This window comes from Rhodanobacter sp. MP7CTX1 (genome assembly GCF_014205795.1).
GTDB lineage: Bacteria > Pseudomonadota > Gammaproteobacteria > Xanthomonadales > Rhodanobacteraceae > Rhodanobacter.
In genome coordinates this window covers 57,672-115,342 of the sequence record NZ_JACHCN010000015.1, presented here as the reverse complement: position 1 = coordinate 115,342, position 57,671 = coordinate 57,672, and the positions used below count along the sequence as shown (strand labels likewise).

The 57,671-nt window shown below is 61.9% G+C and carries 52 protein-coding genes and 1 tRNA gene (2 of these 53 cut by a window edge); 32 read left to right on the top strand and 21 right to left on the bottom strand.

The genetic code is table 11. The annotated features are described in order from the left end of the window. Both HDE77_RS16580 and arsB read left to right on the top strand, forming a co-directional pair. Positions 1–404, top strand: partial view of an arsenate reductase ArsC gene (locus HDE77_RS16580; RefSeq protein ID WP_184419028.1) — the 3' portion only. It extends 142 nt beyond the left edge of the window; the window shows 404 of its 546 coding nt (coding positions 143–546); the start codon falls outside the window, past its left edge; its stop codon occupies positions 402–404. After that, on the top strand, positions 394–1,476 hold the full coding sequence (arsB, locus tag HDE77_RS16575) for an ACR3 family arsenite efflux transporter (RefSeq protein ID WP_184419027.1): 1,083 nt from the start codon (positions 394–396) through the stop codon (positions 1,474–1,476). Before HDE77_RS16580 ends, arsB begins: the two co-directional genes overlap by 11 nt. Positions 1,477–1,491: 15 nt before the next feature. Here the strand turns inward: arsB and HDE77_RS16570 are convergent, their stop codons facing one another. Both HDE77_RS16570 and cysS read right to left on the bottom strand, forming a co-directional pair. Continuing rightward, positions 1,492–1,923, bottom strand: a complete 432-nt coding sequence (locus HDE77_RS16570) for a SufE family protein (RefSeq protein ID WP_184419026.1) — start codon at positions 1,921–1,923, stop codon at positions 1,492–1,494. 118 nt (positions 1,924–2,041) lie between these two features. Beyond that, positions 2,042–3,412 (bottom strand): cysteine--tRNA ligase, encoded by a 1,371-nt coding sequence (gene cysS, locus HDE77_RS16565; RefSeq protein ID WP_184419025.1) that lies wholly within the window; start codon positions 3,410–3,412, stop codon positions 2,042–2,044. 183 nt (positions 3,413–3,595) lie between these two features. On the opposite strand from cysS, the gene HDE77_RS16560 reads away from it, so the two are divergent. From HDE77_RS16560 to HDE77_RS16500, 13 genes are all read left to right on the top strand, one after another. Further along, the gene (locus HDE77_RS16560) at positions 3,596–4,102 is read left to right on the top strand and encodes a glycine zipper 2TM domain-containing protein (protein WP_184419024.1); all 507 of its coding nucleotides are present in this window, start codon (positions 3,596–3,598) and stop codon (positions 4,100–4,102) included. A gap of 346 nt (positions 4,103–4,448) precedes the next feature. Further along, positions 4,449–5,456 carry an N-acetylornithine carbamoyltransferase gene (locus HDE77_RS16555; protein ID WP_184419023.1) on the top strand — a complete coding sequence of 336 codons (1,008 nt, stop codon included), beginning with the start codon at positions 4,449–4,451 and terminating at the stop codon, positions 5,454–5,456. Positions 5,457–5,476: 20 nt separating this feature from the next. After that, the gene (locus tag HDE77_RS16550; RefSeq protein ID WP_184419022.1) at positions 5,477–6,103 is read left to right on the top strand and encodes an FMN-binding negative transcriptional regulator; all 627 of its coding nucleotides are present in this window, start codon (positions 5,477–5,479) and stop codon (positions 6,101–6,103) included. Then, entirely contained in the window at positions 6,100–6,579 is a 480-nt protein-coding gene (locus HDE77_RS16545; protein ID WP_184419021.1) for an OsmC family protein, read from the top strand. The genes HDE77_RS16550 and HDE77_RS16545 overlap by 4 nt, the downstream gene beginning before the upstream one ends. 40 nt (positions 6,580–6,619) lie before the next feature. Then, positions 6,620–7,813: an argininosuccinate synthase gene (locus HDE77_RS16540; protein WP_184419020.1), complete on the top strand. Its 1,194-nt coding sequence runs from the start codon at positions 6,620–6,622 to the stop codon at positions 7,811–7,813. Then, positions 7,810–8,910, top strand: coding sequence for an acetylornithine deacetylase (locus HDE77_RS16535; protein ID WP_184419019.1), 1,101 nt, complete (start codon positions 7,810–7,812; stop codon positions 8,908–8,910). Before HDE77_RS16540 ends, HDE77_RS16535 begins: the two co-directional genes overlap by 4 nt. 37 nt (positions 8,911–8,947) lie before the next feature. Continuing rightward, the gene (locus tag HDE77_RS16530) at positions 8,948–10,213 is read left to right on the top strand and encodes an acetylglutamate kinase (RefSeq protein ID WP_255482775.1); all 1,266 of its coding nucleotides are present in this window, start codon (positions 8,948–8,950) and stop codon (positions 10,211–10,213) included. A 5-nt stretch (positions 10,214–10,218) separates the two neighbouring features. After that, positions 10,219–11,175 carry an N-acetyl-gamma-glutamyl-phosphate reductase gene (gene argC / locus HDE77_RS16525; RefSeq protein WP_184419017.1) on the top strand — a complete coding sequence of 319 codons (957 nt, stop codon included), beginning with the start codon at positions 10,219–10,221 and terminating at the stop codon, positions 11,173–11,175. 79 nt (positions 11,176–11,254) lie between these two features. Then, on the top strand, positions 11,255–12,550 hold the full coding sequence (argH, locus tag HDE77_RS16520) for an argininosuccinate lyase (protein WP_184419016.1): 1,296 nt from the start codon (positions 11,255–11,257) through the stop codon (positions 12,548–12,550). A 25-nt stretch (positions 12,551–12,575) separates the two neighbouring features. Then, entirely contained in the window at positions 12,576–12,938 is a 363-nt protein-coding gene (locus HDE77_RS16515; RefSeq protein WP_184419015.1) for a cupin domain-containing protein, read from the top strand. Next, the gene (proB, locus tag HDE77_RS16510) at positions 12,935–14,104 is read left to right on the top strand and encodes a glutamate 5-kinase (RefSeq protein ID WP_184419014.1); all 1,170 of its coding nucleotides are present in this window, start codon (positions 12,935–12,937) and stop codon (positions 14,102–14,104) included. The genes HDE77_RS16515 and proB overlap by 4 nt, the downstream gene beginning before the upstream one ends. Next, positions 14,101–15,387 carry a glutamate-5-semialdehyde dehydrogenase gene (locus tag HDE77_RS16505; RefSeq protein WP_184419013.1) on the top strand — a complete coding sequence of 429 codons (1,287 nt, stop codon included), beginning with the start codon at positions 14,101–14,103 and terminating at the stop codon, positions 15,385–15,387. The genes proB and HDE77_RS16505 overlap by 4 nt, the downstream gene beginning before the upstream one ends. A 313-nt stretch (positions 15,388–15,700) precedes the next feature. Further along, the gene (locus tag HDE77_RS16500) at positions 15,701–19,012 is read left to right on the top strand and encodes a protease pro-enzyme activation domain-containing protein (RefSeq protein WP_184419012.1); all 3,312 of its coding nucleotides are present in this window, start codon (positions 15,701–15,703) and stop codon (positions 19,010–19,012) included. Between the two features lie 195 nt (positions 19,013–19,207). Here HDE77_RS16500 and kynU read toward each other — a convergent pair whose 3' ends face one another. From kynU to HDE77_RS16465, 7 genes are all read right to left on the bottom strand, one after another. Beyond that, positions 19,208–20,503, bottom strand: coding sequence for a kynureninase (gene kynU, locus HDE77_RS16495; protein WP_184419011.1), 1,296 nt, complete (start codon positions 20,501–20,503; stop codon positions 19,208–19,210). A gap of 179 nt (positions 20,504–20,682) precedes the next feature. Then, positions 20,683–21,207 carry a hypothetical protein gene (locus tag HDE77_RS16490; RefSeq protein ID WP_184419010.1) on the bottom strand — a complete coding sequence of 175 codons (525 nt, stop codon included), beginning with the start codon at positions 21,205–21,207 and terminating at the stop codon, positions 20,683–20,685. Continuing rightward, positions 21,204–22,238 (bottom strand): amidohydrolase family protein, encoded by a 1,035-nt coding sequence (locus HDE77_RS16485; protein WP_184419009.1) that lies wholly within the window; start codon positions 22,236–22,238, stop codon positions 21,204–21,206. The genes HDE77_RS16490 and HDE77_RS16485 overlap by 4 nt, the downstream gene beginning before the upstream one ends. Before the next feature lie 197 nt (positions 22,239–22,435). Next, positions 22,436–23,248, bottom strand: coding sequence for a sulfotransferase (locus tag HDE77_RS16480; RefSeq protein ID WP_184419008.1), 813 nt, complete (start codon positions 23,246–23,248; stop codon positions 22,436–22,438). Positions 23,249–23,545: 297 nt separating this feature from the next. Then, positions 23,546–25,642, bottom strand: a complete 2,097-nt coding sequence (locus HDE77_RS16475) for an FUSC family protein (protein WP_184419007.1) — start codon at positions 25,640–25,642, stop codon at positions 23,546–23,548. Positions 25,643–25,806: 164 nt separating this feature from the next. Beyond that, on the bottom strand, positions 25,807–26,370 hold the full coding sequence (yeiP, locus tag HDE77_RS16470) for an elongation factor P-like protein YeiP (protein ID WP_184419006.1): 564 nt from the start codon (positions 26,368–26,370) through the stop codon (positions 25,807–25,809). A 120-nt stretch (positions 26,371–26,490) separates the two neighbouring features. After that, positions 26,491–27,258, bottom strand: a complete 768-nt coding sequence (locus HDE77_RS16465; protein WP_184419005.1) for an SDR family NAD(P)-dependent oxidoreductase — start codon at positions 27,256–27,258, stop codon at positions 26,491–26,493. Positions 27,259–27,519: 261 nt separating this feature from the next. Here HDE77_RS16465 and HDE77_RS16460 point away from each other — a divergent pair, with 261 nt between their 5' ends. Both HDE77_RS16460 and HDE77_RS16455 read left to right on the top strand, forming a co-directional pair. Next, complete coding sequence (locus HDE77_RS16460; protein ID WP_255482771.1) at positions 27,520–27,864, top strand: RcnB family protein; 345 nt, start codon at positions 27,520–27,522, stop codon at positions 27,862–27,864. A gap of 128 nt (positions 27,865–27,992) precedes the next feature. After that, a complete protein-coding gene (locus tag HDE77_RS16455) occupies positions 27,993–28,418 on the top strand; it encodes an RcnB family protein (protein ID WP_255482770.1) in 426 nt (141 codons plus the stop codon). Positions 28,419–28,488: 70 nt separating this feature from the next. Here the strand turns inward: HDE77_RS16455 and HDE77_RS16450 are convergent, their stop codons facing one another. From HDE77_RS16450 to HDE77_RS16420, 7 genes are all read right to left on the bottom strand, one after another. After that, positions 28,489–29,052 (bottom strand): GNAT family N-acetyltransferase, encoded by a 564-nt coding sequence (locus HDE77_RS16450; RefSeq protein ID WP_184419004.1) that lies wholly within the window; start codon positions 29,050–29,052, stop codon positions 28,489–28,491. A gap of 13 nt (positions 29,053–29,065) precedes the next feature. Next, positions 29,066–29,668, bottom strand: a complete 603-nt coding sequence (locus HDE77_RS16445) for a YdeI/OmpD-associated family protein (protein ID WP_184419003.1) — start codon at positions 29,666–29,668, stop codon at positions 29,066–29,068. Positions 29,669–29,676: 8 nt separating this feature from the next. Beyond that, positions 29,677–30,195: a GNAT family N-acetyltransferase gene (locus tag HDE77_RS16440; RefSeq protein WP_184419002.1), complete on the bottom strand. Its 519-nt coding sequence runs from the start codon at positions 30,193–30,195 to the stop codon at positions 29,677–29,679. A 327-nt stretch (positions 30,196–30,522) separates the two neighbouring features. Beyond that, positions 30,523–31,422: a hydroxymethylglutaryl-CoA lyase gene (locus tag HDE77_RS16435; RefSeq protein ID WP_184419001.1), complete on the bottom strand. Its 900-nt coding sequence runs from the start codon at positions 31,420–31,422 to the stop codon at positions 30,523–30,525. 214 nt (positions 31,423–31,636) lie between these two features. Beyond that, positions 31,637–33,625 carry a biotin carboxylase N-terminal domain-containing protein gene (locus HDE77_RS16430; protein WP_184419000.1) on the bottom strand — a complete coding sequence of 663 codons (1,989 nt, stop codon included), beginning with the start codon at positions 33,623–33,625 and terminating at the stop codon, positions 31,637–31,639. Positions 33,626–33,786: 161 nt separating this feature from the next. Further along, complete coding sequence (locus HDE77_RS16425) at positions 33,787–34,179, bottom strand: VOC family protein (protein WP_184418999.1); 393 nt, start codon at positions 34,177–34,179, stop codon at positions 33,787–33,789. 38 nt (positions 34,180–34,217) lie between these two features. Then, positions 34,218–35,012: an enoyl-CoA hydratase/isomerase family protein gene (locus tag HDE77_RS16420; RefSeq protein ID WP_184418998.1), complete on the bottom strand. Its 795-nt coding sequence runs from the start codon at positions 35,010–35,012 to the stop codon at positions 34,218–34,220. Positions 35,013–35,128: 116 nt separating this feature from the next. Here HDE77_RS16420 and HDE77_RS16415 point away from each other — a divergent pair, with 116 nt between their 5' ends. The 3 genes from HDE77_RS16415 to HDE77_RS16405 are packed head-to-tail and all read left to right on the top strand — an operon-like array spanning position 35,129 to position 37,511. Beyond that, the gene (locus HDE77_RS16415) at positions 35,129–35,371 is read left to right on the top strand and encodes a FeoA family protein (RefSeq protein WP_184418997.1); all 243 of its coding nucleotides are present in this window, start codon (positions 35,129–35,131) and stop codon (positions 35,369–35,371) included. Further along, complete coding sequence (locus HDE77_RS16410) at positions 35,368–37,212, top strand: ferrous iron transporter B (RefSeq protein ID WP_184418996.1); 1,845 nt, start codon at positions 35,368–35,370, stop codon at positions 37,210–37,212. Before HDE77_RS16415 ends, HDE77_RS16410 begins: the two co-directional genes overlap by 4 nt. After that, a complete protein-coding gene (locus HDE77_RS16405; protein WP_184418995.1) occupies positions 37,209–37,511 on the top strand; it encodes a DUF6587 family protein in 303 nt (100 codons plus the stop codon). Before HDE77_RS16410 ends, HDE77_RS16405 begins: the two co-directional genes overlap by 4 nt. Before the next feature lie 99 nt (positions 37,512–37,610). Here the strand turns inward: HDE77_RS16405 and HDE77_RS16400 are convergent, their stop codons facing one another. From HDE77_RS16400 to rpsT, 3 genes are all read right to left on the bottom strand, one after another. Next, positions 37,611–38,516 carry an SEL1-like repeat protein gene (locus tag HDE77_RS16400; RefSeq protein ID WP_184418994.1) on the bottom strand — a complete coding sequence of 302 codons (906 nt, stop codon included), beginning with the start codon at positions 38,514–38,516 and terminating at the stop codon, positions 37,611–37,613. Positions 38,517–38,721: 205 nt separating this feature from the next. Then, positions 38,722–39,432, bottom strand: a complete 711-nt coding sequence (locus tag HDE77_RS16395) for an SEL1-like repeat protein (RefSeq protein ID WP_184418993.1) — start codon at positions 39,430–39,432, stop codon at positions 38,722–38,724. 441 nt (positions 39,433–39,873) lie between these two features. Then, entirely contained in the window at positions 39,874–40,137 is a 264-nt protein-coding gene (rpsT, locus tag HDE77_RS16390) for a 30S ribosomal protein S20 (protein WP_072760571.1), read from the bottom strand. Positions 40,138–40,848: 711 nt separating this feature from the next. On the opposite strand from rpsT, the gene HDE77_RS16385 reads away from it, so the two are divergent. The 11 genes from HDE77_RS16385 to HDE77_RS16335 all read left to right on the top strand — a co-directional run bounded on the left by HDE77_RS16385 (position 40,849) and on the right by HDE77_RS16335 (position 55,672). Beyond that, positions 40,849–42,984, top strand: coding sequence for an autotransporter outer membrane beta-barrel domain-containing protein (locus HDE77_RS16385; protein ID WP_184418992.1), 2,136 nt, complete (start codon positions 40,849–40,851; stop codon positions 42,982–42,984). A gap of 393 nt (positions 42,985–43,377) precedes the next feature. Continuing rightward, a complete protein-coding gene (murJ, locus tag HDE77_RS16380; protein ID WP_255482769.1) occupies positions 43,378–44,985 on the top strand; it encodes a murein biosynthesis integral membrane protein MurJ in 1,608 nt (535 codons plus the stop codon). 61 nt (positions 44,986–45,046) lie between these two features. Continuing rightward, complete coding sequence (locus HDE77_RS16375; RefSeq protein ID WP_184418991.1) at positions 45,047–46,000, top strand: bifunctional riboflavin kinase/FAD synthetase; 954 nt, start codon at positions 45,047–45,049, stop codon at positions 45,998–46,000. Between the two features lie 100 nt (positions 46,001–46,100). Continuing rightward, on the top strand, positions 46,101–48,962 hold the full coding sequence (gene ileS, locus HDE77_RS16370; RefSeq protein ID WP_184418990.1) for an isoleucine--tRNA ligase: 2,862 nt from the start codon (positions 46,101–46,103) through the stop codon (positions 48,960–48,962). 125 nt (positions 48,963–49,087) lie between these two features. Further along, complete coding sequence (gene lspA, locus HDE77_RS16365; protein ID WP_184418989.1) at positions 49,088–49,600, top strand: signal peptidase II; 513 nt, start codon at positions 49,088–49,090, stop codon at positions 49,598–49,600. A 174-nt stretch (positions 49,601–49,774) separates the two neighbouring features. After that, complete coding sequence (ispH, locus tag HDE77_RS16360; protein WP_184418988.1) at positions 49,775–50,740, top strand: 4-hydroxy-3-methylbut-2-enyl diphosphate reductase; 966 nt, start codon at positions 49,775–49,777, stop codon at positions 50,738–50,740. A 141-nt stretch (positions 50,741–50,881) separates the two neighbouring features. Beyond that, positions 50,882–50,957, top strand: a tRNA-Thr gene (locus tag HDE77_RS16355). 178 nt (positions 50,958–51,135) lie between these two features. Next, a complete protein-coding gene (locus tag HDE77_RS16350) occupies positions 51,136–52,356 on the top strand; it encodes an integrase arm-type DNA-binding domain-containing protein (RefSeq protein ID WP_184418987.1) in 1,221 nt (406 codons plus the stop codon). Then, positions 52,353–52,868 carry a hypothetical protein gene (locus HDE77_RS16345; RefSeq protein WP_184418986.1) on the top strand — a complete coding sequence of 172 codons (516 nt, stop codon included), beginning with the start codon at positions 52,353–52,355 and terminating at the stop codon, positions 52,866–52,868. The genes HDE77_RS16350 and HDE77_RS16345 overlap by 4 nt, the downstream gene beginning before the upstream one ends. Positions 52,869–52,979: 111 nt before the next feature. Next, entirely contained in the window at positions 52,980–53,228 is a 249-nt protein-coding gene (locus HDE77_RS16340; RefSeq protein WP_184418985.1) for an AlpA family phage regulatory protein, read from the top strand. Next, on the top strand, positions 53,225–55,672 hold the full coding sequence (locus HDE77_RS16335) for a DUF5906 domain-containing protein (RefSeq protein WP_184418984.1): 2,448 nt from the start codon (positions 53,225–53,227) through the stop codon (positions 55,670–55,672). The genes HDE77_RS16340 and HDE77_RS16335 overlap by 4 nt, the downstream gene beginning before the upstream one ends. A 49-nt stretch (positions 55,673–55,721) precedes the next feature. Here the strand turns inward: HDE77_RS16335 and HDE77_RS16330 are convergent, their stop codons facing one another. Both HDE77_RS16330 and HDE77_RS16325 read right to left on the bottom strand, forming a co-directional pair. Continuing rightward, positions 55,722–56,789, bottom strand: coding sequence for a hypothetical protein (locus HDE77_RS16330; RefSeq protein ID WP_184418983.1), 1,068 nt, complete (start codon positions 56,787–56,789; stop codon positions 55,722–55,724). Between the two features lie 173 nt (positions 56,790–56,962). Further along, entirely contained in the window at positions 56,963–57,418 is a 456-nt protein-coding gene (locus HDE77_RS16325) for a hypothetical protein (protein WP_184418982.1), read from the bottom strand. Between the two features lie 177 nt (positions 57,419–57,595). Between HDE77_RS16325 and HDE77_RS16320 the strand changes: the two genes are divergently transcribed. Then, a protein-coding gene (locus HDE77_RS16320) for a helix-turn-helix transcriptional regulator (RefSeq protein WP_221444321.1) crosses the window boundary here: on the top strand, positions 57,596–57,671 show its 5' portion. The gene runs 344 nt beyond the window's last position; only the first 76 of its 420 coding nucleotides appear in the window; it begins with the start codon at positions 57,596–57,598; its stop codon lies beyond the right edge, outside the window.

Genomic DNA, 57,671 nt, shown 5'->3' with positions numbered 1-57,671 from the left:
ACCCGCTGGCGCTCGAAACCCTGCGCGGCCTCGATTTTCTCATCGATGGTCTGCGCTCGAAGAGCTGGGATGAGTTCGAGTCGGCGGATGCGCCAACCATGGATTTCATCTTCACCGTCTGCGACAACGCGGCGGGAGAAGCCTGCCCCCTATGGCTCGGCCATCCGGTGACGGCACACTGGGGCATCGAGGATCCTGCTGCAGTCGAAGGCTCGGAGCTTGAGCAGAAGACCGCTTTTGTAGCGGCGTGCGGTTATCTGCACAACCGCATCAGCGCGTTCGTCGCATTGCCGATACACCGGCTTGAACCTGCGGCGTTGAAGTCGGCGTTGCAGGCCATCGGAACCATTGAAGGGGCCTCCAGTGTCCCAGTCACGATGGGAGCAGCTTCCCATGGCGGCTGAACCGGCGGCGCGTTTGCGTCTTTCGTTTCTCGACCGCTGGCTCACGCTGTGGATCTTCGCGGCGATGTTGCTTGGCGTCGTACTCGGTACCGTATTCAAGGGTCTGCCCGCTGCGCTGGATCGGTTGAGCATCGGCAGCACCAACCTGCCGATCGCGATTGGCCTGGTACTGATGATGTATCCGCCACTGGCCAAAGTGCGCTACGAAGCCTTGCCACAAGTATTCCGCGACCGCCGCCTGCTGTGGCTGTCGCTGCTGCAGAACTGGCTGATCGGGCCGTTGCTGATGTTTGGTCTGGCGGTGCTGTTTCTGCATGACCGTCCCGAATACATGACCGGGGTGATCCTGATCGGGCTGGCGCGCTGCATAGCGATGGTACTGGTGTGGAATCAGCTGGCTGGCGGCGACAACCAGTATGCCGCCGGGCTGGTGGCTTTCAACGCGATCTTCCAGCTGCTCACGTTCGGCGCGTATGCGTGGTTTTTCCTCAGCGCGCTGCCGCCCCTGTTCGGGCTGGCCGGACAAGTGGTGCGCGTGGAGTTCACCACGATTGCCGGCGCGGTTTTAATCTACCTGGGTATTCCGTTTGCGGCCGGCTGGCTCGGGCGCCGCTTGCTGGTGCGCGCGAAGGGCGAGCGCTGGTATGCCGAGCGCTTCCTGCCGCGGATCGGGCCGATCACGCTGATCGCGTTGTTGCTCACCATCGTCGCGATGTTCAGCCTCAAGGGCGGTGAGTTGCTGCAGCTGCCCATGGATGCGTTGCGCGTGGCGTTGCCGCTGACCATCTATTTCTTCGTGATGTTCGGCGTCAGCTTCGCCATGGCGCGCTGGGTGGGTGCGAACTATCCACGCACCACCGCGGTGGCGTTCACGGCGGCCGGCAACAATTTCGAGCTGGCGATTGCAGTAGCGATCGCGGCGTTCGGATTGGCTTCCAAAGTTGCGTTCGCCGCAGTGATCGGACCGCTGGTCGAGGTGCCGGTGCTGTTGCTGCTGGTGCATGTGGCGCGGCGCATGCAGGAAGGATTTCCGGTCGCCGATGTGGAGGTGCTGAAGGCTGGCGCAGGATGACGGACGCAGCGATGGTCAGGCCAGCGCCTGTGCCGCATAGGCCTTCAGCTTTGCCAGCATGGCGGCGAGTCCGTTGGAGCGAGTCGGCGACAGGTGCTTGGCCAGCCCGATGGTGGCGATGAACTGCGGCTCGGTGTCGACGATTTCCTGAGCGGGGCGATCGGAGTACACCCGCAAGACCAGGGCGATCAGGCCGGACACGATCGCCGAATCGCTGATCGCCTCGAAATGCATGCTCGCCGCATCGCCGCTGGGCACCAGCCAGACCATCGACTGGCAACCGTGCACGCGGTATTCCTCGGTCTTCCATTGTTCGGGGAACGACGGCAACTGCTTGCCCAGATCGATCAGGTACTGGTAACGCTCGGTCCAGTCGCCGAAGAACGCGAACTCCTCGGCGATTTCCTGTTGCGCCTGCGCGGCGCTGGTAGTGGCAATCGTGTTCATGTGGGCATTATCGCGCAGAGCGACGGCGAAGATGTTGTTGTAGGAGCGCACCCTGTGCGCGATGCCCTGCCGATGGTGGAAAAAGGGCATCGCGCACAGGGTGCGCTTCTACACACAATCACTGCTTCAGCACGCTCCAGCGGGTGCCCTGGGCGCCATCCTCGATGGCGATGCCCAAGGCGGTGAGCTCGACGCGGATCGCATCGGCGCGCGCGAAATCGCGGGCGGCGCGGGCGGCGCGGCGTTGCTGTAGCAGATCTTCGACGTGTGCCTCGTCAACGCTGCTCTCACCGCGCTTGAGCCAGGCTTCCGGCTGCTGTTGCAACAGGCCAAGCAACATGCCGCCGCCGAGCAGGGCGGCCTTGGCTTCAGCGCTGCCGCTGTGGCGTGCCTGATCGGCCAGCTGCGACAGCTCGGCCAGTGCCTGCGGTGTATTGAGGTCGTCGCACAACGCCGCTTCCACCCGCGCGGGCACCGGTAACGCGCCCTCCGGCATGGCTACTTCCGCCAGGTCGCGCAGTACGCGATACCAGCCGTCGAGCGTGCTGATCGCCTGTGTGATGGCGCCTTCGGACCAGTCCAGCGGTTGCCGGTAGTGACCGCGCAGCAGCAGCAGGCGCAGTGCTTCGGGCGGATGCAGCTTCAGCAGCTCGTGCACCAGTAGTACGTTGCCGAGCGACTTGGACATTTTGCGCCCGTCGAAGGTCAGCATGCCGTTGTGCATCCACCAGCGCGCGAACACCTTGCCGCCATGTGCGCAGGTGGACTGGGCGATCTCGTTCTCATGATGGGGAAACAGCAGGTCGATACCACCGGCATGGATGTCGATGGTATCGCCCAGATGCGCCGCGCTCATCGCCGAGCATTCGATATGCCAGCCTGGCCGGCCGCGGCCCCATGGGCTGGCCCAACCGGGCAGTTCGGGCGTGGAGGGTTTCCACAGCACGAAGTCGGTGGGGTTTTTCTTGTACGGCGCCACTTCGACCCGCGAGCCGGCGATCAGCTCCTCGGTGTCGCGACCGGACAAGTTGCCATAGTCCGGATAGGAACCCACGTCGAACAGCACATGATCAGCTGCCGCATAGGCATGCCCGCCGGCGATCAGGTTTTCGATCATCGTGATGATCTGTCCGATATGCGCCGTCGCGTGCGGCTCGAGGTCGGGTGGCGCGATGCCGAGGCCGGCCATGTCCTCGCGATAGGCCTGGGCGAACTTTCCGGTGATCTTGCCGATCTCGACACCTTGTTCCAGCGCGGCGGTATTGATCTTGTCGTCCACGTCGGTGATGTTGCGGGCGTAGACCACGTTCGGATAATGCCGACGCAGCAGCCGCGCCAGTACGTCGAATACCACCGGACCACGCGCATTGCCGATATGCACGTAGTTGTAGACGGTCGGGCCGCACAGATACATCGTCACCCGGTCCGGATCGAGCGGTGTGAATGGTTCAATGCGGCGGGACAGGCTGTTGTAGAGCGAAATCGACATCGGTGAGGAAATCCGGGGCGGTGGGCGGCACCCTTTCAGGGTGCGAAACAGCAGATCATATTAACAACGTGTAAGCGGCAAGGTTGCGTAATGTTAATTCTAAGCCTGTATTCAGCCTGAATTTGATGCAATGACACGAGTAAGTGCACTTGTGCGCTCAATGTTCCCCCATCGGAGGTCGCAATGACCAAGATCAAGAAATTTCTTTCAGTGCTGGCGCTGCTTTTGACGGTCACCAGCGCTTTTGCGCAGGGCGGGCCGGTTCAGTCCGGTGACGGCAGCGCTCATTACGGCTGGGCCGATGTGCTGCGCGTAGACCCGGTCTACGGCGCCACGCAACAGTGTCAGAACCAGACCGTGGTCACGCAGAACCCGGCAAACACGACGGGCGGCACCATTCTGGGCGCTGTGGTGGGTGGTGTGCTCGGCAGCACCATTGGTCGCGGCAATGGTCGCGTGGCGGCGACGGCGGTGGGTGCGGTGGCCGGTGGTGCCGTAGGCAACCAGGTGGCCGCCAATAACGCGGGCCAGACCGTACAGACGGTGACCAATTGCGGTCCAGGGCAGCAGCGCCAGATCATGGGTTACGACGTGCAGTACCGTTATCGCGGCGAAGTGTACGAGTCGCGCCTCGGCTACGATCCGGGCGAACGCCTGCGGGTCCTGGTCAACGTGGCTCCGGCCGAATGAAAACAGCCGCCGCCTCCGGGCGGCGGCGTTGCGATGGGCGTCCTGCATCTGAACGGTACGGGGCGCCCATTTTTTTGTTGCGCAGCAGCGAAATTGCCGGCATGATGCCAGCCTTGCTTACCGGAATCCTCATGTCCACAGCCGTCTATACCGCCAACGTACTTACCAGCGCCCGCGCGGCTGCTGGGATGACGTCGCGTGCGCGTCGACCGTTGTATGGACATTCGGCCGGGTAGGCTGTCGCACGCGTTTCATGTGTATCGACGATAAAACCCGGCCTTTGCGCCGGGTTTTTTGTTTTGGATTTTTGATTTTTTGCGCGGCCGCCGCCGCAGGGAATTGATCGATGACCATTCGCCATTTCATCACCACCCAGGACTACAGCCGCGCCGAGATCGACGCGCTGCTGCTGCAGGCCGCCGAATTCAAGCGTTCGCCGCGCGGCCAACAGCTGGCCGGCAAGTCAGTCGCGTTGCTGTTCTTCAATCCGTCGATGCGCACACGCACCAGCTTCGAGCTTGGTGCGTTTCATCTCGGCGGCCACGCGGTGGTGCTGGCGCCGGGCAAGGACGCATGGCCGATCGAGTTCGAGGTAGGCAGCGTGATGGACGGCGATACCGAAGAGCACATCGCCGAAGTGGCGCGAGTGCTCTCGCGCTACGTCGATCTGATCTGCGTGCGCGCGTTCCCGAAGTTCCAGGACTGGGCAGTGGATCGCGAGGACAAGGTGATCAAGGCGTTTGCGCAGTACGCCACGGTGCCGGTGATCAATATGGAGACGATCACCCACCCCTGTCAGGAGCTGGCTCACGCCATGGCGATGAAGGAGCACCTGGGCGATCTGCAGAACCGCAAGTACGTGCTCACCTGGACCTATCACCCGAAGCCGTTGAACACCGCGGTGGCGAACTCCGCACTGTTGATCGCGACCAAGCTGGGGATGGATGTGACCCTGCTATGCCCCACGCCAGACTACGTGCTGGACGAGCGCTACATGGCGTTCGGCTATCAGAACGCGAAGGAAAACGGCGGCTCGCTCAAGGTCAGCCACGACATCCGCGAGGCCTACACGGGCGCTGACGTGATCTACGCCAAGAGCTGGGGCGCGCTGCCGTACTTCGGCCGTTGGGAGCAGGAGAAGCCGATCCGCGAGGCGAACAAGCACTTCATCGTCGACGAGGAGAAGATGGCGCTGACCAACAACGGTCTGTTCAGCCATTGCCTGCCGCTGCGCCGGAACATCAAGGCCACCGATGCGGTGATGGATTCGCCGGCCTGCATCGCCATCGACGAGGCTGAAAACCGCCTGCACGTGCAGAAGGCGGTGATGGCATCGTTGATCAACGGCCGCTGAGAAAACTCAAGGAAAGGTCCATGTACACGCCAAGCTACTTCAATGAAACGCGTGCTGACGTCCTGCACAGCTTGATCCGCGACTATCCGTTCGCCACGGTGGTGATCGACACGGATGCCGGGCTGGTAGCCAACCATTTACCGTTCGAACTGATCGGCGACGACGTATTGCATGGGCACGTCGCACGGGGTAACGAATTGCGGCAGGCCGATGGTGCCGACGTGCTGGTGATTTTCCGCGGACCGGATGGCTATATCAGTCCGAACTGGTACCCGAGCAAGCACGAGACGGGTCGCGAAGTACCGACGTGGAACTATGCCGTGGTGCATGTGCATGGCCGCTTGCGCGTGATCGAGGACGCGGTGTGGCTGCGCACGCTGCTGGAGCGGTTGACCGATCGACATGAGGCAGGGCTGCCATCACCGTGGAAGGTGTCGGATGCGCCGGCCGATCATATCGAGAAGGCTTTGCATGGCATCGTCGGATTGGAGATCGACATCGAGCGCATCGAAGGCAAGTTCAAGTTGAACCAGAACCACCCCAAGGCGAATCGCATGGGGGTGATCAACGGCCTGCGGCAGCGTGATGCTGATGGCGACGCGGAGCTGGCCGACCTTATGTCTCTACAAGAGGATTCCAACGCATGAGTAAGGGGCATCAGCATCACTACCGTGTCGACGTAAGGTGGACGGGCAACCACGGAACCGGCACGCAGACCTATCAAGGCTACGGGCGCGAGCACGAGATTCGCGTGGAGGGCAAGCCGATGTTGGCCGGTTCGTCCGACCCTGCCTTTCGAGGTGACTCCACCAAGCACAATCCCGAAGACATGCTGGTGGCGGCGCTGTCCACCTGTCACATGCTGTCGTATCTGCATGTGGCCGCCACGGCTGGCATCGTCGTCACGGCGTATTCCGATGCAGCCGAAGGCACGATGCAAACCGATGCGCACGGTGGCCACTTTGTCGAGGTGGTGCTACGTCCGCAGGTCACCATCAGCGCCGCCAGTGATGTCGCCAAGGCCGAGGCCGCGCACGAAGCTGCCCACCACGGATGCTTCATCGCCAATTCCGTGAATTTCCCGGTGCGTTGCGAGCCGCGCACCGTAGTCGCATCCACTTGATCTTCTCCCTCTCAGTTTTCTCTTTCAGGATCCGCAAGTCATGAGCAAAGACATCGTCCTCGCTTTCTCCGGTGGTCTCGATACCAGTTTCTGCGTGCCGTATCTGCAGGAGCGCGGCTGGGCCGTGCATACCGTGTTCGCCGATACCGGCGGCGTGGATGCCGAGGAGCGCGCGTTCATCGAGCACCGCGCGGCTGAGCTGGGCGTTGCCTCGCACGTCACCGTCGATGGCGGCCCGGCAATCTGGGAAGGCTTTGTCAAACCCTTCGTGCAGGCTGGCGAGTGCTATCAGGGCCAGTATCCGTTGCTGGTATCCGATCGCTACCTGATTGTCGAAGCTGCGTTGAAGCGCGCCAACGAATTGGGCACGAAAGCGATCGCGCATGGCTGCACCGGCATGGGCAACGACCAGGTGCGTTTTGACCTGACGGTGAAGGCGCTCGGCGACTACGAAATCGTGGCGCCGATCCGCGAGATCCAGAAAGAGCACACGCAGACGCGTGCGTATGAGCAGGCCTATCTGGAACAGCGTGGCTTCGGCGTGCGCGCGAAGCAGCAGGCGTACACGATCAACGAGAACCTGCTTGGCCTGACCATGTCCGGCGGTGAGATCGATCGCTGGCAGGCGCCAGGCGAGGGTGCGGTGGGCTGGTGCAAGCCGCGTTCCGAATGGCCGTCCAAACCGCTGCGCGTCAAGATCGGCTTCGTCAAGGGTGAAGCCGTGACGCTCGACGGTGAGAAGATCGCCGGGCATAAGCTGCTGGCGACATTGAACGGCCTGTTCGCGCAGTACGGCGTCGGTCGCGGCGTCTATACCGGCGACACCACGATCGGTTTGAAGGGCCGCATCATCTTCGAGGCGCCGGGCCTGACCGCGTTGCTGACCGCACATCGTGCGTTGGAAGAGGCGGTGTTGTCCAAGCAGCAGAACCGCTTCAAGCCCGAGGTGGCACGCAAGTGGGTGGAGCTGGTCTACGAGGGTTTCTTCCACGATCCACTGAAGACCGATCTGGAAGCGTTCCTCGCGTCGAGCCAGTCCACTGTCAATGGCGAAGTGGTGCTGGAGACGAACGGTGGTGTGGTCAGCGCGGTGGCGATCGAATCCAGGCACATCCTCAACGCCAAAGGCGCAACCTACGCGCAGTCGGCCGACTGGGGTGTGGAGGAGGCCGAAGGCTTCATCAAGCTGTTCGGCATGAGCAGCACGCTATGGGCCGAGGTCAACCGCGGATGAGCACGCTGCTCGATGCCACGCTTGAGCATTTGAAAGCGCTGGTCGCATTCGATACGCGCAATCCGCCGCGTGCGATCGGCACCGGCGGCATGTTCGATTACGTGCGCGCCCAATTGCCAGGGTTCGATGTGCAAGTGACCGACTACGGCGCAGGCGCGGTGACCTTGCACGCGGTGCGCGGTCAACCGCGCTACCTGTTCAACGTGCATATGGATACGGTGCCCGACTCACCGCACTGGAGTGCGAGTCCGCACGAACTTCGAGTCACGTCGGATCGTGCGATCGGTCTCGGCGCCTGCGATATCAAGGGCGCGGCGGCGGCATTGCTGGCAGTGGCGAATGCCACCGACGGTCCGTTGGCGTTGCTGCTGTCCACCGATGAAGAAGCGAACGATGCGCGTTGCATCGCTGGCTTCCTCAGCACGCCACATGACTACGACGCGGTGATTGTGGCCGAGCCGACGAAGGCGGAAGCCGTGCTGGCGCATCGTGGCATCCAGTCGGTGCTGATGCGCTTTGCCGGCCACGCCGGGCATGCCTCGGGCGAACAGAAGCCGAGCGACAGCGCGCTGCACCAGACCGTGCGTTGGGGCGATGCCGCCCTGAACTTCGTGGCTGCGCAATCGCATGAGCGCTTCGGCGGTCTCACCGGTCTGCGCTTCAACATCGGGCGCATCGAAGGTGGCATCAAGGCGAACATGATCGCGCCGACGGCGGAAGTGCGTTTCGGCTTCCGACCGCTGCCAACGATGGATCCGGATCAGCTGCTGCAGCTTTTCCAGACTTTGGTCGAGCCGCAACCCGTGGAATTCACCGAGACCTTTCGTGGTGCCTCGTTGCCGGCCGGCGACACTGCGCGGGCGGAGGAGCGCCGCCTGGCCGCTCGCGATATCGCTGACGAACTGGAGCTACCGATCGGCAACGCAGTGGACTTCTGGACCGAGGCGGCGCTTTTCTCATCCGCTGGCTACACCGCGTTCGTCTATGGCCCTGGCGACATCGCGCAGGCGCACAGCGCGGACGAATGGGTCGCGCTCGATCAGTTGCAGCAATACGCACAAACCATCTACCGGATCGTGAATAGTGGAAACGCATAAGCACACAAGAAAAACCATCGTGCGCCTGCTCTCGAGCATGGGCAGTGCGAAGGAAATCCAGCAATACCTCAAGCGCTTCTCGCAGATCGATGCGAAGCGCTTCGCCGTGGTCAAGGTCGGTGGCGCGGTGCTGCGCGACGAACTCGCCGATCTCACTTCGTCGCTGACGTTTCTGCAGCAGGTCGGCCTCACGCCCATAGTGCTGCATGGCGCTGGCCCGCAACTGGATGAGGAACTGTCCGCCGCCGGCATCGAGAAGCAGACAGTCAACGGATTGCGCGTTACCTCGCCACAGGCGCTGGCGATCTTGCGCAAGGTATTCCAGCAGCAGAACCTCAAGCTGGTGGAAGCGCTGCAGACGATGGATACACGCGCCACCTCGGTGCCGTCGGGTGTCTTTACGTCCAGCTATCTCGATCGCGATACCTACGGTCTGGTCGGCAAGGTGCAGAGCATCAACCTGGCGCCGATCGAGGCCAGTCTGCGCGCCGGTTCGATCCCGGTGATCGCCAGCCTGGGCGAGACCGAGGAAGGGCAGATCCTCAACATCAACGCAGACTTTGCTGCGAACGAACTGGTGCGCGTGCTGCAGCCGTACAAGATCGTGTTCCTCACCGGCACCGGCGGGCTGCTTGATGGCGAAGGCCAGCTGATCGACTCGATCAACCTGTCGACCGAGTACGAACACCTGATGGCGCAGCCGTGGCTCAACGGCGGCATGCGGTTGAAGCTCGAACAGATCGCCGACCTGCTGGCGAACTTGCCGCTCACCTCATCGGTGTCGATTACACGGCCGTCCGAACTGGCCAAGGAATTGTTCACCCACAAGGGTTCGGGCACGCTGGTACGGCGCGGGGAGAAGGTGCTGACGTTCAACTCGTGGGATGGCATCGACCTAGTGCGGATGCGCACGCTGATCGAATCCAGCTTTGGCCGCACGCTGGTCGCTGATTACTTCGAGCGCACCCAGCCGCGGCATGTCTACGTCAGCGAAAACTATCGTGCCGCGATGATCCTCACTGAGGAAGACGGGCTTGCCTATCTGGACAAGTTCGCCGTGCTCGACGACGCGCAAGGTGAAGGTCTCGGTCGCGCCGTGTGGCTGGTGATGCGCGAGCAGAACCCTCAGCTGTTCTGGCGCTCGCGTGCCGGCAACCCGGTCAATCCGTTCTACGACGCCGAGTGCGACGGCAGCCTCAAGCAACCGCGCTGGAAAGTGTACTGGTACGGCATGGACGGCTTCGACACGATCGCCCGCTGCGTGGCGCATTGCGCCACACGACAACCGACGCTGGTGGATTGAACGTCATGAACACTTTGAAAAAGACTATCGGCATTGTCGGCGCGCGTGGTCATACCGGCGCCGAGCTGATCCGCTTGATTGCCAGGCATCCAGCGCTGGAACTGGTGTTTGTTTCCTCGCGGGAACTGGACGGCCAACGCGTCGATGCGCATGTCGCCGAATACCGTGGCGAACTGCGCTACAGCTCGCCGGCACACGAAGAGCTGCCGAGCCTGGGCGCTGATGTGGTGATCCTGGCGTTGCCGAACGGCAAGGCGGCAGTCTGCGTCGCGGCATTCGATGCAGCTGGGGTCGACCCGCTGATCGTCGACCTTTCTGCCGATTATCGTTTCGACCCGAACTGGTATTACGGCCTGCCGGAACTGACCCGCGAAAAGTGGCATGGCCAGAAGCGCATCAGCAATCCAGGTTGCTATGCCACCGCGATCCAGCTCTCGATCGCGCCGCTGAAAGATTTGCTGGCCGCGCCTCCGGTATGCTTCGGCGTGTCGGGTTATTCCGGCGCCGGCACCTCGCCGTCGGACAAGAACGATCCGGACAAGCTGCGCGACAACCTGATGCCATACGCGCTGACCGGCCATATGCACGAGAAGGAAGCTTCGTTCCGGCTTGGCGTGCCAGTGGAGTTCATGCCGCATGTGGCGCCGCATTTTCGCGGACTTACCGTCACCACCAATCTCTATCTCTCGCGCCCGCTGAAACGCGAAGAAGTGCTGCAGCGTTTCCAACATGCCTACGCGGGCGAGAAGCTGGTGTCCGTGGTGGACGAGGCGCCATGGGTCAGCCGCATTGCCCACAAGCATCACGTCGAAATCGGAGGCTTCGCACTGTCGGCCGACGGCAAGCGCGTGGTGGTGGTGGCAACGCTGGACAACCTGCTGAAGGGCGCGGCAACGCAAGCCATGCAGAACATCAATCGTGCGATCGGTGTGGACGAATACACCGCCATTCCGTTGCTGTAGGAGCGCACCTTGTGCGCGAAAGATCCACCGAGTCGTTACGCTTTTCGCGCACAGGGTGCGCTCCTACGAGGACAACCATATGACGCAGCCCCTCTGGCAAAAATCCGGCATCCAGATCGACGCGAAGATCATGAAGTTTCTCGCCGGCGACGACGTGCTGCTGGATCGCGAATTCTTCCTGCACGACATCACCGCCAGCAAGGCGCATGTCGAAGGTTTGGCGAATATCGGCGTCGTTAGCGCCGACGAGGCCGTCGCGTTGAAGCGCGAGCTGGACGCGCTTGCAGCGGACTTCAGTGCGGGCGCCTTCGTGCTGGACGAGCGTTACGAGGATGGTCATTCGGCAATCGAAGCACGACTCACCGAGCGTCTCGGCGACGCCGGTCGCCGCGTGCACACGGGACGTAGCCGCAACGATCAGATCCTGGTCGCCACCCGGCTGTGGCTGAAGGACCGACTTGCCGTGCTCGAACTGCATTGCCGTGAGATCGCGAAGGTATGCCTCGAGCGTGCTGCGCAGCCAGCCTTGCCGCTGCCGGGTTATACCCATCTTCAACGCGCGGTGGTGTCGTCCACGGCGATGTGGTTTGCCGGCTTTGCGGAGGGCTTCATCGACAACGCGCGGCGTGCGCGACAGACTGCCGAATGGATCGACGCAAATCCACTGGGCACGGCGGCTGGCTATGGCGTTAACCTCAAGCTCGATCGCGAACACACCACGAAAGCACTCGGCTTTGCCCGCATGCAGGTCAGCCCGATCTACGCGCAGCTGTCGCGAGGCAAGTTCGAGATGGCGGTGCTCGAGGCAATCGCCAGTGCGCTGCTCGACCTGCGGCGGCTAGCCTGGGATCTGTCGCTGTTCACCACGGCGGAATTCAATTTCGTGAAGCTTCCGGATGAATACACCACCGGCAGCTCGATCATGCCGAACAAGCGCAACCCGGACGTGGTGGAACTGTTGCGCGCCAGCTATGCCAGCGTCGCCGCGGCGCGCACCGAAATCGAGCAACTGCTATCCCTGCCGTCCGGCTACCAGCGTGACTTGCAGTTCTCCAAAGGCTCGCTGTTCCACGGCTGCCGGCACGGCCTGGCCGCGTTGGAACTGGTGCCGGATCTGCTCGCGCGCATGCAGTGGAATGAGGCATCGATGCGTGCATCGATCGATCCGGCGATGTACGCCACCGACGTGGCGATCGAGCAAGCTGCCGCTGGGGTCCCGTTCCGCGATGCCTATCGCGCGGCGGCGGAAACGGCGAGCTCCGCCGGGCACGGGCGCACACCAGAGAGCAGCCTCGCTGCGCGGGTGTCGCCCGGTGCGGGCCATGATTTGCGGTTGGACGTACTGCAGGAACGACTTGATCTCTTGGACGGCTGATTGATCTTCTGAAGACGGGGGCGACATGGCTGCGATGAGCAAGGAGAACGCCGAGCACTATCACTGGGGTGAAGCCTGCGAAGGCTGGCACCTGCTCGGCGGCGATGACCTGAGTGTCATCGAGGAACGGATGCCGCCGGGAACGGCGGAGCAGCGCCACTGGCATGTCCGGGCGCGCCAGTTTTTCTACGTGCTCGAAGGCGAAGCGGTACTCGAGCTGGACGGCACGAGGCATCGGCTGCAGCGCGGTGAAGGGCTGCACGTGCCGCCAGGAACAGCGCACCAGATGCACAACGTGAGCATGGCGGATGTCCGCTTCCTGGTGATTTCAGCACCGAAAAGTCACGGCGACCGCGCGCCCGCGCCGCTGGCTGAGGGCGCTGCATGAGCGTCGGCGTCGAGCTCTCCGAACAGGCCTTGCCACACTGGCGTCGCGCCGTACTGAAGGTAGGCAGCAACCTGCTCGCCGCCGACGGTGACGGCCTCACGCCGCGTTTCGCCACGGCGCTGGCTGCGTTCATAGCCGCCAGTCACGCCGACGGTCGGCAAGTGGTGCTGGTGTCATCGGGTGCGGTGGCGGCGGGCCGCGCGCTGCTGCGCGAGCGCACCGCTGCCGGCGGTGCGCTCGCCGCACGGCAGGCACTGGCCGCACTGGGCCAGGCGCCGATGATCGCGCTGTGGCAATCGCTGTCAGCACGGCCAGTGGCGCAAGTGCTGCTGACTCACGATGACCTGCGCAATCGGCGCCGCTATCTCAATGCGCGAGCCACGCTGCGCGAGTTGCTGGCGCTGGACGTGCTTACCGTAGTGAACGAGAACGACACCGTCGCGGTGGACGAGCTGAAGCTGGGTGACAACGACAATCTCGCGGCGATCGTCGCCGCGCTGGTCGATGCCGACCTGCTGCTGATTGCCTCCGACATCGATGCGCTGTACAGCGCCGATCCGCGGCTCGATCCCGCGGCAAGACCGATCAACGACGTGCCGGAGCTGACCCCGCAGATCATGGCGATGGCCGGCGGCAGCGGCAGCCCGGTGGGTACGGGTGGCATGCGGACCAAGCTGGAAGCGGCGAGTAAGGCGGCCGCAGCGGGTATTGCCACGGCACTGTTCAACGGTCGCAGCGAAGCGACGGTGCGGGCGCTCGAGCAAGGGCGCCTGCGCGGCACCCTGATCCGCGCCGGACGCAGTCGCATGCAGGCACGCAAATACTGGCTACGTCATGCACCGGCCGGGCCGGGCCGCATTTGCGTGGATGCCGGCGCGGCCAAGGCACTCCATGGCGGTCGCGCATCGTTGCTGCCGGGCGGTATCACTGAAGTTGCGGGCGAGTTCAATCGCGGCGACATGGTGGAGATCATCACGGTCGAGAGCAGCGGCGCGGATAGCGCATCCATCGCGCGTGGCATCAGCCAGTACGGCACCGCCGAAGTACGCCGGCTGGCCGGGTGCCACAGCCGCGACATCGAAGCACGGCTCGGCTACAGCTACGGTGATGAAGTCATCCATCGGGATGACCTGGTGCGGTTGACCGATGCGGAGATCCTTGCATGAGCGAAACGACGAGCGCGATCCGGACGCAAGCGCTCGCTTGTCGCGTCGCGGCCCAGCACGTGGCCGAACTCGGCACCGGGACCAAGCGCGCGTTGCTGGGCGAGATGGCCGCGCGGCTGGAGGTGCACAGCAACGCAGTGCTTGCCGCGAACGCCGAAGACATGCAAAAGGCTGCGGCCAAAGGTGTGCAGGGCGCGATGCTCGATCGCCTGCGGCTGGATGCGTCGCGCGTAGCCGCCATCGCCAACGCGCTGCGTGAGGTGGCCCAACTGCCCGATCCGGTCGGCTTGGTGACACGCCGCGAGACGCGCCCGAACGGCCTGCTGATCGAACGCGTACGAGTGCCACTGGGCGTGGTGGCGATGATCTACGAGGCGCGCCCCAACGTCACCGCCGATGCTGCCGCGCTATGCCTCATGTCCGGCAACGGGGTGATCCTGCGCGGCGGATCCGAGGCGCTGCATTCCAATATTGCGATCGCAAATGCCTTGCGCGAGGCACTGGAAGCCCATGGCGTTCCCGCCGCCGCACTCACGCTGATCGAGGACCTCAGTCGCCAAGCGATGATCGAACTGCTGCAACTCAGCGACATCGTCGACCTGGCGATTCCGCGCGGCGGCGAGGGGCTGATCCGTTTCGTCGCCGAACATGCCCGCGTGCCGGTGATCAAGCACTACAAGGGCGTCTGCCATCTCTATGTGGATCGCGCCGCCGATCCGGCGTTGGCGTTGAGCCTGCTGATCGACGGCAAGACCACGCGTCCTGGCGTCTGCAATGCGCTGGAGACCTTGCTGGTGCATCGGGACATTGCCGATGCGTTGCTGCCGGTGGCGGCTGATGCGCTGCAAAAACGTGGCGTGGAGTTACGCGGTTGTGAGCGCAGCCGCGCGTTGGTACCCAGCATGCATGCAGCCGCAGAGGACGACTACGCGGCCGAATTTCTCGAGCTGATCCTGGCCGTGCGCGTCGTCGACGACCTCGACGACGCCATCGCGCACATCCGTCGCCATGGCTCGGATCACACCGAAGTCATTGCCACCCGCGATGAAGTCGCCGCAGAGCGCTTCGTGCGTGCGTTGCGCTCTGCCGTGGTGATGGTCAACGCGTCCTCGCGCTTCTCCGACGGTGGCGAACTGGGTCTCGGCGCCGAAATAGGCATCTCCACCACGCGCCTGCACGCTTATGGGCCGATGGGCGCCGAGTCGCTCACCATCGAGCGCTTCGTGGTGCGCGGAGCGGGGCAGGTGAGGCATCCACAGAGCAGGACGTGTGTGAGAGATTGAGTGTCGTTCTTCGGCACTTATCATGCGTTCAACGCCTGAGTCAAGCGGCGCTCGGCGCCCCCCTTTACAAGGAAAAACAGCGGCGAAATCAAAGCGGTGCTCGCACCGGATGCGGCGTGAGCCATGCTGACGGCAGGCCGAGGTGCGTCAACAATGGGGCGCCCTTCCTAACGCATTTTCAAAGTTTTTTCTGCTACCTTTGTCAAGGGGAATTCGGGGGGTTCAGGGGAAGTCAGGTTGTATCGCGGGTCATGACGTTGCCGGCTTTCGCAGCGGTACGACGAAATATTGATCAATCAATCAGGGGATTTAAATGCAAACCAAACACTTCATGTGGCTTACCGCCGCATGTGGGCTGGTGCTTGCCGGCGGTGTACCGGCAGTACAGGCTACGGCGGCCAAGGCCGCTCCGAACATTCCGATGATGGCCTCGGCGCCGCTCATCACGGACGCCATCGACAACAGCAAGCTCGTTACGCTCAATGGCAGCAAGTTGCCGGTGGCTTCGGCCAAGTACGATGCCGGCGCGCTTGTTTCCAGCAAACAGCTCAAGCACATGACGCTGATGCTCAAGCGCAGCCCGGACATGCAGGCCCGCTATGAGTCTTATCTGACCCAGCTGACGACCCCGAAATCGCCTTACTTCCACAAGTGGCTGAAGGCGAAGGAGCTTGGTGACAAGTTCGGCCCGTCCAAGCAGGACATCGCCAAGGTCACCCAGTGGCTGACCTCGCAGGGCCTGAGCGTCGGCAGCATTTCCAAGTCCGGCATGATGGTGCACTTCTCCGGCAACGTCGCTGCCGTACAGAGCGCATTCCATACCCAGCTGCACAACTACACCGTCAATGGCGAAAAACATTTTGCCAACGCCAGCGCCCAGCAGATTCCGGCGGCGTTGTCGCCGGTTGTTGCCGGCGTCGCGTCGCTGAACAACTTCTTCCCGAAGCCCCAGGTGAAAATGGTGGGCACGGTCAAGAAAAACAGTGCCGGCCACTTTGTCCGTGTTGCCAATGCACCCGGCTTCACCAATCCGCCGGGCGATCTGGATCCCCAAACGCAATTCGATGTCGTTCCGGCGGATTTCAACACCATCTACAACGTCAATGCGTTGTGGGCGGGTACGGCCATTGCCGGATCGACCACACCGATTCGTGGTGCCGGCGTGACCATTGCCGTGCTCGAGCGCTCCGATATCCTTCCGGCTGACGTCGCGACGTTTCGTACCGCGTTCCTTCCTGTCGATGCGGCCGGCGTCGTAAACTTTGCCAGCGTCGATAACGGCGGCGGCTCCTGCCTGGACCCGGGTGAAACTCCTGACGAAGGCGAAGCAGCGCTGGATGCCGAATGGGCCGGCGCGGCCGCACCCGATGCGAACATCACGTTTGCTGCCTGTGCCGACAGCGACACGGATTTCGGTCCGTTCATCGCCGTCGAAAATCTGCTCGATAGCGAAAATCCCGCGCCGCAGATCATGAGCCTGAGCTACGGCGGCTGCGAAATTCAGCAGGGCCAGGGCGAAGAGGAAGTCCAGGAACTCTGGAGCGAAGCGATCTCCCAGGGCACCACGGTGTTCGTGTCGACCGGCGATTCCGGCTCCGCCGGTTGTGACCAGAATGAACCGGCCGCTGCTTCAGGCCTGGCAGTCAACGGCCTGGCGACCACCCCTTACAACACCGCTGTGGGTGGTACCGACTTCAACGACGTGGGCCAAACGGCCACCTACTGGAGCAACACCAACGCCGCCAACGGCCTGTCGGTGCTGGGCTACGTGCCGGAGCAGACCTGGAACGACACCTGCGCGAGCAGCGCGCTGTTCACGCTGGAAGGCAGCCGGGGCCATCCCGGTGCCGGCGATGGCGAGGCGTTCTGCAACACCGGCTTTGGCCAGAATTTCCTGGGCACGGCAGGCGGTAGCGGTGGCGCCAGCATAATTTTCGCCAAGCCGAGCTGGCAGGTGGGTGTCTTCGGTTCGAACGCGGCCAATGTGCGCACGATTCCTGACGTATCCCTGTTCGCCGCCAACGGCCTGTACGGTCACGCGCTGTTGTTCTGCGAGTCCGATAACGGTGGTGCACCCTGCGACTACAATACCGATGACACGCTGTTCAGCTCGGCTGGCGGTACCTCGTTTGCTGCTCCGTCAATGGCTGGTATCCAGGCCTTGGTGGACCAGGCTACCTCCTTGGCATTGGGCGGGCCGGAAAACTTTGGCCTGGGCAATGTGAATCCGGCGATGTACCAGTTCGGCATTCGCGAATACGGTACCCAAGGTTCGCCCAACGCGACTTCGCTGGCCGCCTGTAATTCGTCGACCACGCCGCTGGCCGGCAATAGCTGCGTTTTCAACAACGTCACCGTGGGCGATATTGATGTCCCCTGCTTTGCCATTACGGCATACTGCTACACCCGCGGGCAGGATCAGTTCGGTGTGGTTAGCCTGAACAGCGGCAGCCTGGCACCGGCCTACTTGGCGACCCCGGGTTACAGCATGGCCACTGGCCTGGGCTCGGTGAATGCCACCAACCTGGTGGTTGCTTCGGTGAGCTACAACAAGATCGGCAATACCACTGGGCTTGAATTTCTTCCCATGGCGGCCAGCGACTTCCTCAACTCCGCCTCTACGCAATTCCCTGGCGATAGCGGAGAGTTCGAGTTCCCGGTCGACGGCCGTACCGACGTGGCCTTGGTCAACCCCACCACAGGTGTGCTGACCGAGCTTGGCATGATCGGCAGTACCGTCGACAAGAGCGTCATCGTGAATGGCGTCACCAAGGGTTATACGGTTAGCGCCATCGGTGACTTCAATGGTGACGGCATTGCCGACTTCGCCTTCACCAATCCAGCCACCAATGAGCTTTACATCGTGCTCAATGACGGTAACGGGGGTATCACCTCGTACGACGCCGGAAGCTATCCGACAGGATGGACCGTTGTCGGCGCCGCTCGCGTCACCAGTAGCCTGATGCAGTTGGTATGGCGCAACAACACCACGGCTCAGGTTGGCTGGTGGACGTTCGGCACCTTCACCGCTTCTGCAACAGCCGGGCACCCCGGCACGGTGACGCGCACGGTGTCGCCGTTGATTGCGGCAGCCAGTGGCTACAACCTCACACTTAGCAGCTCCAACGGCGGTGAGGTTGCGGACTTCGTCTGGACCGGGCCGAAGAACGACCTGTATATATGGACCAATGATGGTGGTTCGCTGGGTGGTGTGTTTACGCCGCACTTCGTCGAGTACTTCCCGGCAGGCTGGAAACTGCAGGGTGCCGGCGACGTCAATGGCGATGGCCAGACTGATTTGCTGTGGACCAATGCCAGCACCAACCAGTTCGGCTGGTGGCTCATGAACGGAACCACGATCGCTGGCCTTGGAGTGCGTCCGATCACCGCGGGTTACTCGTTCGCGACGATCGGCGACTTCAACGGTGATGGCCTGGTGGATGTGCTGTTCACCAATGCTGCAGGCAACGCCAACCTGTGGACGGGCATCGGCAATGGCTTCCAGTCGTTCATCCTCAGCGATACGACGGGCGCGGCGGTGACGGTGCCGGCGGGTGCGCAGGTGATTCCGAATCGCCTACAGGCGTTTCCTTCCGCCAACGGCATCTTCCCTGACTTCTTCTAATAAGTCGGATTAGATTCAAGAAGCATCGGAGCCGGGCGAAAGCCCGGCTCTTTTTTTGCTGCGATTGCCGGTCCCACGCGGAACACTTGCTTGCCGCACATCACCGAGCTTGGTCAGCGGGATGTGGCGAAGATGTCCCCAATCAAAGTCAGCGAAATACGCGCTGCAACGTACCCGCAAACAGCCGGCATCTGCTCAGCTAGCAGGGTTCCACGCGCGTACCGCCTGCGCAAACGTGAGGCAATCCGCGTGCCGGTTGTATAGCGGTGCCGGGGAAATGCGGATGACGTCTGGTTCACGCCAGTCGCCAATAATGCCGTGCTCCATCAGGTACTCGAACAGTGCGCGGCCGCGCTCGCGACCACCTAGTACGCGAATCGACAGCTGTGCGCCACGACGCGCCGGGTCGACCGGGGTGACGATCTCCAGCACGTCGCTGAGCTGTGTGCGTACCAGCCATTCCAGGTAGCCGGTGAGCTTGAGCGATTTCTCGCGCAGAGCCTGCATGCCGGCGCGGCGGAAAATCTGCAGCGAAACGCGCAGTGGTGCCAGTGCGAGGATCGGCGGATTGGACAGCTGCCAGCCGTCGGCACCGGGTGTGGGCACGAACTGCGGGCCCATCTGGAAGCGGGTGGTCTTGTCGTGACCCCACCAGCCGGCGAAGCGCGGCAAGACGGCATTGGCGTGGCGCTCGTGCACGAATGCGCCGCCAACCGCGCCGGGGCCGGAGTTGAGGTATTTGTAGCTGCACCAGATCGCAAAGTCGGCACCGCTGTCGTGCAGTTGCAACGGCAGGTTGCCGACGGCATGTGCAAGATCGAAGCCGACCACGCAGCCGTGCTTGTGCCCGAGCTCGGCGATTGCCCTGAGATCGAATGTCTGACCATTGCGGTATTGCACGCCCGGCAGCATCACCAGCGCGATACGTGAGCCGTGCTCGGCCAGCACGCGTTCGATGGCGGCGGTGGAAACCAGGCCGTTGGGTTCGTCAGCTTCGAGCTCGATCAGTGCGCTGGCCGGATCGAAGCCGTGGTAGCGGATCTGCGACTCCACGGCGTAGCGATCGGTGGGAAACGCGCCGGCCTCGATCAGGATGGCGGGGCGCTCTTTCGTCGGCCGATAAAAGCTCACCATCATCAAGTGCAGGTTGACCCCGAGGGTGTTCATCGCCACCACTTCGGTGGGCAGCGCGCCGACCACGGCGGCGAGGTCGTCGCGCACGAATTCGTGATAGTCCATCCACGGTAGACGGCCTTTGAAATGGCCTTCGACACCCAGCTCGCCCCAGTAGTCCAGTTCCGCGTTCACCGCTTCGCGCACGGCACGTGGCTGCAGGCCCAGCGAATTGCCGCAGAAATACACGCTCTCTACCGGTCGAGCGTCATGGCCCTGATGCGGCGGGATCAGAAACTCGTCGCGGAAGCTGCGTAGAGGATCGGCGGCATCTTGCGCGAGGGCCCAGTCGAGGTTGGCTTCATAGGTTTGGGACATCGAGCGATCTCGGTTTTAGCGGCTCCTCCACCTGCTTGCAGGGGAGGTTGGGAGGAGGTGGCTTTTGATTTTGCGTGGCGGAAGAGCGACCCCACCCCAACCCTCCACTGCAAGCGGGGGAGGGGCAATTTGCGGCCGCGTCCTGCTAATGAGGGAGAGTCGTTGTCGGGCCTACTGGCTTACTTCAAGTGTGCGGCGATCCCGTTGCAGCCCTTGTCGAACGCGGCCTTCCAGGCGGCGCCGGCTTCGCTCTGCTCGGGGCGCACGCAGCGCAGCTGGATCGCATGGCCGTCCTTCAGCCAGTAGCGCTCGCTGTAACTGAACTGGGTGCCGTTTTCCTGCGCCGTGTAAACGTAGCTGTTCGGGCTTGGCGCGACGGCCGCGGCCTTGTAGCCGGGCAGCGCCATGGCCTTTGCGTTGGCATCGCCCATGTATTGCTGGAAGCCACCGGCGTCGGGTACCTGCTTCACCGTCACGGTGACGCGTGCAAGGCTGTTCTTGCCGGTGGGCGAGGGGTCGGGTACCTGGAAGACACGCACCTCCGGATCGCCCTCGGTTTCCATGATGCCAAGCCAGTCGCTCGGCGTGCTGAAGTTGACGCTGCCGGAAGCCATGCTGACGTCGGCGGCGTGGACGTTGCCGCCCAGCAGCAAGGTGGCGACCAGGGCGGCGGCGATCGAGCTGGCGGTGCGCATGAAACTCATACTGACTCCTGAGAAATGATGTCGGGGGTGAAACGATGCCTGGGCAGGCCCAGCCACTCCAGCGCGGTGCCATGAAACAATCGGGCGCGCTCAACATCGCCCAATCCCAGTGCCTCGATGCCGCTACCGGGCTCTTGCTCGCCCAGCGGGAAAGGATAGTCGGTGCCGAGCATCACCTGCTCGACGCCCGTCACATCCAGCAGATAGCGCAGCGCCTGCGGATCATGCACGCAGGAGTCGAAATAGAAGCGCTTGAGGTATTCGCGGGGGTTGCGCGGATTGTCGGTAGCGACCAGGTCCGGGCGCATCCGGAAGCCGTGCTCGATGCGGCCGATCGTCCATGGGAAGCTGCCGCCGCCGTGGGCCAGCATCACGCGCAGCTTAGGCAGCCGCTCCAGCACGCCGCCGAACGCAAGGCAGCAGGCCGCGCGCGATTGCTCCGCCGGCATGCCGACCAGCCATGGCATCCAGTACTTCGGCATCGTCGGGGTGCCCATCATGTCCCACGGGTGCACCAGCACCGCGGCGCCCAGATCGGCGGCTGCCTCGAAGAACGGGAACAGCTCCGGCGCATCCAGGTTCCAGTCGTTGCAATGCGAACCGATCTGCACGCCCTGCAGGCCGAGCTCGTCGATGCAGCGTTCCAGCTCGCGGATCGCCAGCTCCGGCGCCTGCAGCGGCACCGTGCCGATGCCGGCATAGTGGCGCGGATAATCGCGGCACAGGCCAGCCATGTGGTCATTCAGATGACGGTGCAGCTCGAGCGCCTGATAGCCCTGCGCCCAGTACGAGAACAGGACCGGGACGGTGGAGATCACCTGCACACCCACCCCAAAACGGGCGTAGTCGTCGATGCGCGTCTGCGGGTCGAATGCCGAGTCCCACACCTCGCGGAAGAACCGGCTGTCCTTGTAGATGCGGTGGCGCCCTTCGGTATGCGTCATCACCGGAAAGCGGTCGTCGCCGAACTTGGTCGCCAGGTTGGGCCAGTCGCGGGGCAGAATATGGGCGTGGGTATCTATCTTAAGCATCGGTGGAGTGTAAAACCTCAGCGCGCCCACGTCGCGTCGGACCAGGCAAATGTCGTAGCGGCTGGTTCACCGATGCCTCTATGCGTCTGCGGCGCGGACTTTCTGACGCAATCCCTCGCTTGGTTCGGCACGCCTGCGCCAAATTCATACCTGCCAGGATCTTGCGAATGGCTGTTGAACCGGTCGGGTGCGCCAGCTCAGACGATACGCACCCCGGCGGGATTGCGCTGGGGGTCACGCCAGAACGCGTCGTTGGCGAAGCGCTGGAACAGGTCCGGTGGCAAGACGGTGTTGCGGGGAATCGCTTTCACTTCGGTACGCACGGTATGCAAGCCGGGCGTGCCAGCCTTCTGATCGAACTCGGTGGCGTCGTAGCTGACGTTGGCGAAGTCGTGCGCGTAGGGCGCCTCGCCGAGGAAGTCGTAGATGGCGGCAAGCGCCTTGGCCGGATCCTCCGTGAGGGTCTCGTACTGGATCAGCAGCAGGCGGTCGGCGTGCTCGCCGTAGAACGCTTCCTTCAGTGCGTCATAGGCGTAGCCGAGCATGCCATCGGCGCCAGCGATGCCGTTGGCGCGGGTGTAGACGGTGCCACCCGGTGTGAAGTTGAAGATCGCCGAGGGACTGAACGCATTCTTGCGGATCAGCCGCTCGATACTGTCGACGATCCACGGAACATGACGCACGCAGGCGATGACTTTCGCTGCGGGAAAAAGTTGATTGAGCGCAGGCAGGCGCGCGCACCAGCCGCGGTTGGTGTCGAACACCACCTCCTCGGTGCACGTGGCGTAGTAGTTCTCGAACAGGCCGCGCAGAAGCTGCTGGCGCTGCTCGTCGTCGATGAAGACAGCAAACTCGTTGCTGCCACCCATCGCACCGACCAGGGCGCTGAACAGCCCGGCCATGGGACCACTCATGCCCGCATGGAAGCGCGGGTTCTGCCGCAGCAGGGCAGCAAGCAAGGTGGACCCTGAGCGGGGCAGGCCCGAAATGAAATGAATACGGTTGTGCATAAATAAATCTCCCCTGGATAACGTTGGCGCCATTTACCGGACGGTAAAGGCAGCTCTCACGGGGTGTTGCGTAAAGCCGGAAGAAAACCGGTCATGCTGTTCGCGAGATCGTTCGATCAGTGGCAGGCAGCTGTCCATCACGGGCATGCAACGATGGTAAGCCAGTCGGACTGGCTGCGCAGATTTTTGCACGGCTGCTGGACTTTCCGCCATCTGCGCGTCAAGTCGCCAGGCAGCCCCGGTTGGCGGGCCAATCGTGGTGCCGACCTCATCGATTCGCGTGTTGATCCTCGCTGATCAGCGCTGCACTGCAGAAACGCCGGCGAGCTGAAGCTGACTACGCCCGACCACGTATGCCACGGTGTCCACGTTGTCGACCAGACGGTCGCTGATCCGCGCCAGCAACTCGGCGGCGGCGGGATTTTCGGCGCCCTGCATCAGCGTCACCAAGATACGTTGCCGGGTGCGCAGATCGGGCAGCGCCTCGATCGCTATTTGCTCGCGCAGCGCGGTGGCGACTATCTGCAAGGCACTCGCTGCCGCATCAACGAAGCCGTTGATTTCGGTCTGTGCAGGCAGCGTGGAGAGATCGTCGATCAACGCTTCCAGCGTCATCGCGGTACGCGCCAGGCGATTGCTGTTCGCGAAAAGGGCGCGCGCCAGCGCCAGCAGCTCTGGTGGCGTGGCCGGCTCGGTGCGCATGCGGTCGATCGAGGCCTGCGCATTGGTACGTGCGGTGCGCGATGCACTGCGCATTTCGCGGTGGAGGTTGTGCTGATCGGGTTGCGCCAGCGCACGCAGATAGTTGGCGTAGGCGTCCAACATCACGGCCAGCGCGGCGCGCGCACGGCCGCGCTCCCAGGTGGGCCATGCAACATAGGCCACCAATGCGATGCCGCAGCCGAGCGCGGTATTGATCACCCGATCCATCACGGCCGCACTGGAACTGACGCCGCCCAGGGAAAGCAGGATCACCACCGTGCCGGTCAGCGCCGCCACGGCGATGCCGTAGTGCGCGGTAGCCAGATAGCGAAATGCCATGCACAGCACAGCCATCAGCGCGAGATGCGTCCATGGCTCGCTGGGCGTGATGTGCAGCAGCACCGTCGTGAGCACCAGTCCGAGTACGGTGCCCACCACGCGCAGCAGACCGAAATTGAAGGTCGCTGCGAAGTCCGGCCGCAGCACGATCGCTGCCGTCATGGGCAGCCAGTAGCCGTGCGGTAGATTCAACTGGCGTGAGATCCACAGCGCCGCACTGAGACACACTGCTGTGCGCACCGCGTGCCGGAATGCTACCGAACGTGGTGTGAGGCTCGCGCGCAGCGTCGCTCTGGCGGAACTGCTGCGCAGCGCTTTCGGCAGGCGTGTTTCTTCCGCGCTGGCGCGTAGTTCGCCGCGGCTGCCAGCCCAGTCCGCGTTGCGCACGGCAGCGGCCAGCTGGCCGGACAGGGCATGGATATGTGCGTTCAGGCCATCGGTGTTGCTGCTGCCGTCAAGCAAGGCGTGCTCGCTGGCCTGCAGGGTTCCCAGTGCGCGTGCGGCCTGTTCGGGCGACTCGCCCTGTTGCAGTGCGTCGGCAATCGCGGCCAGCACGCGCGCGGCGTCGTCGCGGAACATCGCGTGGATGGATGGGTTGGCGTGCAGCTCGGTCATCGCGGTGAGTTCCAGCCGGATGCGTTCGGCCAGTTCCAGCAGCACGCCAAACGCTTCCATCGCGCGGCCGTGCGCGCGATGCCGTCCAAGCAGCGTTTGCTGCAACGTGGTCATCGCATCGGTGAGTGCCGGTACGTCGGTATCGTCGCGGGTTTGCTGCCTGGCCAGTACAGCCAGGCCGGCATAGACGGTGGCCAGCGCATGGCGTTCCGGCAAGTAGCGTTGCCACGGCCACGCCGCCAGCGAAAAGAGCGTGAGCAGCAGGCCGCCGGAGAAGATCAGCGCCGCGCCGCTGAGTGCTCCCGTTAGCGAGGTCGGCGTTGATGCGGTGATCACCAGCAGGATCATGCTGGTCATGCCGACTCGTGCGGTATCCGTACCGAACACCACCAGCAGCCCGCCAAAGAAACCGAATGCGGCGGTGGCTGCCAGTATCAGCAACAGCTGACCGCCGATCAGGAAGCCGCAAAGCGAGGCCAGCCCTGCCGCGAGAGAGGCCAGCAACAACTGCTGCATGCGTTGGCGGTAGGGTCCCGGCTGATCGGAGAACATCGTATCCAGCGCACCGGCGCCGATAGCCAGTCCAATTTCGGTATGCCCGGTGGCCAATCCGATGCCCAGCGGCAGCACCACCGCCGCGGTATTGCGCAACACCACCCGCAGCGGCACATCCGGCCGCTTGATATCGGTCAGGCTTTCGACGACGTGGGCGCGTAGCGAATAACCGCTGGATGGCATCAAAGTTTCACGTGTATCGCGGGGTTCGCTGATTCTGCACTATGCGGATGGGATCTGTGTTCTTGAAACGGTGGGAGCGACTTCAGTCGCGATGCTTTGTGAGCCATGTGCAAGAGCATCGCGACTGAAGTCGCTCCCACAAAAAAGAGAAGGACAGCGCCCGATCAGGCGCGGCCGGCGAACTCACCGGTCAGTGTGTTCACCCACACCTTCTCGTCATTGCTGATGTATTCGGGGACTTGTACTTCGATGCCGGTGTTGAGCTTGGCCGGTTTGTTGCGCTTGGTCGCGCTGGAGCCTTTCATTTCCGGCGCGGTGTCGATCACGGTCAGTATCACGCTGCTCGGCACCTGCAGGCCCACCGGTGCATCGTCGATCAGCTGCACGTAATAGCCTTCAACACCTTCGACGATGTAACCAGCGTTGTCGCCGACCAGGGCGGGCGAAAGCAGGTACTGGGTATAGTCCTCGGCATCCATGAACACGAACGCGCCGTCGTCCATGTAGGAGAAATTCGCCGCGCGGCGAACCAGATCCATTTCCTGCAGCTCGTCATCGGCACGCAGGCTGAGGTCGAACTTGCGACCGCCGGGAATCGTATACAGGGTGAAGCGAAACGTGACGTTGCCGCCACGCGCGCTGGGCGAGCTGCGCTCGATGTCGCGCACCTGATAAACGGTGCCTTCGTGTTCGACCACGTTGCCTTTCTTGACGTCGGAAGCTTTCATCTTAAGAGCCAGGGGTTAGGGATGAGTAGCGAGGGCGCCCTGCTGGGCGTACGGAAAAGGAATATGGATGAGTCGCGAAGCATTACGATGTTTCCTCGCGACGCGTTCCTCGTCCCTGATTTATTTAGGCTGCAGCCGCACCGCGCCATCAAGGCGGATGGTCTCGCCATTGATGTAGCGATTGCCCAGAATGAACGCCACGGTGTTCGCGTATTCGTTCGGTTGCCCCAGTCGCGACGGGAACGGGATCGAGGCACTGAGCGATTCCTGCACCTGCGGCGGCATGCTGTCGACCATCGGTGTCCAGAAGATGCCTGGGGCAATGGTTACGACGCGGATGCCGAAGCGCGCGAGTTCGCGAGCCATCGGCAAGGTCATGCCGACCACGCCGCCTTTGGAGGCGGAGTACGCGGCCTGCCCGATCTGGCCTTCATAGGCGGCCACCGAAGCGGTGTTGATGATCACGCCGCGCTCGCCATCCTCGCCTGCCTCGTTGCCCTGCATCAGCGCGGCGGCGGCCTTGGCCACGTTGAAGCTGCCGACCAGGTTCACCATGACTGTGCTGGCGAAATTCGCCAACGGCATCGCGCCTTCCTTGCCGAGCACTCGGCCGGCGCCGAGAATGCCGGCGCAGTTGACAAGCACGTTGAGGCCACCCAACGCGTCGCGTGCGGCGCCCACGTTCGCGACTACGCCATCCTCTGACGTGACGTCGGTGCGGAAGAATCGTGCCGCATCGCCAAGTTCCTTCGCAGCGGCCTGGCCTTTGTCGTCGTTGACGTCAAACAGGGCGACCTTGCCGCCGTGAGCCACGAAATGCTGTGCCACCGCGTGGCCGAGACCGGAGGCGCCGCCGGTGATGATCGCCTTGACCTGATTGAGCTGCATGTGACGTCTCTTTGTATGCCTGAAACCTTAATGGTAGCCGAGCCGCATGCCGGGGACGAAGTGTCCAGCAGCCGAATGTGAAGCTCCTGCACCGAAACATTCACGCGACCTTCGACGACTTACGGGGATGGTGGGGCTAGGGCAGCGATGCTTCCGACCTGTTCTGTAGCGGTGGTTGCACCAGACAGCACAGGGAATTTTGGAATTTCCAGAAGAATCGCCGCTTTCTCAGTTTCATCTACCATCACAAGGGAGTGCTTTATGACGAAACAGATGAGTGCGTGGTTGATCTGCGGTGCATTGTTGATGTCCTCCTCGGCCGCCGTCGTGGCTCAGCCCATGGGTCAGGAACACCCGGACCAGGGCCATCAGGACCAGAACCATCGCAGCATGTCCGAGCGTGGTCACAGCGAAGGCTGGTACAAGAAAGGCGGTCACATGCCGACCGAGTACCGTGGCGATTCTTATGCCGTGAATGACTGGCAGAGCGAGCACCTGCGCGAACCGCCGCGTGGCTATCACTATGTGCGCAGTGACAACGGTGATTTCATCCTGGTCGCCATCACGACGGGTGTGATCGCGAGCATCATTGCCGGGCAACATTGATCCAAAGCCGCGCTCGCCGTCACGGCGAGCGCGAGTGACGGGCCCACCGCAGGCCCGTCTTTGTATACGGAACCACCCGCACCGTGAGGATCATCGGCTCAACGCAACCGGCCCGTGGTGGATCTGGCTTGAATCGTAAACAGGTGTGTGGATCTACTGCCATAGCGAAGGCAGTTTGGCAGAGCCTTGCCATCAATCAGGGGAACGATATGAAGAAAGCACTACGAACGTTCGTTATCTGTGGTGCCCTTGCGGTGTTGAGCGCTCCGTTGCTGGCGCAGGACTATGGCAACGACCACGACTACCGTGATCATGATCAGCGGCAGGATCAGTACCACGGGATGCATGACCGTGGTCAGCATGAGGGCTGGTACAGGAGGGGTGGGCGCATGCCATCCGACTATCGTGGCCGCGAATACGTAGTGAGCGATTGGCGCCATGAGCGTCTGCGCCCACCGCCGCGCGGCTATCGATGGGTGCGAAGCGACAACGGCGATTTCCTGCTGGTTGCGATCAGTACTGGCGTTATTGTGGACCTGCTCTTGCATCATTGAGTAGATGGTTCGAGCTAGTCAGAAGCCCCGCCATCACAGGCGGGGCTTCTTTGTATTGCTGAGTGACTTGTCAGGACAGCAGGTCACGCAGCTCAGGCGATTCCTGCAGTTGTGGAAATGGAATGACCGGCTCCGGTATGGCGGCTGGTGTCTGCAGCTGCTTCTGCCACACGCCCACGTCCCACCACTGCCCCAGCTTGTAACCGCACTGGCGCCATACGCCTGCGGCCGTGAACCCCATCGTTTCATGCATCGCCACGCTGACCATGCCAGGTAGCGTGATCACGCCGACGGCCTGGTTGATGCCCTGCAAACACATCGTGTCCAGCAGCACACCGTAGAGTCGACGCGCAATGCCTCGGCGGTGAGCATCCTCACGCACATAAATCGAGGTTTCGGCGATCCAGTCGTAGGCGGCGCGTTCGCGGAAGCGACCGGCATAGGCGTACGCCAGCACCTCACCACCCTCGTCCCACACCAGCCAGGGATAGTGCTGCAGGCGGGCACGAATGCGTTCGCGCATCGTCGCCACCCCCGGCAGCACGGTCTCAAACGTGGCGACGCCATCGATGATCGAGGGCGCGTAGATGGTGTGGATGGCAGCGGCATCTTCGTCGCGGGCTATCCGGATCATGGGCAGGCAGCCTTCAGCATTTCATGTATTTCCAGTTGCGTTCTTTGCCTTCTGCCAGCCATTCCAAGGTGGTGGCGAGGCGTTTCTGGCGGGTGACGTCGGTCTTCGCCCCGGTGATCCAATCGACGTATTCGCGTTTCGCAGCGGGACTGAAACTGTCGTATGTTTTGCCTGCCGATGCGTGTTTTTTCTGTGCCAGCAGTACGGCGAAATCTTCGGGTAGCTGCGGCGGTGGTTTTGGCGCGACCTTCGGGCGCTGCTGTTTCACACCCGCCACGTTCAACGCCATAGCCTTTCTGATGTACGCGGTCAGCTCCTTCTTCGACGGTAGATCCTTTATCGAGGTGAGCTTGCCGAACTGGCCCATGCCGTCTTCCGCTTTGCCGCCAACCACGTCCTCGTAGAGCCAGAAGCCGAAGCTGCAGTGTTGCTTGAACGCCGCCATCGAGCACATCATCGCGCCCTTGTAGCCGAAGTGCGGAGCACTCCATTTCAGGCTCTCTTCCACCTCGGAACAGGCCGCGTGAACGACGGCGCGGAGATGTTCCAGGATCGGTCGCGCGAACTCCGCAGACTTCGCGATGTAGGCATCGATGCGCGGGTCGTGACTGGCCATGGCGTAACTCACAGTTCTCGAATGAAGAAGCGATCACAGCTGAAGTGACCGGTGCCGCCCATGGGCGCGCGCAGCGCAGTGAAGCCGCTGCGCTGGTAGAGCGCCTGTGCCCCGTCCATGCCGGTGAGTGTTTCCAGATAGCAGCGGCTGAAACCGAGTGCGCGGGCGGCGTCGAGACAGCGCTGCATCATCGCCTTGCCCGCGCCGATGCCACGCGCCTCGGGCAGGAAATACATCTTGCGTAGTTCGCACACGTCCGGTTCGGCATTCTGCAGCGGTGCGATGCCGCCGCCGCCAACCACCACGCCGTCGCGTTCGACCACGAAGTAGGCGCAGCGTGGTTGGGCATAGGCCGCGCTCATGCCATCCACTTCGGCATCGTGGATCGCGAAACCGGGACCGTCGGCGCCAAACTCGGGCATCACGGCGCGGATGACCGCCGCGACGACGGCATCGTCGCGGGGTTCAATCGGCCGGATTTTGATCGGACTGATTTCGATTGGGCGGGTCTGGGACGATGGGCTCATGGGCATTCCGTGTAGCGGCTCCCAATTATTCCACCGTTTGCTATCCGGTAGGAGCGCACCCCGGGATCGAGCCCGGGCAGGCCGGGTGCGCGAACGCGTTTCTCTTGTGGGAGCGACTTCAGTCGCGATTGCCTGAAGATCCCAGGTCACGCGATCGCGACTGAAGTCGCTCCCACAAGAAGCTTTGCGAACAGAGCCTGCCCGGGCTCGATCCCGGGGGGCGCTTCTAGAGAAGATTTCGTTTACTCGCGGCTTTGCCGGCAATGGTCGATGCCAGTTGAGCTCGAGGGACTTTGAACAGGATGCCCTGATCTATTCAAGGCACCCTCAGGCTGCCGTGCGTGCACGCGTGACGCGGCTGGCGGTTTCCTTGTGCAGCTGTGTTGATAGCCACGCGCCGGTGGCGATCAGCAGGTCGAGATTGACACCGGTGGTCATGCCCATCCCATGCAGCATGTAAACCACGTCCTCGCTGGCCACATTGCCGGTGGCACCTTTCGCATACGGGCAGCCGCCGGTGCCGGATACCGAACTGTCGACCACGCGTACGCCTTCCTCCAGGCACGCGAGGATATTCGCCAGCGCCTGGCCGTAGGTGTCGTGAAAATGCACGGAGAGTGCTTCGATCGGTACCTCCTGCGACACCGCGTGCAGCATCGCGCGCGCCTTCGCCGGTGTGCCAACGCCAATCGTGTCGCCTAGCGAGATTTCATAGCAGCCCAGCTCGTATAGCCGCCGCGCCACGCGTACCACGTCGCTGATCGGCACCTCGCCCTGATACGGACAGCCGAGCACGGTGGACACGTAACCGCGTACCTTCACTTCATCCGCCTGAGCGAATTCGATCACCGGCACGAAGCGCTCGATCGATTCGTCGATCGACGCGTTGATGTTCTTGCGATTGAACGCTTCGGAGGCCGCCGTGAATATGGCGATCTCGGTCACTCCCACTTCGCGCGCCCGCGCATAGCCCTGCTCGTTCGGCACCAGCACCGGATAGCTCACCCCGGGCACCTTGCGGATACCGCGGAAAACCTCGGCCGCATCGGCCAGCTGCGGGACCCACTTCGGGCCGACAAAACTGGTCGCCTCAATGGTGGTCAGGCCAGTGGAGGAGAGACGGTCGATCAACGCGATCTTCACGTCAGCCGGCAACAGCGTCTTCTCGTTCTGCAGGCCATCTCGCGCGCCGACTTCGACGATGCGGACATGGTTTGAAGAGGTCATGGTTTGCTCCGAACGTTTCTTTCTTCCATCGGGAGAAGATAACCCGAAGGGGTGGATGAGGGTTCACGACCCTGTATGTGGATCATCGTGCAAACAGCAAGGCCACGTTCTCCTGAGGAGGGAACTCCCCACGGTCACAACTTTTACATGCGGGCGCCGCTTTTTCTCCTCACCCCTGCGGGCAGGGGAGGGAGCACAGCGCGGGTGTGCAGAATCAAGCGGTGAAACGCACCAGCACCGCGTCAGCTTCGACAAACTCGCCCTGTTCCGCACTGATGCTTTCGATGGTGCCAGCGCGCGGTGCCTTCAAGGCCAGCTCCATCTTCATTGCCTCCATCACCAGCAGTTCCTGGCCTTGTTCGACCGCATCGCCAACCTTTGCCTTGACCAGCACGATACGACCGGGCATCGGCGCGATGATCTGGTTGCCGCCGGTCGCATCCTTCGCCTCCCACGCGAAAGCTGCGGCGCGAGTGAAGCTGTAGCGTTGGCCATTCATGTCGTGCAGCAGCACATGCGCTGCGTCGGTGTGCAACGGTACGCGCATCGATTCGCCATCGAAACGGGCACTCAGATTTCCGTCACCCAGTCGCGCGCCGTGAACTTCGCAGGACGCTTCGCCGTGACGCAATTGATAGGTGCCGTCATGGCCGTGTGCTTCGACGTCGTAGCGTTGCTCGCGCAGTGTCAGCGCGATGATGCGCTTGCCGGCGTGACCGATGCGCCATGCATCGGCTTTCGCCCAGGGTGAATGAGGATCGCTGGCAGGGGCGTTCACTGCAAGCTCGTCATGCAGCAGTGCCGCAGTAGCGGCGGCAAAGAGCACAGAGTCGGCGGGCGCAACGTCACCGGTGACGAACTCCTCCAGATGTCGATCGAGATAGCCCGTATCGATGCGTCCTTCGATCACGGCAGGGTGTCGCGCCAGCCGTTCCAGGAATCCGATGTTCGACTTCGGGCCGACGATCTCGCACGCTGCCAGTGCGTCGCGCAGTCGCTGCAAGGCCTGCGTGCGGTCGGCATCGAACACAATCAGTTTGGCGATCATCGGGTCGTAGAAAATCGTGACCGTGTCGCCCTCGATCACGCCGCCATCGAGCCTTACGTGTGGCGAAGCTGCGGGTAGACGCAGCGTCAACAGCTTGCCGGAGCTGGGCAGGAAGTTCTGATCCGGGTCCTCCGCATAGAGGCGCACCTCGATCGCGTGACCCTGGGCGTGAACCTGCTCTTGCTGCAGCGGCAGCGGTTGGCCGGCCGCGATGCGAAGCTGCCACTCGACCAGGTCCAGGCCGAGAGTCATTTCGGTTACCGGGTGCTCGACCTGCAGACGCGTGTTCATCTCCATGAAGAAGAAGTCGCCATTCTGCGCGACGATGAACTCCACCGTGCCGGCACCGATGTAGTCGACTGCTTTGGCCGCAGCAACGGCGGCTTCGCCCATTGCCTTGCGACGAGCGGCATCAAGGAACGGTGAGGGCGTTTCCTCCAGTACTTTCTGATAGCGCCGCTGCGCCGAGCATTCACGCTCGTTGAGATGGATCACCTGGCCTTGCGTGTCACCGAACACCTGAAATTCGATATGCCGCGGATGCTCGACATAGCGCTCCAAGATCACCCGCGTATCGCCGAACGAACTCGCGGACTCACGCTGTGCCGATGCGAGTGCGTCGGCAAACTCCGGCTCGCTGCGCACGATGCGCATGCCCTTGCCGCCACCGCCGGCGGTCGCCTTGATCATCAGCGGGAAGCCGGTTTCGCGCGCTTGCTCGGCAAGGAACGCGGCCTCCTGATTCTCGCCGTGATAACCGGGTACCAGCGGCACGGCATGCTTTTCCATCAGCGCTTTGGCGGCGGCCTTGGATCCCATCGCATCGATGCTCTCGGGTCGGGGTCCGATGAAGGCGATGCCGGCGTCGGCACAGCCGCGGGCGAAATGCGTGTTTTCCGAAAGAAAGCCGTAGCCGGGATGGATCGCCTGTGCGCCGGATTTCCTCGCCACATCAAGAATGACTTCGCCGCGCAGATACGAATCGGCTGGACGCGGACCGCCGATCGGCCACGCCTCGTCGGCCAGGCGCACATGCTGCGCATTGCGATCAGCCTCTGAATACACCGCGATGGTGTGGATACCAAGGCGGCGGCAGGTTCGGATCACGCGGCAGGCGATCTCACCACGGTTGGCAATCAGTACGCGCTCGAACATGCATTATCTCTGGCTGATGGTGTTGAACCGATCGTATCGATAGAAAGCTATTGAAAATAACAGATCGCCCGGTCGTCGCCGATGCGCATCGCAGCATACTTCGATCTGGCGCGACGCTCATCGGTGTCACCTTTGTGCAGGGCGTCGTCGCGGTTTAGCCCTCAGGCGACAACCCCGTGGCAAACCGCCTCGATATTGTGACCATCCGGATCGAGTACGAACGCACCATAGTAATTTTTGTGATAGTCCGGACGCAGGCCGGGTGCGCCGTTGTCGCTCGCACCTGCAGCCAGTGCGGCAGCATGGAACGCATCGACGCTGCGACGATCGTCAGCCGTGAACGCGACATGCACACGACCGCTACCCAAGCTTGGATCAGTACTGATCCAGAAGCAGGGTTTGCCGCCCCTGCCGAAGCCGGCATGCGACCGATCACCGGTTTGTTCGGCCGTGACTTCCATCACCAGGGAGGCACCCAGCGGTGCCAGCGCCTTCTGGTAGAAAAGCTTGCTGCGTTCGTAGTCGGAGACTTGCAGGCCGATGTGGTCGAGCATGATGGGATTCCTCGCCTGTGGAAGAACTGCTGCGGGCGTTACGTCGCCCCGACCCAGCGCGGTGCGCTCTTGTCGAGAAATGCGCTGAGGCCGTGCTGGCCTTCCTCCGATACACGCAGTCGGGAGATCAGCTCCGCATTCGCGGCATCGATGCGCTCGGCTTGTGCTGGATCGGTGCCGCCGATCCGCAGCGCCAGTTGCTTGGCTTCGCGCTGGGCGTTCGGGCCGGCCTTCGCCAGCAGATACAGCTGGCGCTCAATCGTTTCGGCCAATTCGCTTGCCGGCACAGCCATGTGCAGCAGGCCGATGCGCGCCGCCGTGCCGGCGTCGAAGACTTCGCCAGTGATGAACAGGCGGCGTGCCTCGCGCAGGCCGATCGCAGCGATGACGTACGGCGAGATCACCGCCGGCACCAGGCCCAGTTTCACTTCCGACAGCGCGAACTTCGCGGTATCGACACCGACCGCAATATCGCAGCACGCGACCAGCCCGACGCCGCCACCGTAGGCGGCTCCATTGACGCTGGCGATGGTGGGTTTGGACAGGAACTGCAGCGTGCGCATCAGGCGCGCCAGCCGCAGCGAATCGTCGCGGTTTTCCTGTTCGCTGGCGCCAGCCATGCTGCGCATCCAGTTCAGGTCGGCGCCGGCGGAGAAGCAGCTGCCATTGCCGGTCAGGACCACCGCGCGTACGGCGGGATCCGCGTCAGCCTGTTCGAGCGCGAGGGTGAGTTCGGCGATCAGGCCGTCGTCGAACGCGTTATGCACCTGCGGGCGGTTCAACGTGAGCCAGGCGCTCGTGCCGCGGTGTTCGTACAGGACGGATTCGGTCATGGGTCACCCCTACAAAGAGAAGCATCATAAACGCAGGCCCAGTCGCCGATGTCGCACAAGTGCAGCAATAGGTATAAAGGGTTACAATGCGAACAATTCTTATTTGAGAAGCGCCCGTGCGTTTGTCGGACTTGCCTAAAGGTGCTCCCGCCGTGGTGGATCGCGTGCACGACGCGCACGCGGCGGATCCGATTGCGCAGCGCTTGCGTGACCTGGGGTTCGTCGATGGCGAACCGGTGCGGGTGGTCGCGATTGGGCCGCTGGGCGCCGATCCGTTGCTGATACAGATCGGCTCGACCCGCTTCGCGCTGCGCCGCAGCGAGGCGCAGCGCGTCACCGTACGGCAGGAAGCGGCATGAGCGCGTCCACTTTGCGTATCGCCTTGGTGGGCAACCCGAACTGCGGCAAGACGGCGCTGTTCAACCAGCTGACCGGTGGCCGTCAGAAGGTCGCGAATTACGCCGGCGTCACCATCGAGCGCAAGGAAGGTCGCTTCACGGCCCCCTCCGGGCGCCTGCTGCAGATTCTCGACCTGCCGGGCACCTACAGCTTCGATGCGAACAGTCCGGACGAACAGATCACCCGCGACGTGCTGGAAGGCAACTATCCGGGCGAAGCCGCGCCAGACCTGATCGTCTGCGTCGCCGATGCGACCAACCTGCGCCTGCACCTGCGCTTCGTGCTGGAGGTCAAGCGCCTCGGCCGACCCGTGGTGCTGGCGTTGAACATGATGGATGCCGCGCACCGACGCGGCATCCAGATCGACGTGCCCGAGTTGCAGCGTCGGCTCGGGTTGCCGGTGGTGGAAACGATCGCCGTGAAGCGCGGTGGCGCGATGGCGCTGATCCAGCGCGTGGATGGCGACGTGCCGGTCGCAGCGCCTGCGATGGCCGACGATCCTGATAGCCGCGCCGACCTGCACGCGCAAGTGCGAGAGCTGCTGGCCGCAACGGTGACGATGCCGCGCCAGACCGCCGTGATGGACGACGCGCTCGATCGCTGGGCACTGCATCCGGTGTTCGGGCTGGCGATCCTCGCGGTGGTGATGTTCCTGGTGTTCCAGGCGGTTTATTCCGCTGGCAAGCCGATGACCGATGCGATCGGCGACATCTTCGGCTGGATGGGCACGCACGTTGCCACGCTGCTGCCGGCCGGACCGTTGCAGAGTCTGGTCGTCGATGGACTGTTCGGCGGCCTGGGCACAGTGATTGGTTTTCTGCCGGAAATTCTGGTGCTGTTCTTCTTCATCCTGGTGCTGGAAGAATCGGGCTATCTGCCACGCGCGGCATTCCTGCTAGATCGCCTGATGATGTCGGTTGGCCTGACCGGGCGCTCGTTTATTCCGCTGTTGTCGAGCTTTGCCTGCGCGATCCCCGGCATCATGGGTACGCGCAGCATCCAGGATCCGCGCGACCGACTCGCCACCATCCTGGTAGCGCCGCTGATGACGTGTTCGGCGCGCTTGCCGGTATACGCACTGCTGATCGGCGCGTTCATTCCGATGCACCATGTGCTGGGTATCTTCAACCTGCAGGGCCTGGTGCTGTTTGCGCTGTACGCCGCCGGCATTCTCGGTGCGATGGCGGTGGGCTGGGTGATCAAGCGCATCCATCGCGACAAGAGCGAGCATGCGTTGCTGATGGAGCTGCCGTCGTACCGCATGCCGAAGCCGCGCGACATCGCGATCGGGCTGTGGGAGCGCAGCGCGATTTTCATCAAGCGGCTGACCGGTGTGATCCTGGCACTGACCGTGCTGATGTGGTTTATCTCCACGTTTCCGTCGCCGCCGGCCGGTGCTACCGGTCCGGCGATCGACTACAGCTTTGCCGGTTACCTCGGCCACGGCTTGCAATTCATCTTCGCGCCGCTGGGTTTCAATTGGCAGATCAGCCTGTCGCTGATTCCGGCATTCGCGGCACGCGAGACCGCGGTGGCCGCGCTGGCCACCGTCTATGCGGTAGGCGGGGACGCCAATACCGGAGGCCTGGCGCACGCGCTGGCAGCCAACTTCTCGCTGGCCAGCGCGCTGTCGTTGCTGGTGTGGTTCGCGTTCGCGCCGCAGTGCATGTCCACGCTGGCGGTCATCCGCCGCGAAACCAATTCCTGGCGCAACGTGGCGATCTCCTTCAGCTACATGTTTGCGGTGGCCTACGTGGCGTCCTTGCTGACCTACCAGATCACCAGGCTGCTGACATCATGAGCACGGGCATGCTCGTGCAATACGTGGTGATCGGCCTGATCGTGCTGGTCAGTGTGCTGGCCGTCGTCCGCAAGTTGGCACCGCAGCTTACCAACCGCTGGATGGCGGCTGCCTCGATCCACTTGAGCCGCCCCGGCCATGCCGCGTGGCTGCGCGCGATCGGGCAACGACTGCAGCCGAAGCAGGCCACCGGCGATTGCAGCGATGGCTGCAGTACGTGCGGCGCCTGTGGACCGAAGCCTCCGGCCGCTGCACGTACGGCATCGATGCCGCTGGAATTCCGCCCGCGCGCCAAATAGCACGGTCTCGTGTTGCTCGTTGATGCGTGCTTGCCGACGGATGATCGAGCGCACTGCTTCAAAATCGATCCTGTGCGATAGCACTGTGCGGGATCACCATCAATGATTGGACTTGTCCGCAGCTGAAGGGTTGCCTGACTTAGCGGGATTTTGCTCGGCACTCTTTTCGACCGGGATCAGTGGCTCGACCGTCACCTTCCCGTTTGAGCCCGGGCGCCATTGGAATTTCGGGTCGTAAGGGTCGTTGCTGGCAAGCAATTGCCTGTAGGCGATCGTTCCGTCCATCTGATTGCCACCGGTCAGGTCGTAGGCGGAAGTATCCATATGACTGGTGCCATGTGCAGCAGGGGGAGCCTGCTGAAGTCCTCCTGCCGAGAGGCCGCCAACCGTGAGTGGGCCGGCGAGCGATCCCACCCGCGAGCCGGTCATCGAAGAACGAACCTGTGCCCAGCGATTCTTCGCGCGGCGCAAGGCTGTTTCGTCGCCATAGGTTGGTTTGAGCTGACTCCAGATCACATCGGCTTGTGCAAACTGGGCAGGACTCAATTTCGCGTTGATCACTTCGCGCGCTTCGACATACTGCGTTTCGTTGCGTTCTGCCGCCAGCGTCATCCACGCCATGGCGCGTGGCAAATCCATCGGCGCGCCCTGTCCGCGCGCATACATCACGGCGAGATTGTATTCGGCGGGTTTGTAAGCCCAGGACGCCGCGACCCGGTACATGTTGATGGCAAACGCATAGTCCTTGCGCTTGAACGCGTTCGCACCAAGGCCAAAGTAGTACTCGCCTGGCCTGGCATTGTCTTCGGGCGTACCAAAGCGGTTGGATGTCGCCCTGTTCGCGTTGTCTGCTGAATCGTAGATGGGCGCTACGTTATTGGCCTGTGCAGTGGCGGCATTGCCAGCAGGCGTCGTGTTGTCCTGCGCCATGGTGGAGCAGGGAACCGCCAGAAAGGGAATCACGCAAAAAAGAAGGCAAGACAATGCGGATGAACGGATGGCCATGACAATCACTCCCTTTGACTGCGCCGGTTGGCGTGCCAACGCTACGCTTCTGGCGAAAACCGCACAACATGATCCAGCCGGCCATGCCGGTCAGGTGGGCGTGGCGCGTTGAGATCGCGGGCTTGTGTTCGTGGACAGCTTCTACGAATTTCGGTTCGGTGGCCGGCCACGGAGGGCTATGCCGAACTCAGCGGCAAGGTTCCCGTCAATGAATGGAACTGTCAGCCGATGGAGGGTTGCCTGAAGTGGACGAGCTCGGCACGTCACCCTTCTTGACTGGAATGATCGGCTCCACCGTGACTTTCCCTGTTGACCCGGGGCGCCACTCGAATTTCGGGTCGTACGGGTTGTCACTCTTCAGCAACTGCTCGTAGGCGATGGACCCATCGACTTCTTCGCCGGCGAGGAGGTCAGATGCTCCAGTGCCGCGGATGGCATTCGGTGATTCGTCTGAACCTCTTATGCCCACCCTGAGTTCACCGGCCACTGACCCTACTCGTGAGCCAGTCATCGAGGAGCGTACCTGTGCCCAGCGGTCCTTGGCGCGGCGCAAGGCCGATGCGTCTCCGTAAGTTGGATACAGTTCGCCGTAGATCGCATCGGCCTGCGCAAATTCGGCATTGCTCAATTTCGCATTGATCAGCTCGCGCGCCTGGACATATTGCTTCTCGCCGCGCTCTGCAGCCAGCGTCATCCAGGCCATGGCACGGGGCAGATCCGCGGACACACCTTGTCCTAGCGCATACATCACGGCGAGATTGTATTCGGCAGGTTTGTAGGCCCAGGATGCTGCCACCCGATACATGTGGATGGCGAAGGCATAATCCTTTTTCTTGACGGCATTGGCGCCCAAGCCGAAGAAATACTCACCAGGTCTGGCGCTATCTTCGGCCGAGGTGAAGCGCTTCGAAGTCATCCTGTTCGCATTGTCGGCAGAGTCGTAGATGGGAGCTACGCTGTTGGTGCTCGGTACGGCAGCAGCCGTGCTGACGACGGCCGGTTTGTCCTGTGCCATTCCCACGCAGGGGAGGGCAAGCATGAAGAAGGCAAAGAGCAGCTGCGTCGAAGCGGACAATCGGATAGTCATGTTCGGCCCCCCTTTGATGGTGCCAGCAGCTTATCCGACGTTTCGCCCGCCGTGTTGAAATTTTGGCAATATATTCACTGGTGTCGGTGACATTCAGAGCCGCAAGAAAAGCAGCTTTCGCGAGCGCTCACGTTCCTGCGAAACGGCGGGCTTGCGCCGGCCCGCACTTCCCCACAAAGAAGAAGCCGGCTTGCGCCGGCCCGCACTTCCCCACAAAGAAAAAGCCGGCTTGCGCCGGCTTTTCTGGTCAACCCGAGTCGCGCAGCCGGCTTATGCCAGTTCGCGGATCTTCGCGTTGAGGCGGCTCTTGTGGCGAGCGGCCTTGTTCTTGTGGATCAGGCCGCGGGCGGCGTAACGATCCATCACCGGCTGGGCGACAGTAAAGGCGGCGATGGCGCCGGCCTTGTCCTTGGCCTCAATGGCCTTGACGACCTTCTTCAGGGCGGTACGGACCATGGAGCGGGCGCTGATGTTGCGCAGGCGGCGCTGCTCGGACTGGCGCGCGCGCTTCTTCGCGGACTTGATGTTGGCCAAGGTAGAACTCCGGGATACAGGGTTAGGGTTGGAAAAAGACGCCAATTATGCGGTCGAAATGCCGTTGCGTCAATCGTTTAGCGCGGCGGTTGCGGGGTCGTGCCCGGTCCGCGTGTGATCAAGTCAGCGACAGCTGCTGCATTTTTGCGCCGTTTGGGCGTCAACTTTGGAGCCAGCGGCTGTGGAACTGGGCGATTTCCTCGGTAGCGCGGCGCGAAAGCCCCTCCATCATACAAGTAACGGCAGATGCGGGCCCAAGAGCCTGTACAGACTTGAAACGTGGATGACGATAAAGCCGTCAGACACCGTTCGCGTCACGCCTATCTCACGCCAGCGTCAACATGATGAATAAGCATCGCAGGGTGATTCTTTCGAAGAATTACCGCCGATCGCCTGCTGCGCGACATGCTCCCGAGCATATTTTTCCAATGCAGCTGATCGATAGAGGGGCCACCGGTAACGACATTGCATGCCTGCAGCGAGAGCGCTGAGGTATTCGTCTGGATGGCTAAAAGAGCGAAGTTTCGCCATATATCAGGTAACTAATTGAAAGCACTGTAAAAAACAGTGCGGTCAGCGCCTGAGTGCCACCCCAACTTGTGCACCTCCGCGGCGAGAGGCCAGCCGGAGGTCGACGAGCATCTCTGCCCCCGCGAACCCAGCGGGGGAAGTGCCCCCACCGCGTTGCTCACAGAGTCCGCAGATAGCCTCATGAAAAGAATCCTTCTTGTACCCATCCTTGGTTCAGCCATGGTCGCCTGGTTACCGCTGGCGATAGCGCGCGAAGTCGTGGTGCTACCTGGCGTCGTCGGTCCGGTCGGTGTTGCCAGCGGTGTCGATACGCAGGGTCCCGGCACCCTGACTGTCGGGAGCCAGGACATCAATACAGGCAACGATCCCGGCGGTGCCATCACGACCAATGCCGCCAATACCGCGAATATCGTGTTCAACGACAGCTCCCTGGTCACTGGATTCGTCGGTACAACAGGAACGACCTTCCTCAACATCGGCGCTGGCACTGCGGGAAATACGGTGACCTTTAGCGGTCCGGTTTTCTCGACAACGTTCTCTGTTCTCGGCACCGGCACAGTCAATTTCAACGGTGGTTTCACCAGCAATACCGGCTCGACGATGGACTTTGCCGGGGATGGCTTTATCAATGTCGGTGCCGGTCAAACCGTGAAGGCCGCCATAACCAACACGGCAGGCGCGGATACAGGCACGCTGACGCTCAACAACAACAGCATCCTGGATGGCGCCGTCGGCGCGGCGAGCGGGCTCAAGCAGATCAATGTCGTCGGCGGCAATGCGCTGATCACCGGCCAGGTGAAAGCTGAAAATTACACGCTCGGCACCAATACCCTGAACGTGGCTGGCGCCTTTGCGATTCCGGTGGCAGGAACCATCAACACGACAATCTTCAGCCAGTCGCTCTACGGGCACATCGTGCCGGTAGGGGCCGCCACCATCGGCAACGCGCTGCAGGTCAACGTGAATGTCACCGGGCCGATCGTCAATGGCAGCAGCTTCAATATTGTTGATGCCACCAGTGGCACGAACGGCAGCACCGTCACCGCGACAAGCAACACGACGCGATATCTTTTCGCGGCAACTCCCACCGCCAACGGCATCGTTAAAATCACTGCCACGCAGGTACCCTTGGCGGTGGTGGTGAATCCGGTGGGAAATCCGGTCGCCCCCATCATTGCACCGGTCGTCGACGCGCTGCCGTTGACGCCCGCAACAACGCCGCTGTTGACAGCAATCACACTGCTACCGTCAGCGCAGCAAGTTGCCGGCGCATTGGCACAGCTCCAGCCGGGTGCGGCCAATCTCGCATTGCCGCAAACAAGTTACCGCGCGTCCCAGCAGTTTCAGCAAGTTTGGGCCTCGCATATGGAGGAATCCGAAGCGGCATGCGGCGAAAATGGCACGAATGATCAGACCGATAATCGCAGTGGATTGCGGCCGCAGGATGACTCAGACGCCATCTGCCAATCCACTAATACGCACCCGCATTGGTGGGGAGCTACCTTCGGCTACTCGAATTCGCAGAGCGATGCCGGTGGGTATGAGGGCTACAACTCGTCAGGTTTCGGGGCGATGCTCGACTACGACGTTCCGCTCAGTACGACGACAACGGCGGGTGTAGGCGTCAGGTACGCTCGGTCAAATCTCGACGCCAATGCGTCAGACGGCCAGGGCAACATCAACTCCTACCAGGCGACCGCCTATCTTGGTTATGCGCCGGGACCCTGGTTCGCCAATGTAGCCGTGGTGTACGGACTGGACGACTATATGGGCACGCGCCGGGTCGAATTCCCGGGCATCGACAATACGGCTCAATCGGACTACAGCGGCCATCAGGCCACAGCGTTTGGCAGCACGGGTTACCACTTCTACGTCGGTGACGGAAAGACCGTCATCACGCCGATCGCCACGCTGCAGTACACGCATCTGGATGTCGACCATTACGCGGAAACCGGCAGCAACCTGGTCGATCTCAATGTCCGAGGGCAGAGCTACGATCTTGTCCAATCGGGCCTTGGTGCAAAGATTGCGCACGACTTCATCCTCTCTGACATGCAGGTTCTGAGTCCCGAGCTGCATGTGAATTGGCTGCATTCGTTTGGCAACGACACCATGAGCAATACGGCAGCCTTCGCCGCTGGCGGTCCGAATTTCACAGTACTTGGCGTGAAGCCGGCGCGCGAGATCTATGACGTGGGTGCCGGCCTTGTACTCGGCAGCGGTAAGACATGGTCAGTCAATGGCGACTATGACTACCAGTGGGGCAATGGCTACCGGGCTGGTCAGGCAATGATCAAGTTCACCCTGTTTTTGTAAAAGCCAACGTCACTGGAATACCCGTGCATGTGGTGCCGCGAATGACGCTCGGCATCTCATGCGTCTCCACAAACGCCTTCGGCATGTCTGATGTCCGAAGGCTTGCATCTAGCAGTGCAGCCTCTTGAGCAAGTGCCCGGCCTGACGCTTGCATGGGCGAAGACGCCCCGAAGCCAGCCCTGTAATGCCCTTTCAGTGTCACCGTCCCGCCCTCCGTCTGGAGGGCGTTTTGCTTCACAATAGGCGGTGAGGCTTGAAACGTTGGGCGGGGACACAGGGATTGGTAGGTGAAGCCCTGAAGCACCCCCAAGATCCAGGCAGAACCCCCTAATTCCTCAAACTCGTTGAGTCCCAACGGGTTCGGGACCTCGCAATGTCGGGTATTACAGACGCATGAAGTCTCCCAGTATGTTCCGCGGGCTGCTTTCGTTCAGCAGCATGACGATGATTTCGCGCGTGCTCGGGCTGTTGCGGGATATATCGATGAGTCACGTGTTCGGGGCCAATGCGGCCACCGACGCATTCGTCATCGCGTTCCGTATCCCTAATTTCATGCGCAGGCTATTCGCCGAAGGCTCGTTTTCGACGGCCTTCGTGCCGGTCTTTACCGAGGTGAAGGAAACCGGCACCCACGAAGAGCTGAAGCAGTTGCTGTCGCGTGTCGCCGGTACGCTCGGCGGCGTATTGCTGGTAGTGACCGCACTGGGTCTGATCTTTGCGCCCGAGGTGGCTGGGACGTTTGCGCCGGGTGCGCTCGATCAACCGCACAAGTTCGACCTCACGACCAACCTGGTGCGGCTGACTTTCCCCTTCATCCTTTTTGTTTCGCTGACCGCGTTGGCGGGCGGCGCTTTGAACAGCTTCCACCGTTTTGCACTGCCGGCGCTGGCGCCGGTGATCCTCAACATATGCATGGTGGTCGGGGCGCTGTGGCTGGCGCCGCGCCTGCATACGCCGATCATGGCGATGGGCTGGGCGGTGCTGCTGGCTGGGGTGCTGCAGTTGCTGTTTCTGTTGCCGGCGCTGCGTGAGCTTGATTTGCTCAGCATGCCGCGGTGGGGTTGGAACCATCCGCAGGTGCGCCGGATCATGCGGCTGATGGTGCCGACCCTTTTTGGCTCCTCGGTGGCGCAGCTCAATCTGCTGCTGGATACAGTGGTGATTTCACTGCTGGTGACCGGCTCGCAGACCTGGCTTTGGCAGTCGACCCGCTTCCTTGAGCTGCCGCTGGGCGTGTTCGGGGTGGCGCTGGGCACAGTGATTCTGCCGGCGCTGTCGCGGCATCACGTCGGCACGGACCGGGCCGGATTCTCCAGGGCGCTGGACTGGGGTTTGCGCCTGACCCTGCTGATTGCTCTGCCGGCGATGTTTGCGCTGCTGCTGCTGGCCGGGCCGCTGGTGGACACCTTGTTCCAGAACGGGCACTACACGGCGTTCGATGCGCACATGTCGACGCTGTCGATCATCGCGCTCAGTTGCGGGTTGCCGGCATTCGCGCTGGTCAAAGTGGTGCTGCCGGCGTTCTATTCGCGCCAGGACACCCGCACGCCGGTGCGGGCCGGCGTGGCGTCGCTGGTGGCCAACATGGTGTTCAACGCCATCTTCATCGTGCTGCTGTACGAACTGTGGGCATCGCCGGCACTGAAGCAGGGCAGCCTGCTGGACGGCATCTCCAAGGTGCCGGGCCTGCATGTGGGACTGGCGATCGCGAGCACGCTGTCGAGTTACGTCAACTTCGTTCTGCTATGGCGCTGGTTGAAGCGCGCAGGCGTGTATCAGCGCGAACCTGGCTGGGCCAGGCACTGGCTGCGCCTGGCGATCGCCTGCGCGGTGATGGTGGCCGTGCTGTTGCTTGGCCGCTGGCTGTGGCCGGACTGGGTAGGCGTGTCGGTGTTCACCCGGGTCTGGCATCTGTCCGCACTGGTGATCGCTGGCTCGGTGGCCTACGTGGGCGGCTTGTTTGCCGGTGGTTTTCGCCTGCGCGACCTGCGCGCTGTCTGATCTTGCCGGGGCGCCGCCGGTACGCTCTGGGCATGGCCGTGGCGCCCGTTATACTCACGCCATGATGAGACTTTCCAGAGATCTCGCGGGCCCTTGTCTGGCGCCCAGCGGTAGTGTGATCGCTGTTGGCGCATTCGATGGCCTGCATCGCGGACACCAGGCGTTGCTGACGCAGGTGCGCGTGCGTGCGCAGGCGCTCGGCTGCAGCCCGGTTGTGGTGAGTTTCGAGCCGCTGCCACGCGCCTTCTTTTCAGCATCGCCGGTACCGCGGTTGTCCAGCGTACGCGAAAAACTCCGGGGTTTTGCCGCAGCCGGCATAGAGCAGGCCCTGTTGCTGCGCTTCAACACGGCGTTGACGGCGATGTCGGCCGAGGACTTCGTGCAGCGCGTGTTGGTGGATCGGTTGGCGACGCGTGAAGTATGGGTGGGCAGTGACTTTCGTTTCGGCCACAAGCGCGGTGGCGATGTCGCTTTGCTGGAGCGGATGGGCGCGCAGCTAGGTTTTGTCGCCTGCACGATGCCGCCGGTGCATTTCGATGGCGCCCGCGTCTCGGCCAGCCGTGCCCGCATGCTGCTGGCCGCTGGCGAATTTTCCGGCGCCGAGCCGCTGCTCGGGCGGCCGTTCGTGATTGATGGCAAGGTGGAATACGGCAATCAGCTCGGCCGCACGCTGGGCTTCCCCACCGCCAACATCCATCTGCAGCAGCGGGTCAGTCCGGTGCATGGCATCTTCGCCGTGCGCGTGGGGCTGGGCGAGGGCGAGTGCAGCTGGCCGGGTGTGGCCAGCCTCGGCGTACGACCGACCGTGAACGAGGTCAGCGAACCGCTGCTGGAAGTGCATTTGTTTGATTTCGAAGGCGATCTGTACGGCCAGCGCATGGCGGTGCAGTTCGTGGCCAAATTGCGCGACGAAATGAAGTTCGACGGGCTGGAGGCACTCAAGGCGCAGATGAATCTCGATGCCCGCATGGCGCGCGAACTGCTGGGAATGAATTCCCGCCTGGTCGAGGCGTGAGTCGATCGCAGGCATTCCGGTACGGGCAAAAATCCACTAACTTCCCATGTCTTTGCCCGCTGATGGCGGGTGACAACAGTTTAGCAATGGCATCCAAGCAATGACCCACGACTACAAGAGCACGATCAACTTGCCGCAGACGGATTTTCCGATGCGCGGCGACCTCCCCAAGCGCGAGCCAAATTGGCTGGCCGAGTGGGAGCGGATTGATCGCTATGCGCAGATTCAGTTGCTGACGGCCGGTCGCGACAAGGTGTTCGTGTTGCATGACGGTCCGCCGTACGCGAACGGCTCGATCCATATCGGCCACGCGGTCAACAAGATCCTCAAGGACATCACAGTCAAGTCGAAGTTGCTGTCGGGTCATCGCGCGCCGTATGTGCCGGGCTGGGATTGTCACGGCCTGCCGATCGAGATCGCGGTGGAGAAGAAATTCGGCAAGCCGGGCGACAAACTCGACGCCGCTGCATTCCGACAGAAATGTCGCGAGTACGCGGCCGAGCAGGTCGATGCTCAGCGCACCGATTTCAAGCGACTGGGTGTTCTCGGTGACTGGCAGCGGCCGTACCGCACGATGGATTTCAGCTACGAGGCCGACATGCTGCGCGCCCTGGCGCGCATCGTCGCGAATGGCCATGTGGTGCGTGGTGCGAAGCCGGTGTTCTGGTGCTTCGATTGCGGCTCGGCGCTGGCCGAGGCGGAGATCGAATACGCCGACAAGGTCTCGCCTGCCGTCGATGTCGCGTATGACGCCATTGATGCCGCGGCCTTGGCCGGGAAGTTCGGCGTGGATGCGGGCGATGCGATCGTCGCTGTGCCGATCTGGACAACCACGCCATGGACGTTGCCGGAGAGCCAGGCGGTATCGCTCGGCGCCGATCTTGAGTACGCGTTGATTGAGGGTCCCTCGCGCGATGGTCGGCGCGTTTTGCTGGTCGTCGCCAGCGCCTTGGTCGACAAGGTCGCGCAACGCTATGGTCTTGAGCAGGCAACGGTATTCGGCCATGCAGCTGGCCAGGCACTGGACGGCACGTCGTTGCAGCATCCGTTCTATCCGCGCGTGGTGCCGGTGATTCTCGGTGAGCACGTCTCGGCCGAAGACGGCACCGGCGCGGTGCATACCTCGCCCGATCATGGTGTCGAGGATTTCGTGGTGGCGCGCCAGCACGGTATCGACATACTCAACTACATCGAGTCGCGTGGCACCTTCCGCGCGGACACTCCGGCTGCCGACGGCGTTGAACTGGCCGGCCTGCATGTCTGGAAGGCCAACGACGCGATCGTGGATCTGCTGCGCCAACGCGGCGCGCTGCTCGCGTTCGCGAAGATCGAGCACAGTTACCCGCATTGCTGGCGCCACAAGACGCCGGTGATCTACCGCACGACGCCGCAGTGGTTTATCAGCATGGAGCAGGCGAAGCTGCGCGAAACCGCGCTGAACGCGATCAAGGACGTGCGCTGGGTGCCGGGCTGGGGTGAGGAACGCATCGCCGGGATGGTCGCCGGGCGACCGGATTGGTGCATCTCGCGTCAGCGCACCTGGGGCGTGCCGATTGCGTTGTTCATCCACAAAGCCACGCAGGAACCGCATCCGGATTCCGTCGCGCTGCTGGAGCAGGTCGCAAAGAAAGTGGAGCAGGGTGGCGTCGATGCGTGGTTCGCACTGGATGCGGCCGAGCTACTCGGCGATCAGGCGAAGGATTACGAGAAAGTCACCGACGTGCTGGACGTCTGGTTCGATTCGGGCGTGACGCACTACGCCGTGATCGGCCAGCGGCCGGAGCTGCAGCAGGGCGCGGCCGGGCAGTACAAGGTGATGTATCTGGAAGGCTCCGATCAGCATCGAGGCTGGTTCCAGTCGTCCCTGCTGACTTCGTCCGCGATTCACGGTCACGCACCCTACGACGACGTGCTTACGCATGGTTTCGCGGTTGATGCGAATGGCCGCAAGATGTCCAAGTCGCTTGGCAACGTGGTCGCGCCGCAGAAGGTGATGGACAACCTGGGCGCGGACGTATTGCGGCTATGGGTAGCCTCGGCCGACTACCGCAACGAGATGACCGTTTCCGACGAGATCCTCAAGCGCGTCTCCGACAGTTATCGGCGCATCCGCAATACCGCGCGCTTCCTGCTCGGCAATCTGGATGGCTTCGATCCGACCAGGCACCTGCTGCCGGTGGCGGACAGCCTGTTGCTCGATCAATGGGCCATCCAGCAGGCGTATGACGTTCAGCAGGCCGTGCTGGCCGCGTATGAGCGCTACGATTTTCCGGAGATCGTGGCGCGCGTGCAGAACTTCTGCACCAACGAGCTCGGCGCGCTGTACCTGGATATCACCAAGGATCGGCTCTACACCATGCCGACTGACAGCCGCGGACGGCGCAGTGCGCAGAGCGCGATGTACCGCATCGCCGAAGCCCTGGTGCGCTGGCTGGCACCGGTGCTGAGCTTCACTGCCGAAGAAATCTGGCAGCAGTTGCCGGGCGAACGCGGCGACAGCGTGCTGTTCGAAACCTGGTATGACGGCTTGGCCGCCGCGCAGGCGTCGCCGGATCAGCGTCGTTACTGGGCCGAGTTGCTGGCTATCCGCGACACTGCCTCGCGCGTGCTTGAAGGCATGCGCAAGGCCGAGCAGATCGGTGCGGCGCTGGAAGCGAAACTGATGATCTATGCCGACACAGCGACTCAGGCGCGTTTTGCCGAGGCTGCTGTTGAACTGCGCTTCTTCTTCATCGTCTCCGATTTGCACTTCGCGTCGTTGGACGCTCGCCCGGATGATGCTGTGAAAGTGGAATTGGACGGCGCCGAAGTGTGGGTGTCCGCCAGCGTCAGCAGCGCCCTCAAATGTGTACGCTGCTGGCATCGTCGCGACGACGTCGGTAGCCATGCAGAACATCCGGAGTTGTGCGGTCGCTGCATCGGCAATATCGAAGGCCCGGGCGAAGATCGCCGTTGGTTCTGATCTGGCTGTGCTCCCTCCCCTGCAAGCAGGGGAGGAGAAAAGCGGATGCTCCGACCCCTGAAGCTGCAATCAATCGCCTCATCAACCAAATCGCCAAGTTGCCTATCCCCGAGCCCCTCAGCCCAATGTCCATTAAACCTAACGCACTCATCTGGCTGTGGCTTTCCGCCGCCGTCATCGTGCTCGACCAGCTCAGCAAGGTTTGGGCACTGCAGGCATTGCCGCCGGTGGGCCTGCCGCATCCGGTGATTCCAGGTTTTTTGAACTGGACGCTGGCGTTCAACACGGGTGCGGCGTTCAGTTTTCTGGCAAGCGGTACTGGCTGGCAACGCTGGTTTTTCGTGGCGCTGGCGCTGGTGATCAGCAGCATGCTGGTGGTGTGGCTGGCGCGCACGCCGCGGCGTGACTGGCGCACGGGCATGCCGCTGGCGATGATCATTGGCGGCGCCGTCGGCAATTTGATCGATCGTCTGCATGCAGCCCAGGTCACCGACTTCATCCAGGTGTATTTCCGGCAGTGGAGCTACCCGGTGTTCAATCTCGCCGACTGCGGCATCACCGTCGGTGCCGTGATGCTGATTGCCTTTGGCATGTTTGCTGGCAACGCCGCCGGCAAGCCCGCGGGCAGCGTGCGATAATTCGGGTCTCTCGTTATCCGGCGCACCCCAAAAAGGGGCGCGGGCCGGAAGCGCGTTTCAACAGCGAACCCGATCGTCAGTTGCCATGCTGGTCGAATTGCTGTTGATCGAGTCACCGGGCCCCTGCCGTCACCGGGGTGACGGTTCCTGTTCGAGATTTCGCTGAGGTCAGTTGTGGACATCCTGCTCGCCAACCCCCGTGGATTCTGCGCCGGCGTCGATCGCGCCATCGCCATCGTCGAGCGCGCGCTGGAGTCCTGGGGCGCTCCGATCTACGTGCGGCACGAGGTGGTGCACAATCGCTACGTGGTCGACAAGCTGCGCGCCAACGGTGCGGTGTTCGTCGAGGAGTTGCATGAAGTACCCGATGGCGCCACGGTGATCTTCAGCGCCCATGGCGTGTCGCAGGCGGTACGCGAGGAGGCCGAGCAGCGCCATCTCAAAGTGTTCGATGCCACCTGTCCGCTGGTCACCAAGGTCCATATGGAAGTGGCCCGGCTCGGCCGTATCGGCCGCAGCGTGGTGCTGATCGGTCATGCCGGGCATCCGGAAGTCGAAGGCACCATGGGTCAGTGGAATCCTGCCAGCGCCGGCGAAATCCTGCTGGTTGAATCCATCGATTGCGTGACCCGGCTGGTACCGAAGTTTCCGCACCAGCTCTCCTACGTCACCCAGACCACGCTATCGGTGGACGACACCAAGGCGATCATCGAATCGCTGCGTGCAAAGTTTCCCGACATCGAGGGTCCGCGCAAGGACGACATCTGCTACGCCACGCAGAACCGCCAGGATGCCGTGCGCCGGCTCGCCGACGCGGTCGACCTGATGTTGGTGGTCGGCTCGGTCAATAGCTCCAATTCCAACCGTTTGCGCGAGTTGGCCGAGAAGCAGGGCGTTCGCTCATTCCTGATCGACGGCGCCGAGCACATCGAGCGTAGCTGGCTCGATGGCGTCAGCCATATCGGCCTCACCGCAGGCGCGTCGGCCCCGGAAAAGCTCGTGCGCGACGTGATCGCCCGCCTGCAGTCATGGGGTGCCGGTGAGGTGCGCGAGCTGGATGGCGAACCGGAAACCATCACGTTCGCGTTGCCGAAAGAGCTGCGCATGGTCGGCGGTGGCACCACGTCGGCGAGCATCTGATCCGGCATTCAGCGCGGACACAAACGCGTGCACGGCGGTCCACGGGCTGTGCATCCGCCCCCGGATAGACTTCCCGCTGCCATTGGCGCAGCAACATCGCTTGCACCATCACGTGCCGCACCGTAAAATCAGCGGCTGTTTGCCGGAATAGCTCAGTTGGTAGAGCGGCGCATTCGTAATGCGTAGGTCGTAGGTTCGATTCCTATTTCCGGCACCATTTATAGCTCTAAAGTAGTCCAATGAAGGCCGGCAAACCTAGCTATATCAAGGGTTCCGGCCTTTTTTGTGCCCGAGGCTGTCCGGAAACATCCATTGCAATCCGACAGTAAGTGGCGGTAACTTCGACAGTAACAGGGGTTTTCCCCAAAGCAGTTACTGTCAAGAGGGTTGCCGCCGTGCCACTTACCGACACTGCCATACGAAAAGCCAAGCCCGACACCAGTCCGCGCAGGCTCAGCGACGAACGGGGTCTCTACCTGCTGTTGAACCCAAATGGCTCGCTGTGGTGGCGCTGGGATTACCGCTACGCAGGCAAGCGCAAGACTTTGAGCATGGGCACGTATCCGGATACCGGCCTGCGTGATGCCCGCGACAAGCGCGAGGCTGCCCGTAAACTGCTTGCTGCTGGCGTCGATCCCGGCGAGCAGCGCAAGGCCGTAAAGGCCGCTGGTGAGGAACGCGACGCGAACAGCTTCGCTGTCATTGCCGAGGAGTGGCTCGCACGGCAGGCAGCACGCATGGCGCCGGCTACGCTGGAAAAGGCGCAATGGACGTTTAACGATCTGGTGAATCCATGGATCGGCAACCGCCCCGTGACTGAGATTGACGCGCCGGAGATGTTGAAGCTACTGCGACGTATCGAGGAGCGCGGCGCCCATGAAACCGCGCACCGTACAAAGCAGCGATGCAGTCAGATATTCCGCTACGCGATAGCAACAGGTCGCGCGCAAAACGACCCAACTGCTGCTCTGCGTGGCGCGCTAGCGCCCGTGGTATCCACGTCTCGCGCCGCCATCACTGATCCGCTCAAGATGGGTGAGTTACTGCGAGCCATCGACGGCTATACCGGCAGCTTTGTCGTACGCTGCGCGATGAAGCTATCCCCACTTGTGTTCGTACGCCCGGGCGAATTGCGGCAAGCTGAGTGGACAGAGATTGATCTTGACGGTGCGCGGTGGAACATCCCTGCCGCGAAAATGAAAATGCGTGCAGAGCATCTCGTTCACCTTTCAAGTCAGGCCGTGGCAATCCTGCGCGAGCTGCATCCGCTAACCGGGCGCGGGAAATACGTTTTCCCAGGTGAGCGCAGCGCCAGCCGCCCGTTGTCAGACGGAACAATCAATGCGGCTCTGCGTCGTCTGGGCTTTGACAAGAACACCATGACCGCGCACGGTTTCCGCGCGATGGCATCAACTCGGCTCAATGAAATTGGCTGGGCACCGGACGTCATTGAACGGCAGCTAGCCCACGTCGAGAAGAACAAGGTGCGCGCCGCCTATAACCGTGCGCAGTATCTGGACGAACGTATCCGAATGTTGCAGGCATGGGCGGACTATCTGGACGGCCTTCGCGCTGGCGGCGCGGTGGTGGTCGCTTTCAAGCGATCGCAGGTATGAAGAAGCTTGCTCAAGACTGGGATCCAGATCTGCCAGCTCTCATAACGGAGGCATGTGCGTCTGCCAAAAAAGGCTGCGCATTTTCTGGACACCTGGTAATCGGCACTGCAATCGAGAAGCTAAGTAAAGGTGCGTCGCTGCTGCCCCCACTCGCTGACTATTTGGCAGAGGCTTTGAGGCAGTGCATCGCCGACCCAAAGAACGCAGGAAAGGCACTGGGGCTTGCTGTTTCTATAGGGCGGCCACCACACAGCAAGAACGCGCAGCGTGACTTTGCGATTGCATTCGATGTCTATTTGGCGCGGCTTGCGGGGCAACCCTTGCGAGATAATCGGGCGAATCAGGGGGCATTTGGCTCGGTCGCCACAGAGCACGGTGTTACAGAGGACACAGTAGAGCGCATATGGAAAGCGTCACGCAGAGCGCGAAAGGGTGCGTTCGGTTTGACTGATGACCTTCTGTGTGAACCACCTGAAGTGCCGTCAGAACGAAAGTCAAGGGAGAAAAAATAGAGGTCATTTACCTACGTTTCGACCTGCCTTCGGATAGTCAACTATTGCCCTGCAGTGACTTGCTGCCGCCACGGCCATCCGGCCGCGACAGACAACGGCTTAGGACTAACGATGGAAAACACTATCCGCTTGCTACGGCTCCGCGACGTGCTCGCCCGGACGGGGCTCAGTCGCTCCGGCTTGTACGAAATTGCCTCTAAAGAGGGAGCTTTGCGCCCGGTAAAGCTTGGGCGACGGGCCTCCGCCTGGATTGAACAGGAGGTTACGCAGTTTATCGAGGAGCGCATTCGTAGCTCCCGTGAAAACAAGGCCATCCCCGAATGCGTTGCAAAACGCGATGCGAAGGTGGTGTCGCGATGACATCAGGATCAGGAACCTTCCTCACGGACTTCCTGCCGGCGCAAGGTCCCTACTGGATGATCATGTATCGGTGTGACACCGGTATGGTGCATGAGTCATTCGATAGTCTCAAAAGGATGGCTGCAAGGATCGAGGAGCTAAACGCCTACGGAGTCGAGGTATGGCATGCCGTTGCGTCGTACGCGCATCGCCATGACGCAACGAAGGCAGAGGCAGAGGCAGAGGGTGGGGAACGTTGGGGCAGGAAGCGGGCGAACGTCGCCTATTTGACCGCATTCTTTCTCGACATTGACGTGGACCCGGGCAAGCTTGGAAAGGCCTATCGCACGATTGAAGAGGCTAAGGAAGCACTGGCGCAGTTTGAGAAAGCGTTCGGTGAGCCCTATGGCTACCTCGTACATAGCGGTGGCGGTCTGCATGTCTATTGGTCCTTGAGCGAACATGCGACATGTAGTGAATGGGAGCGCATTGCCTTCAAGTTCAAAGACGCTACCAAAATTGCGGGCTTGTTGGCGGATCCTTCGCGCACGGCAGACCCGACATCTCTGCTTCGACCAGTGGGCACTATCAACAGGAAACTGAAATATGGCGCGAGTGGGCGGCCAGTGGAAGGCATATGGAACGATTTTGGCAGCTTGACCTTGGAGGCCTTCGAGGCAGCTTGTGATCGGGTCCTCGGTGGTGGGCAGGTGATTGACGGCTCAAGGCCCCCGACTACTCCCAGCGTAAGAGGAATTGCTCTTGCGCCTGCACAGCCTCGGCATTGGTTCGACGATCTCACGGCAGACATAAAGCTGCAGGCGCTGCGAACAATGCTGGCAGCGCTGCCAGCCGAATGTGTGACTGATCGTGCGCAATGGATTGCTGTAGGTGGCGCGCTAGCAGGCGTGGAACAAATGCCACGTGATGCGCTTTTCAATCTGTGGGTGCAATGGTCGCAAAGCACTGAAGGTGGCGCGGTGAGTTGGCGCGAGTGCCCTGAAGAGGAGCACCGGCGTCGATGGGATGGGCTCAATAGGTCAGGGGTGGGCGCACTTATCATTCGCGCAAAAGATGCTGGCTGGTCATCCGATTTGCTGCGCAACAGCGCTGATGGTCAAGCTGCATTCCACGCTGTCGTTGATGCGCAGGACGTCAATGGTGAGCGACACACCAAGGCGCAGATGAGGGCCTATCTGGACGAAAATGTCATCTTCGTCAAAGCCGAAAGTCAATATCTTCTGGACGGCCTTCTAGTGTCGAAAGAAGCTCTAGACACATCTCTGGCGCGCCGGATGCCCATTACACGGCCGCAAATAACGGCCAGCGGTCTGTTGAAGGGCGGTGCGGGGTTGATCGTGGATCATATCGGTTACAAGCCCGGCGCAGCGCGCACATATGTGAGCCATGACCGGCGGAAGTTTGCGAACTCATGGCAACCGCATCTCATCGTGCCGACCAAGCCGACGTTGGAAGAGGCGCAGATATTTGCAGCCTTTGTGAAGCATCTTGGCGGGGGCAATGACGAAACTAAAGCGGGCATCAAGAGGATAACCACGAAGCTCGCCTTCCTGTTTGCGAATCCCTCGACAAGGATACGCCACGCCACGTTGCTTATAGGGAAGGCTGAGGGGTGCGGAAAAAGCACAATTACGTGCGCGATTCCCAGAGTGTTGTTCGGGGATGCCAACGTCCGTAGCGTAGAGACACGGGAGCTGAGTTCGGAGTTCAACGGCTACGCACAGGGCGCGCGCATACTCGTATTTCCAGAGCTATGGCTCGGTAGCAGGAAGGACGCTCAGACGCAGGCCAACAATCTGAAGCCACTGATAACAGACGACTACATTCCCGTTGTCAGAAAAGGCAAGGACGGCCGGAACGTCGAGAATTGCACCACGATCTTCGCTAGTAGCAACTATGCAGATGCAGCCGTGTTCAATGGTCGGGATCGGCGCTATGACGTGATCATGACGGACGCTCCGCGGATGCCGACTGAGCTTGCTGAGCATGTGTATGCGCTAATCAACAACAGGCCGGGTGCTTTACTTTGGCTTGTCCTGCGATTTGGAAAGGACGCGGATAGCTTCGATCCCCACGCGGCACCACCGCAGACGGCAGCCAAGCGCGCCATGATGGAAGCCGGACGCGGAGACTGGGCGCAGCTTATGCATGACGAGTCGGGCGCGCGTAATTGGCCCTTCTCCGGCGATGCCGTGGCCGTGTCCGATGTAAAGCTGCTGCTGGGGAGCGAATACCAACCGCAGCCATCCGATAGGGCCATACATCAAGAGCTACTTAGTATGGGCGACGGCGCTTACTGCGTGCTCGCACAGCGACGTCAAAGAGGAATCATCCAACAGAAACGTGTCGTCGTCCTACGCAACATCAATAGCTGGAAGGAGGCCGGACCAACGGCTCTGTATGCCCACTACGATGAGACTGTCGTCAGGAACAGAAGGCTATAGATCGGCGGATTCCGGACGCTGAGCGCACCTGATGAAGGCAACAGGCCGCTCACGGGCTGCCCTGCAGCCGTGCAGTGAGATCGAGCACGCGCGGCTGATTCGGCGCCAGCTTGCGCGCCTTATCCAGCGATTGCATGGCACCGATGCGATCACCGCTCGCCAGTTGCTGTTCGGCCCGATCGAGCCATGCGCTCGTCAGTCGACCACTCGGTGCGCTCTGCGCCGCATCGCCGGGTGCCGGCTCGGATAGGCTTGCGAGCATGTCGTCAGCCTGCTCTAGGTTGCCAACGGTCAACGCCTGATTGAATTTCTGCTCGGCTTGGGTAGGCTGCGACACGGTATCTCGGTTCAAGCTTTGTGTAGTGGAAACGAAAGCAGGATGGTGCTTCAGGTATCCCGTTTTGAACTGGCTGTACGCCGAGTCCATTGAAGCCAGCTCGGCTTCAGACGACGCTTTGTTGTTGCGGTAGGCCGCGTAGACGTATGGGGCTTCCTGCGAGCGCACCTGCTTGTAAAGGGAGTCCAGGGTCGCCTCATCCAGCGGCTTGCTCCCGTTGGTTGCCTCCTGTTGCTTCACCACTTCAGCAAACGTCGGGCGTGCGGGTTCGGCGGGAGCTTGTGCCGATGACTCAACTGCCGGCGTCATGAATTGGCTGCATCCCGCCATGTTGCCGTCGTACCAGACACGCTTGACGATTTGCCGATCGTCTACTTCCATTGTGAGCTTGCAATGCGCAGTCATGCTAGCCGTGCCGCCTCCGCCGTAGGTGGTGGCGGAGAATGGTTGGTCCCCGACAGTGCCGTCCGTAATGGCAATACCGGGCACAGGGATCTCTTGCGTGCTGTGCTCTGCCCAAATGTAAACCCTGTGCTCCGCGATCACCTGCTGAGCAGCGGGGGGACCGAAGTTGTCGATAGCATCGTCAAGTGGTCGACCCTGATACGTGGCGAGATTGTTACTGAGCTGGTCGAAGGTAGGCTGAGGCGCCTGAGGCGCTTGAGGCAGCACGATTTGACCCGTTCTGAGGTAGCGCTGATAGGCGTCTGCGTCTTGGGCCTTTGCATTGCTCATGACTAACAACGCCGTCATGGAGACTGCGTAAATCAATCTGCTCATAAGGCCTCCCCCTCCAATTCAATGGCTCGGCGAGGCAGACGGGTCTTCTGTCCCTGCTCTTCCGGTGTATGGGTTCACGTTCGGCTTACTCGTCCGGTTGTTGTGCTTCGTGTGATCTGGGCCACGCGACACCGAAATTGCCGCTCTGTTGACCGGCACTCGCATTGCGCAGGTCAAAATTGAATTCGGTAGGTGACACCTTTATTGTCCCTGCCTTCACCTTGCCCGGTCCCGGTAAGGTTCACTTGGTAAACGATATCCATCACCGTCCCCTTGTTGCCCACGAGTATCGCAGTTCCGCTCTGATATCCCGGGCGAGAAACTGCATAGCTGGAACTACTCACATAGGTGCTGTAGGGCACGCCAGGATTAGAAATTGACGAACCACCATACGATGAAGTTTGGACGGCATTTTGAATGGATGTAGCTTCGCCGATGAAGGTTTCCCCAGACAGGGTGGGCCCGGCCGTCACCACGCTCTTACCAGCTCTGTCCGTATGGCCAACTGCAGGAACAACTTCCCCAGTCGATAGATTGTAAATACGAGCGTTATATACACGATCTGCTGGCACCGTGGCGCAGCTCGCCAAAAGTGCCCCTGTCATAATCAATGCGATGACCTTATGCATGGCGTCCCTCCCTAGATTGCTAGTGTGTGTAATCCACTAATTACGAAATGCACAACGCCTGAGAGCGTACTCTAGGTCAGAGTTTGAAGCTATATAGCGTCTAGGTGTAGACGATGTAGGCGTACATCCACACCGTATATAGCTTGTGTGTCCACTGTCATATGATTGGTGGGCATCGTGAAGCGGTTGAAACCCAAGGCTCCTAGCAAGACTGCCCAGAAGTCGCACTACCGTGCCGAATACAGGGCGATCC

Bases quoted from the DNA above. Each gene is read 5' to 3' on its own strand.
- arsB (WP_184419027.1), top strand. From the start codon at position 394: ATGGCGGCTGAACCGGCGGCGCGTTTGCGTCTTTCGTTTCTCGACCGC.
- HDE77_RS16570 (WP_184419026.1), bottom strand. From the start codon at position 1,923: ATGAACACGATTGCCACTACCAGCGCCGCGCAGGCGCAACAGGAAATC.
- cysS (WP_184419025.1), bottom strand. From the start codon at position 3,412: ATGTCGATTTCGCTCTACAACAGCCTGTCCCGCCGCATTGAACCATTC.
- HDE77_RS16560 (WP_184419024.1), top strand. From the start codon at position 3,596: ATGACCAAGATCAAGAAATTTCTTTCAGTGCTGGCGCTGCTTTTGACG.
- HDE77_RS16555 (WP_184419023.1), top strand. From the start codon at position 4,449: ATGACCATTCGCCATTTCATCACCACCCAGGACTACAGCCGCGCCGAG.
- HDE77_RS16550 (WP_184419022.1), top strand. From the start codon at position 5,477: ATGTACACGCCAAGCTACTTCAATGAAACGCGTGCTGACGTCCTGCAC.
- HDE77_RS16545 (WP_184419021.1), top strand. From the start codon at position 6,100: ATGAGTAAGGGGCATCAGCATCACTACCGTGTCGACGTAAGGTGGACG.
- HDE77_RS16540 (WP_184419020.1), top strand. From the start codon at position 6,620: ATGAGCAAAGACATCGTCCTCGCTTTCTCCGGTGGTCTCGATACCAGT.
- HDE77_RS16535 (WP_184419019.1), top strand. From the start codon at position 7,810: ATGAGCACGCTGCTCGATGCCACGCTTGAGCATTTGAAAGCGCTGGTC.
- HDE77_RS16530 (WP_255482775.1), top strand. From the start codon at position 8,948: ATGGGCAGTGCGAAGGAAATCCAGCAATACCTCAAGCGCTTCTCGCAG.
- argC (WP_184419017.1), top strand. From the start codon at position 10,219: ATGAACACTTTGAAAAAGACTATCGGCATTGTCGGCGCGCGTGGTCAT.
- argH (WP_184419016.1), top strand. From the start codon at position 11,255: ATGACGCAGCCCCTCTGGCAAAAATCCGGCATCCAGATCGACGCGAAG.
- HDE77_RS16515 (WP_184419015.1), top strand. From the start codon at position 12,576: ATGGCTGCGATGAGCAAGGAGAACGCCGAGCACTATCACTGGGGTGAA.
- proB (WP_184419014.1), top strand. From the start codon at position 12,935: ATGAGCGTCGGCGTCGAGCTCTCCGAACAGGCCTTGCCACACTGGCGT.
- HDE77_RS16505 (WP_184419013.1), top strand. From the start codon at position 14,101: ATGAGCGAAACGACGAGCGCGATCCGGACGCAAGCGCTCGCTTGTCGC.
- HDE77_RS16500 (WP_184419012.1), top strand. From the start codon at position 15,701: ATGCAAACCAAACACTTCATGTGGCTTACCGCCGCATGTGGGCTGGTG.
- kynU (WP_184419011.1), bottom strand. From the start codon at position 20,503: ATGTCCCAAACCTATGAAGCCAACCTCGACTGGGCCCTCGCGCAAGAT.
- HDE77_RS16490 (WP_184419010.1), bottom strand. From the start codon at position 21,207: ATGAGTTTCATGCGCACCGCCAGCTCGATCGCCGCCGCCCTGGTCGCC.
- HDE77_RS16485 (WP_184419009.1), bottom strand. From the start codon at position 22,238: ATGCTTAAGATAGATACCCACGCCCATATTCTGCCCCGCGACTGGCCC.
- HDE77_RS16480 (WP_184419008.1), bottom strand. From the start codon at position 23,248: ATGCACAACCGTATTCATTTCATTTCGGGCCTGCCCCGCTCAGGGTCC.
- HDE77_RS16475 (WP_184419007.1), bottom strand. From the start codon at position 25,642: ATGCCATCCAGCGGTTATTCGCTACGCGCCCACGTCGTCGAAAGCCTG.
- yeiP (WP_184419006.1), bottom strand. From the start codon at position 26,370: ATGAAAGCTTCCGACGTCAAGAAAGGCAACGTGGTCGAACACGAAGGC.
- HDE77_RS16465 (WP_184419005.1), bottom strand. From the start codon at position 27,258: ATGCAGCTCAATCAGGTCAAGGCGATCATCACCGGCGGCGCCTCCGGT.
- HDE77_RS16460 (WP_255482771.1), top strand. From the start codon at position 27,520: ATGACGAAACAGATGAGTGCGTGGTTGATCTGCGGTGCATTGTTGATG.
- HDE77_RS16450 (WP_184419004.1), bottom strand. From the start codon at position 29,052: ATGATCCGGATAGCCCGCGACGAAGATGCCGCTGCCATCCACACCATC.
- HDE77_RS16445 (WP_184419003.1), bottom strand. From the start codon at position 29,668: ATGGCCAGTCACGACCCGCGCATCGATGCCTACATCGCGAAGTCTGCG.
- HDE77_RS16440 (WP_184419002.1), bottom strand. From the start codon at position 30,195: ATGAGCCCATCGTCCCAGACCCGCCCAATCGAAATCAGTCCGATCAAA.
- HDE77_RS16435 (WP_184419001.1), bottom strand. From the start codon at position 31,422: ATGACCTCTTCAAACCATGTCCGCATCGTCGAAGTCGGCGCGCGAGAT.
- HDE77_RS16430 (WP_184419000.1), bottom strand. From the start codon at position 33,625: ATGTTCGAGCGCGTACTGATTGCCAACCGTGGTGAGATCGCCTGCCGC.
- HDE77_RS16425 (WP_184418999.1), bottom strand. From the start codon at position 34,179: ATGCTCGACCACATCGGCCTGCAAGTCTCCGACTACGAACGCAGCAAG.
- HDE77_RS16420 (WP_184418998.1), bottom strand. From the start codon at position 35,012: ATGACCGAATCCGTCCTGTACGAACACCGCGGCACGAGCGCCTGGCTC.
- HDE77_RS16410 (WP_184418996.1), top strand. From the start codon at position 35,368: ATGAGCGCGTCCACTTTGCGTATCGCCTTGGTGGGCAACCCGAACTGC.
- HDE77_RS16405 (WP_184418995.1), top strand. From the start codon at position 37,209: ATGAGCACGGGCATGCTCGTGCAATACGTGGTGATCGGCCTGATCGTG.
- HDE77_RS16400 (WP_184418994.1), bottom strand. From the start codon at position 38,516: ATGGCCATCCGTTCATCCGCATTGTCTTGCCTTCTTTTTTGCGTGATT.
- HDE77_RS16395 (WP_184418993.1), bottom strand. From the start codon at position 39,432: ATGACTTCGAAGCGCTTCACCTCGGCCGAAGATAGCGCCAGACCTGGT.
- HDE77_RS16385 (WP_184418992.1), top strand. From the start codon at position 40,849: ATGAAAAGAATCCTTCTTGTACCCATCCTTGGTTCAGCCATGGTCGCC.
- murJ (WP_255482769.1), top strand. From the start codon at position 43,378: ATGAAGTCTCCCAGTATGTTCCGCGGGCTGCTTTCGTTCAGCAGCATG.
- HDE77_RS16375 (WP_184418991.1), top strand. From the start codon at position 45,047: ATGATGAGACTTTCCAGAGATCTCGCGGGCCCTTGTCTGGCGCCCAGC.
- ileS (WP_184418990.1), top strand. From the start codon at position 46,101: ATGACCCACGACTACAAGAGCACGATCAACTTGCCGCAGACGGATTTT.
- lspA (WP_184418989.1), top strand. From the start codon at position 49,088: ATGTCCATTAAACCTAACGCACTCATCTGGCTGTGGCTTTCCGCCGCC.
- HDE77_RS16345 (WP_184418986.1), top strand. From the start codon at position 52,353: ATGAAGAAGCTTGCTCAAGACTGGGATCCAGATCTGCCAGCTCTCATA.
- HDE77_RS16340 (WP_184418985.1), top strand. From the start codon at position 52,980: ATGGAAAACACTATCCGCTTGCTACGGCTCCGCGACGTGCTCGCCCGG.
- HDE77_RS16335 (WP_184418984.1), top strand. From the start codon at position 53,225: ATGACATCAGGATCAGGAACCTTCCTCACGGACTTCCTGCCGGCGCAA.
- HDE77_RS16330 (WP_184418983.1), bottom strand. From the start codon at position 56,789: ATGAGCAGATTGATTTACGCAGTCTCCATGACGGCGTTGTTAGTCATG.
- HDE77_RS16325 (WP_184418982.1), bottom strand. From the start codon at position 57,418: ATGCATAAGGTCATCGCATTGATTATGACAGGGGCACTTTTGGCGAGC.